The organism is Paraburkholderia sp. J76 (assembly GCF_905220295.1).
Taxonomy (GTDB): domain Bacteria; phylum Pseudomonadota; class Gammaproteobacteria; order Burkholderiales; family Burkholderiaceae; genus Paraburkholderia.
In genome coordinates, this window is sequence record NZ_CAJMZJ010000017.1 from 1 (window position 1) to 56,242 (window position 56,242).

The 56,242-nt window shown below is 65.7% G+C and carries 52 protein-coding genes, 2 tRNA genes and 1 pseudogene (1 of these 55 cut by a window edge); 29 read left to right on the forward strand and 26 right to left on the reverse strand.

Annotated features, from left to right (window positions below):
• Nucleotides 1–159 precede the first annotated feature (159 nt).
• The 4 genes from U5768_RS26775 to U5768_RS26790 are packed head-to-tail and all read left to right on the forward strand — an operon-like array spanning nt 160 to nt 2,193.
• Nucleotides 160–417 carry a hypothetical protein gene (locus U5768_RS26775; protein WP_322033395.1) on the forward strand — a complete coding sequence of 86 codons (258 nt, stop codon included), beginning with the start codon at nt 160–162 and terminating at the stop codon, nt 415–417.
• Nucleotides 418–436: 19 nt separating this feature from the next.
• Nucleotides 437–775: a YggL family protein gene (locus U5768_RS26780; RefSeq protein ID WP_322033396.1), complete on the forward strand. Its 339-nt coding sequence runs from the start codon at nt 437–439 to the stop codon at nt 773–775.
• Between the two features lie 33 nt (nt 776–808).
• Nucleotides 809–1,519, forward strand: coding sequence for a hypothetical protein (locus tag U5768_RS26785; protein WP_322033397.1), 711 nt, complete (start codon nt 809–811; stop codon nt 1,517–1,519).
• A 35-nt stretch (nt 1,520–1,554) separates the two neighbouring features.
• Complete coding sequence (locus tag U5768_RS26790; RefSeq protein ID WP_322033398.1) at nt 1,555–2,193, forward strand: hypothetical protein; 639 nt, start codon at nt 1,555–1,557, stop codon at nt 2,191–2,193.
• A 70-nt stretch (nt 2,194–2,263) separates the two neighbouring features.
• Here the strand turns inward: U5768_RS26790 and U5768_RS26795 are convergent.
• From U5768_RS26795 to hemN, 3 genes and pseudogenes are all read right to left on the reverse strand, one after another.
• Nucleotides 2,264–2,879 (reverse strand): annotated as a pseudogene (locus tag U5768_RS26795) (integrase arm-type DNA-binding domain-containing protein).
• Nucleotides 2,880–3,076: 197 nt separating this feature from the next.
• Nucleotides 3,077–3,161 (reverse strand) — tRNA-Leu (locus tag U5768_RS26800).
• A 110-nt stretch (nt 3,162–3,271) separates the two neighbouring features.
• Entirely contained in the window at nt 3,272–4,657 is a 1,386-nt protein-coding gene (gene hemN / locus U5768_RS26805; RefSeq protein WP_322033399.1) for an oxygen-independent coproporphyrinogen III oxidase, read from the reverse strand.
• Nucleotides 4,658–4,878: 221 nt separating this feature from the next.
• Between hemN and U5768_RS26810 the strand changes: the two genes are divergently transcribed.
• From U5768_RS26810 to U5768_RS26820, 3 genes are all read left to right on the forward strand, one after another.
• Complete coding sequence (locus U5768_RS26810) at nt 4,879–5,202, forward strand: YkgJ family cysteine cluster protein (RefSeq protein ID WP_322033400.1); 324 nt, start codon at nt 4,879–4,881, stop codon at nt 5,200–5,202.
• Between the two features lie 80 nt (nt 5,203–5,282).
• Nucleotides 5,283–5,870 (forward strand): DUF1439 domain-containing protein, encoded by a 588-nt coding sequence (locus tag U5768_RS26815; protein ID WP_322033401.1) that lies wholly within the window; start codon nt 5,283–5,285, stop codon nt 5,868–5,870.
• Nucleotides 5,871–5,956: 86 nt separating this feature from the next.
• Nucleotides 5,957–6,811: an undecaprenyl-diphosphate phosphatase gene (locus tag U5768_RS26820; protein WP_322033402.1), complete on the forward strand. Its 855-nt coding sequence runs from the start codon at nt 5,957–5,959 to the stop codon at nt 6,809–6,811.
• A 60-nt stretch (nt 6,812–6,871) separates the two neighbouring features.
• Here the strand turns inward: U5768_RS26820 and trmB are convergent, their stop codons facing one another.
• The 4 genes from trmB to U5768_RS26840 all read right to left on the reverse strand — a co-directional run bounded on the left by trmB (nt 6,872) and on the right by U5768_RS26840 (nt 9,025).
• Nucleotides 6,872–7,654: a tRNA (guanosine(46)-N7)-methyltransferase TrmB gene (gene trmB / locus U5768_RS26825; protein WP_322033403.1), complete on the reverse strand. Its 783-nt coding sequence runs from the start codon at nt 7,652–7,654 to the stop codon at nt 6,872–6,874.
• Nucleotides 7,655–7,850: 196 nt separating this feature from the next.
• Nucleotides 7,851–7,925 (reverse strand) — tRNA-Gly (locus U5768_RS26830).
• A 109-nt stretch (nt 7,926–8,034) separates the two neighbouring features.
• On the reverse strand, nt 8,035–8,598 hold the full coding sequence (locus tag U5768_RS26835) for a YggT family protein (protein WP_322033404.1): 564 nt from the start codon (nt 8,596–8,598) through the stop codon (nt 8,035–8,037).
• Between the two features lie 106 nt (nt 8,599–8,704).
• On the reverse strand, nt 8,705–9,025 hold the full coding sequence (locus U5768_RS26840; RefSeq protein ID WP_322033405.1) for an EthD family reductase: 321 nt from the start codon (nt 9,023–9,025) through the stop codon (nt 8,705–8,707).
• Nucleotides 9,026–9,640: 615 nt separating this feature from the next.
• Between U5768_RS26840 and U5768_RS26845 the strand changes: the two genes are divergently transcribed.
• Both U5768_RS26845 and U5768_RS26850 read left to right on the forward strand, forming a co-directional pair.
• Nucleotides 9,641–9,802 (forward strand): hypothetical protein, encoded by a 162-nt coding sequence (locus tag U5768_RS26845; protein WP_322033406.1) that lies wholly within the window; start codon nt 9,641–9,643, stop codon nt 9,800–9,802.
• Nucleotides 9,803–10,240: 438 nt separating this feature from the next.
• Nucleotides 10,241–10,546, forward strand: a complete 306-nt coding sequence (locus U5768_RS26850; protein ID WP_322033407.1) for a hypothetical protein — start codon at nt 10,241–10,243, stop codon at nt 10,544–10,546.
• A gap of 96 nt (nt 10,547–10,642) precedes the next feature.
• Here the strand turns inward: U5768_RS26850 and U5768_RS26855 are convergent, their stop codons facing one another.
• The 3 genes from U5768_RS26855 to U5768_RS26865 form a co-directional block, all read right to left on the reverse strand.
• The gene (locus tag U5768_RS26855) at nt 10,643–11,314 is read right to left on the reverse strand and encodes a LysE family translocator (RefSeq protein WP_322033408.1); all 672 of its coding nucleotides are present in this window, start codon (nt 11,312–11,314) and stop codon (nt 10,643–10,645) included.
• 123 nt (nt 11,315–11,437) lie between these two features.
• Nucleotides 11,438–12,904, reverse strand: coding sequence for an NAD-dependent succinate-semialdehyde dehydrogenase (locus tag U5768_RS26860; RefSeq protein ID WP_415913980.1), 1,467 nt, complete (start codon nt 12,902–12,904; stop codon nt 11,438–11,440).
• A gap of 146 nt (nt 12,905–13,050) precedes the next feature.
• Nucleotides 13,051–14,628, reverse strand: coding sequence for a UbiD family decarboxylase (locus U5768_RS26865; protein ID WP_322033410.1), 1,578 nt, complete (start codon nt 14,626–14,628; stop codon nt 13,051–13,053).
• Nucleotides 14,629–15,271: 643 nt separating this feature from the next.
• Between U5768_RS26865 and U5768_RS26870 the strand changes: the two genes are divergently transcribed.
• Complete coding sequence (locus tag U5768_RS26870; RefSeq protein WP_322033411.1) at nt 15,272–16,513, forward strand: transglycosylase SLT domain-containing protein; 1,242 nt, start codon at nt 15,272–15,274, stop codon at nt 16,511–16,513.
• Nucleotides 16,514–16,585: 72 nt separating this feature from the next.
• Here U5768_RS26870 and U5768_RS26875 read toward each other — a convergent pair whose 3' ends face one another.
• The 4 genes from U5768_RS26875 to ribBA form a co-directional block, all read right to left on the reverse strand.
• Entirely contained in the window at nt 16,586–17,779 is a 1,194-nt protein-coding gene (locus U5768_RS26875; protein WP_322033412.1) for a pyridoxal phosphate-dependent aminotransferase, read from the reverse strand.
• Nucleotides 17,780–17,861: 82 nt separating this feature from the next.
• On the reverse strand, nt 17,862–18,296 hold the full coding sequence (gene nusB, locus U5768_RS26880; protein ID WP_322033413.1) for a transcription antitermination factor NusB: 435 nt from the start codon (nt 18,294–18,296) through the stop codon (nt 17,862–17,864).
• Nucleotides 18,293–18,808, reverse strand: coding sequence for a 6,7-dimethyl-8-ribityllumazine synthase (gene ribH, locus U5768_RS26885; protein WP_112171437.1), 516 nt, complete (start codon nt 18,806–18,808; stop codon nt 18,293–18,295). Before ribH ends, nusB begins: the two co-directional genes overlap by 4 nt.
• Before the next feature lie 57 nt (nt 18,809–18,865).
• The gene (gene ribBA / locus U5768_RS26890) at nt 18,866–20,032 is read right to left on the reverse strand and encodes a bifunctional 3,4-dihydroxy-2-butanone-4-phosphate synthase/GTP cyclohydrolase II (RefSeq protein WP_322033414.1); all 1,167 of its coding nucleotides are present in this window, start codon (nt 20,030–20,032) and stop codon (nt 18,866–18,868) included.
• 236 nt (nt 20,033–20,268) lie between these two features.
• On the opposite strand from ribBA, the gene U5768_RS26895 reads away from it, so the two are divergent.
• Nucleotides 20,269–20,550, forward strand: coding sequence for a type II toxin-antitoxin system RelE/ParE family toxin (locus U5768_RS26895; protein ID WP_322033415.1), 282 nt, complete (start codon nt 20,269–20,271; stop codon nt 20,548–20,550).
• A gap of 11 nt (nt 20,551–20,561) precedes the next feature.
• The gene (locus U5768_RS26900; protein ID WP_322033416.1) at nt 20,562–20,867 is read left to right on the forward strand and encodes a HigA family addiction module antitoxin; all 306 of its coding nucleotides are present in this window, start codon (nt 20,562–20,564) and stop codon (nt 20,865–20,867) included.
• A 56-nt stretch (nt 20,868–20,923) separates the two neighbouring features.
• Here the strand turns inward: U5768_RS26900 and U5768_RS26905 are convergent, their stop codons facing one another.
• From U5768_RS26905 to U5768_RS26925, 5 genes are all read right to left on the reverse strand, one after another.
• Entirely contained in the window at nt 20,924–22,753 is a 1,830-nt protein-coding gene (locus tag U5768_RS26905) for an ABC transporter ATP-binding protein (RefSeq protein WP_322033417.1), read from the reverse strand.
• Nucleotides 22,754–23,147: 394 nt separating this feature from the next.
• Nucleotides 23,148–23,786, reverse strand: coding sequence for a riboflavin synthase (locus U5768_RS26910; RefSeq protein WP_322033418.1), 639 nt, complete (start codon nt 23,784–23,786; stop codon nt 23,148–23,150).
• A 35-nt stretch (nt 23,787–23,821) separates the two neighbouring features.
• Nucleotides 23,822–24,940: a bifunctional diaminohydroxyphosphoribosylaminopyrimidine deaminase/5-amino-6-(5-phosphoribosylamino)uracil reductase RibD gene (gene ribD / locus U5768_RS26915; RefSeq protein ID WP_322033419.1), complete on the reverse strand. Its 1,119-nt coding sequence runs from the start codon at nt 24,938–24,940 to the stop codon at nt 23,822–23,824.
• Between the two features lie 79 nt (nt 24,941–25,019).
• Complete coding sequence (hemL, locus tag U5768_RS26920; RefSeq protein ID WP_322033420.1) at nt 25,020–26,345, reverse strand: glutamate-1-semialdehyde 2,1-aminomutase; 1,326 nt, start codon at nt 26,343–26,345, stop codon at nt 25,020–25,022.
• Between the two features lie 205 nt (nt 26,346–26,550).
• Entirely contained in the window at nt 26,551–27,093 is a 543-nt protein-coding gene (locus U5768_RS26925) for a hypothetical protein (protein ID WP_322033421.1), read from the reverse strand.
• 232 nt (nt 27,094–27,325) lie between these two features.
• On the opposite strand from U5768_RS26925, the gene U5768_RS26930 reads away from it, so the two are divergent.
• Complete coding sequence (locus U5768_RS26930; RefSeq protein ID WP_322033422.1) at nt 27,326–28,558, forward strand: Bcr/CflA family multidrug efflux MFS transporter; 1,233 nt, start codon at nt 27,326–27,328, stop codon at nt 28,556–28,558.
• An 81-nt stretch (nt 28,559–28,639) separates the two neighbouring features.
• Here the strand turns inward: U5768_RS26930 and U5768_RS26935 are convergent, their stop codons facing one another.
• The 3 genes from U5768_RS26935 to zwf form a co-directional block, all read right to left on the reverse strand.
• A complete protein-coding gene (locus tag U5768_RS26935) occupies nt 28,640–30,556 on the reverse strand; it encodes a bifunctional transcriptional regulator/glucokinase (protein WP_322033423.1) in 1,917 nt (638 codons plus the stop codon).
• Nucleotides 30,537–31,238, reverse strand: a complete 702-nt coding sequence (gene pgl / locus U5768_RS26940; RefSeq protein WP_322033424.1) for a 6-phosphogluconolactonase — start codon at nt 31,236–31,238, stop codon at nt 30,537–30,539. Before pgl ends, U5768_RS26935 begins: the two co-directional genes overlap by 20 nt.
• 93 nt (nt 31,239–31,331) lie before the next feature.
• Nucleotides 31,332–32,801 carry a glucose-6-phosphate dehydrogenase gene (gene zwf / locus U5768_RS26945; RefSeq protein ID WP_322033425.1) on the reverse strand — a complete coding sequence of 490 codons (1,470 nt, stop codon included), beginning with the start codon at nt 32,799–32,801 and terminating at the stop codon, nt 31,332–31,334.
• Nucleotides 32,802–33,390: 589 nt separating this feature from the next.
• Here zwf and U5768_RS26950 point away from each other — a divergent pair.
• The 4 genes from U5768_RS26950 to U5768_RS26965 all read left to right on the forward strand — a co-directional run bounded on the left by U5768_RS26950 (nt 33,391) and on the right by U5768_RS26965 (nt 37,717).
• A complete protein-coding gene (locus tag U5768_RS26950) occupies nt 33,391–34,638 on the forward strand; it encodes an ABC transporter substrate-binding protein (RefSeq protein ID WP_322033426.1) in 1,248 nt (415 codons plus the stop codon).
• 147 nt (nt 34,639–34,785) lie between these two features.
• On the forward strand, nt 34,786–35,727 hold the full coding sequence (locus U5768_RS26955; protein WP_322033427.1) for a sugar ABC transporter permease: 942 nt from the start codon (nt 34,786–34,788) through the stop codon (nt 35,725–35,727).
• Nucleotides 35,717–36,574: a carbohydrate ABC transporter permease gene (locus U5768_RS26960; RefSeq protein WP_321913915.1), complete on the forward strand. Its 858-nt coding sequence runs from the start codon at nt 35,717–35,719 to the stop codon at nt 36,572–36,574. The genes U5768_RS26955 and U5768_RS26960 overlap by 11 nt, the downstream gene beginning before the upstream one ends.
• 24 nt (nt 36,575–36,598) lie before the next feature.
• Nucleotides 36,599–37,717: a sn-glycerol-3-phosphate ABC transporter ATP-binding protein UgpC gene (locus tag U5768_RS26965; protein WP_322033428.1), complete on the forward strand. Its 1,119-nt coding sequence runs from the start codon at nt 36,599–36,601 to the stop codon at nt 37,715–37,717.
• 92 nt (nt 37,718–37,809) lie between these two features.
• Here the strand turns inward: U5768_RS26965 and U5768_RS26970 are convergent, their stop codons facing one another.
• Together U5768_RS26970 and trxB are read right to left on the reverse strand one after the other, a co-directional pair.
• Nucleotides 37,810–38,586 carry a Smr/MutS family protein gene (locus U5768_RS26970; RefSeq protein WP_322033429.1) on the reverse strand — a complete coding sequence of 259 codons (777 nt, stop codon included), beginning with the start codon at nt 38,584–38,586 and terminating at the stop codon, nt 37,810–37,812.
• A 36-nt stretch (nt 38,587–38,622) separates the two neighbouring features.
• Nucleotides 38,623–39,618 carry a thioredoxin-disulfide reductase gene (trxB, locus tag U5768_RS26975; RefSeq protein WP_322033430.1) on the reverse strand — a complete coding sequence of 332 codons (996 nt, stop codon included), beginning with the start codon at nt 39,616–39,618 and terminating at the stop codon, nt 38,623–38,625.
• Nucleotides 39,619–39,939: 321 nt separating this feature from the next.
• Here trxB and U5768_RS26980 point away from each other — a divergent pair, with 321 nt between their 5' ends.
• Entirely contained in the window at nt 39,940–42,261 is a 2,322-nt protein-coding gene (locus U5768_RS26980; RefSeq protein ID WP_322033431.1) for a DNA translocase FtsK, read from the forward strand.
• Nucleotides 42,262–42,327: 66 nt separating this feature from the next.
• Nucleotides 42,328–43,035, forward strand: coding sequence for an outer membrane lipoprotein chaperone LolA (gene lolA, locus U5768_RS26985; protein WP_322033432.1), 708 nt, complete (start codon nt 42,328–42,330; stop codon nt 43,033–43,035).
• 81 nt (nt 43,036–43,116) lie between these two features.
• On the opposite strand, the gene U5768_RS26990 is transcribed toward lolA, so the two are convergent.
• Nucleotides 43,117–44,187 (reverse strand): MBL fold metallo-hydrolase, encoded by a 1,071-nt coding sequence (locus U5768_RS26990; RefSeq protein WP_322033433.1) that lies wholly within the window; start codon nt 44,185–44,187, stop codon nt 43,117–43,119.
• A 147-nt stretch (nt 44,188–44,334) separates the two neighbouring features.
• On the opposite strand from U5768_RS26990, the gene U5768_RS26995 reads away from it, so the two are divergent.
• The 10 genes from U5768_RS26995 (at nt 44,335) to bioB (ending at nt 55,862) form a co-directional block, all read left to right on the forward strand.
• A complete protein-coding gene (locus tag U5768_RS26995) occupies nt 44,335–44,766 on the forward strand; it encodes a MerR family DNA-binding transcriptional regulator (protein WP_322033434.1) in 432 nt (143 codons plus the stop codon).
• 31 nt (nt 44,767–44,797) lie between these two features.
• Nucleotides 44,798–46,600, forward strand: a complete 1,803-nt coding sequence (aceK, locus tag U5768_RS27000) for a bifunctional isocitrate dehydrogenase kinase/phosphatase (protein WP_322033435.1) — start codon at nt 44,798–44,800, stop codon at nt 46,598–46,600.
• 45 nt (nt 46,601–46,645) lie between these two features.
• Nucleotides 46,646–47,842 carry an acetyl-CoA C-acetyltransferase gene (locus tag U5768_RS27005; RefSeq protein WP_322033436.1) on the forward strand — a complete coding sequence of 399 codons (1,197 nt, stop codon included), beginning with the start codon at nt 46,646–46,648 and terminating at the stop codon, nt 47,840–47,842.
• 91 nt (nt 47,843–47,933) lie between these two features.
• On the forward strand, nt 47,934–48,611 hold the full coding sequence (locus U5768_RS27010; protein WP_322033437.1) for an SDR family oxidoreductase: 678 nt from the start codon (nt 47,934–47,936) through the stop codon (nt 48,609–48,611).
• A gap of 54 nt (nt 48,612–48,665) precedes the next feature.
• Nucleotides 48,666–49,130, forward strand: a complete 465-nt coding sequence (locus tag U5768_RS27015; protein ID WP_322033438.1) for a YchJ family protein — start codon at nt 48,666–48,668, stop codon at nt 49,128–49,130.
• Between the two features lie 501 nt (nt 49,131–49,631).
• Entirely contained in the window at nt 49,632–51,029 is a 1,398-nt protein-coding gene (locus U5768_RS27020; protein WP_322033439.1) for a dienelactone hydrolase family protein, read from the forward strand.
• A gap of 422 nt (nt 51,030–51,451) precedes the next feature.
• Entirely contained in the window at nt 51,452–52,831 is a 1,380-nt protein-coding gene (bioA, locus tag U5768_RS27025) for an adenosylmethionine--8-amino-7-oxononanoate transaminase (RefSeq protein WP_322033440.1), read from the forward strand.
• Nucleotide 52,832: 1 nt separating this feature from the next.
• Nucleotides 52,833–54,053, forward strand: a complete 1,221-nt coding sequence (gene bioF / locus U5768_RS27030) for an 8-amino-7-oxononanoate synthase (protein WP_322033441.1) — start codon at nt 52,833–52,835, stop codon at nt 54,051–54,053.
• Nucleotides 54,050–54,760 carry a dethiobiotin synthase gene (gene bioD / locus U5768_RS27035; protein ID WP_322033442.1) on the forward strand — a complete coding sequence of 237 codons (711 nt, stop codon included), beginning with the start codon at nt 54,050–54,052 and terminating at the stop codon, nt 54,758–54,760. The genes bioF and bioD overlap by 4 nt, the downstream gene beginning before the upstream one ends.
• Nucleotides 54,761–54,800: 40 nt before the next feature.
• The gene (bioB, locus tag U5768_RS27040) at nt 54,801–55,862 is read left to right on the forward strand and encodes a biotin synthase BioB (protein ID WP_322033443.1); all 1,062 of its coding nucleotides are present in this window, start codon (nt 54,801–54,803) and stop codon (nt 55,860–55,862) included.
• A gap of 84 nt (nt 55,863–55,946) precedes the next feature.
• On the opposite strand, the gene cytX is transcribed toward bioB, so the two are convergent.
• Nucleotides 55,947–56,242: the 3' end of a putative hydroxymethylpyrimidine transporter CytX gene (cytX, locus tag U5768_RS27045; RefSeq protein ID WP_322033444.1), read on the reverse strand. Its footprint extends 1,021 nt past the window's final position; the window shows 296 of its 1,317 coding nt (coding positions 1,022–1,317); its start codon lies off the right edge, out of view; the stop codon is at nt 55,947–55,949.

Here is a 56,242-nt window from a genome sequence, read left to right on the forward strand (position 1 = left end):
TACCTTGCGCTATCTGGGCTGACGCGCATTTGATGCGGGGTGCATTCGTCGCGCTGCTTTAACGCCATCGACAGCGAGGGCACGCGGTGCGAGGGAGGTGCGATCTACGGTAGCGATAAACGCTAGAATCGCCGCACTCCTACCGCCCCGGGTGGCGCCATGAACCTGCTGAAAAAGCGCATCACCGAGACCGACACGAAGCTCGAGGAGATGAAGGCGGCGCGCAAGGCCGCCCAGAAGGCGAGCCGCCAAGCGCACAAGCAGACGCGCGCCGACCGCGAGCGCAAAGCCGTGCTGGCGGGCGAAGCCATTCTGCGCCGCGTCGAGCGTGGCGAGTTCGACGAAGCCGAGTTCCATTCGATGATGGACGAATATGTGTCGCGGGCCGCCGACCGCGCGCTGTTCGAGCTGGAATGAAGCGCCGAGGAGATTGGAGATGGCAACGCGTCACAATCGCCGCCAGCGCAAGAAACTGCGCTTGGGGGAGTTTCAGGAACTTGGGTTCGCCGTGGCCGCAGCACTTCGCCATGGGCTCGACAGCGCACAGCACGACGCGCTGATGGATGTCTTTCTCACGGAGTGCATCGAGGCGCATGGAATGCTCTTTAGCGGCGGCCTCAACGAGGCGCTGGACGGCTACATCGTCGCGGACGGTGTGCGCACGTCAGCAACAGACGAACAGTGCGAACTCGTGCGTGCGTGGCTTACCAGCCGCTGCGAATTCGGTGGCGTGACCATCGCGCCGCTCTCCGATGCGTGGTATGGGCACGATTGAAACCTGGTTCGTCCGGGCTCAAAAGGCTACGACATGGCAAAACGAGATGAAGCATCTTTCTTTGAACGCCTGATCGCCCCGATGCTCGAGCATCTGCAACGCGTAGCCGGGCTATCGCGTGGCGAACAGTCGGTTGATGACCTGAAAAGCCACGCATGGATCATCGCGGAAGAGATCAAGGCTGAGCGTGGCGTAGAAATCGAGCCTGACGACGGCGAGATCCAGGCGACGATCGTTGGCCGGTTGTACAGGTTGTTCGGGCAATTTGTGAATCGCGCCATGCGCTTCGCGGTCCGGCTCGATCAGGAGGAGCGCGACGCCAACGGCGAATTCAGGGAGAACTCCGTTTCCGCCCGGCTCTCAGGACCGGAAGCCCTCGAGCCAGAAGTCGCATTGCAGTTTGACGAGGAGGCGCGGGAGGCTGCACGGGTAATCCAAGCCCAGTTTTCCGAGGCTGTTGCGTACTACCATGTGTTCGACCAGTTCGATGGTGACAGCAGCGCGATTGCACGGTATTTCGCGATTCAGTCGACCACGCTTGATGCGCGGCTCGCCCGTGCGGAGGCCACTGTGCGTTGCCAGGCATCGGTGTTTGACGGCGTGACAAGCGTCCCCCCGGACTTTCAGCCACGTCCCGGGAAGCGGCTGCGTCGGCGGGCGCCTATTCGCTTTCGGCGGGTGTGCGCGCACATGCGGCCGTCACAGCGACATCTATTCCTGCGATACGGTCGCGTGTTCCGGTAAGGTGCCGCATCGAACCGGCTCGGTAAATTTCACGAATGAAAAATCGTCACATCGAAAGCTTGCGGCGCAAGGCCCGCGAGTATCACCGCCATCATCAATGGCCACTGAAAAACGGCCTGTACGTTCCGCACGCCTATCCCGAGGAAGACAGGGTCCGGCTATCGTGGTGGGATGACGTTGGTTTCATCCTGAATGGCCGTCGCGTGATCGTGAACTGGATGCACCCACGATTCGCCTACAGCAATGCGATAGAAGACGAGGCGCACACGGATATTCCGCCGCCGACTTCGGATAAGTGGCACGAGGAAGGAGAGAAGCAATACCGCAAGCTGGGCCGGTCGCGGAAAAAAGTCATCGCTATTACGTGCGGCCCGACGACGACCCCATGGGCTGAATACTTCGCAGCACTCAGGGCGCGCGAAGATGAGCTGAAGCGCAGCGGCATTGACCTAGAAATTCGGCCATCGATGCGGGTTGTCTGGTACTCGTGGGCGATGGCTGTGGACCTGATCGCTCCCATGGAGGTTCGATCCGGGGATGATGTCGTGGCGCTGGCGGCGATAGCGCGGCGACTCGTGAAGCGGGAAACGACCGTCGCAGATGAATGGCCCGGATACAGCTATGGGCGCGCCGATTGGCTGACCGAGGGCGTAAGCATGGAGCGGACGCTCTAGCAGCCATGGGAACGAAAGCGCCCCTTTGGGCGCTTTTCGTTTGCCGAAAATGTTCAGGTTTGTTCAGGTGTCACCGTGCCGCGTTGAGCTGGATGACTTTGGCCCCTGCTTTGAGCCGGTCGAGATAGTCTGCCCACTTCTGCATCATCGCGCGCCTCTCTTTGATGAACCGCGTGCGGTTGTACGCGCCGCCGCCGAGGTTGTCCGGGACGGCGTGCGCGAGCTGATGCTCAATCACCTCCGGCTTTTGCTCCAGTTCCTCGTGCAGGATCGTGCGCGCCATTGCGCGGAAGGCGTGGCCGGTTATTTCGGTGCGGGTGTCATAGCCGAGCCGACGCAGGGCCGCATTCACCGCGCGCCTTCATCCATGCGAGCGCGACCGCCTCAAACGAATTGGCCGCCGCCAGCCGAGCGGCGCGCTTGTCCGTCTTCTTTGCCTCCCCCGGATCAACGCCGGCCGCTAGTTTGTCGCGCGCCTCGTCGCGCCTCTTGCGCGCCTCCGACAGTGACACTTCCGGGTAAACGCCGAGCGCCAAGCTCTTTTCCTTCCTCGCGAACCGGTATTTGAGAACCCATCGTCTGCTGCCCGATGGCGTCACCAGGGGGAACAGGCCGCCGCCGTCGAAGAGCTTTTGCTGCCTGTCAGTCGGCTTCGCGTTGCGGATCGAGATATCGGTGAGGGCCATAGCTTGCTCCGTTGGCTTTTGTCACGCCGGGGGTTCTTTTTGACTGGCTGGCACATCACGCCGAAGAAACCCCCAATAAAACCCCCAATTGGGGGCTGCTGGCAGTTGAAAAGCTTGGGGAATAGCAACAAAAAACCCCGCGAGAGCTTATCTGGCGGGGTTTTGTTGTGAACCGTTGGGGACGGTTGAAGAGTAGTTGGTGCCTCGGGCCGGAATCGAACCGGCACTCCTTTCGGAACCGGATTTTGAGTCCGGCGCGTCTACCAATTTCACCACCGAGGCTTGTATCTGGGTGCTTCCCGCACCTGAGCGCACAAGTGCAAGCGCTCGAATTAGCCGTAGATTATGACGCAATTCGCGCGCGCCGGCAACCATACGGCGGCGGAAAGCCGTCAAATCGTCCGGGAGAACCGTTCGGGCTGCTGTGCGCCAAGATAGCGGTCAAACACCATCGCGATATTGCGCACCAGCATGCGCCCGGCGGGCAGCACCTCCAGCCGGTGGGCGCGGCGCGCGACGAGCCCGTCGCGCTCGAACTCGCGCAGCCGTTCGAGTTCGGCAGCAAACGCCGCCGGAAAACGCACGCCGTACGCCGCTTCGAACTCGTCGTAGCGTAATTCGAGATTGCACATGAGTTCCGTGATGATGTCGCGGCGCAGGCGGTCGTCGGCGCTGAGGCGCACGCCTTTCGCGGTCGCGAGCCTGCCCGCGTCGATCGCCGCGCCATAGCCGGGCAGGTCCTTCGCATTCTGCGCGTAGACATCGCCGACCTTGCCGATCGCCGAAGCGCCAAAGCCGATCAGGTCGCAGTCGGCGCGCGTGCTATACCCCTGAAAATTGCGATGCAGCGTGCGTTGCGCCTGGGCGCGCGCGAGTTCGTCGGTGGGCAGCGCGAAATGATCCATGCCGATGTACACGTAGCCCGCCTCGGTAAGCTGGTCGATCACGAGCTTGAGCAGCGCCATGCGCTCCGCGGGCGTCGGCAGCGCGGCTTCGTCCATCTGACGCTGCATCTTGAACAGACGCGGCATATGCGCGTAGCCGAATACCGAGATGCGATCAGGCGCGAGCAGCAGCATCGTCTCGAGCGTGCGGCCGAATGTTTTCACGTTCTGGTGCGGCAGGCCGTAGATCAGATCGACGCTGATCGATTCGAAACCGTTCGCCCGCGCGGCGTTCATGACGTCGACGGTCAGTTCGAGCGGCTGGATGCGGTTCACGGCCTTCTGCACGACCGGATCGAAGTCCTGAACGCCCAGGCTCAGCCGGTTGAAGCCGAGCGTGCGCAGATGCGCAATAGTCTGTGCGTCGGCTTCGCGCGGGTCGATCTCGATCGAGTATTCGCCGGTGTCGTCGGGCTGCAGCGCGAAGTGTTCGCGCGTGGTGGCCATGAGTGCGCTCATCTCGTCGAGCGAAAGAAAGGTGGGCGTGCCGCCGCCCCAATGCAGTTGCGAAACGGGGCGCTTCGTATCGAAGAGCGCGGCCTGCAATTCGACTTCGCGGATCATCTGCGCGAGATAGGGTTTCGCGCGGCCGCGGTTCCTCGTGACGACCTTGTTGCAGCCGCAATAGAAGCAGACTGTGTCGCAGAACGGAACGTGGAAGTACAGCGAGAGATCGGTTTCGCTCGCGCCCGGGTCGGCGGCCGCGCGGCGATAGTCGGCGGGATCGAAGTCGTCGCGAAACTGCAGGGCGCTAGGGTAGGACGTGTAGCGGGGGCCGTTGGCGCCGTATTTGGCAAGCAGGTCGGGGCGAAAGAGCAGGTCGGCGTCGCTCATGCAGGGCTCACTGGGAAGGGCGGCGCGCGAGTGGGCAGCGTCCGGCGCCGCGCAACGCTGCAACCAGTTGGCCTGTCCCTTGTCCTACAGCGCCAGATGGACAAAGTGTACGAGCGGGTAGGAGAAAGCGATTGTGTAAAAAGGTCGCAGACAGGGATGGCACAATGCGTCTGGTCCCACCGCCTCACGGACACAATTCTTCAGAGTTTCAGGAAACCGAAGTGAGTACCGTTTTTCCCGCCGATGTCTCCGGGCACGCATGCCGCCCAGGCTGTGGCGCGTGCTGCATCGCGCCGTCCATTACGAGCCCGATTCCTGGCATGCCCGAGGGCAAGCCGGCCGGCGTGCGTTGCGTTCAACTCGGCGCGGATCTGCGCTGCATGATTTTCGGCTCGCCTTTGCGGCCCGCGTGCTGCTCGGGGCTGCAGCCGCAGGCAGAGATGTGCGGGGCGTCGCGCGAAGAGGCCATCGTGTGGCTCACGCATCTCGAGGCGCAAACCCGGCCACAAACCTGGCCGCAATCGCCGACGCCAGCCGCGCGTTGAGCGCGGCGCAACCTGCGCCGGCCCGCTGTTATGCGCCAGAATGACGGCGCATCAAAGTCCGCCAAACAAGGAGATTTCGCATGGCCCACACCGCAACGCGCGTTTCCCGGCGCGCCTTCCTGCTTTCAGCCTGCGCTGCGGCGGGTACGGCGATGTCGCTCGGCGCGTGTGCGACGGGGATTTTCCCGTTCATTCCCGATCACTACACGTTTTCGCAGCAGCAGGTGCAGGACGCGGTGCAGCGCAAGTTTCCTTATCACCGCTCGATGCAGCAGATCTTCGACGTCTCGCTCACGAATCCCGTCGTGACGATGCAGCCCGATCGCAACCGCGTGGCCGTGCGCCTCGATGTGCATCTCGAAAGCCCGCTAATGCAGCAGCCCGTAAGCGGCGCGTTCACGGTATCGAGCGAACTGGCCTACGACAGCGCGGGCCGCGCGGTCGTGCTGCGCTCGCCTTCGGTCGACGGCGTCGACATGGCGGGCAACGCCGCCGCCTACGCGCCGCAGGTGAGCGCGGTCGCCGCGCTCGTCGCCACGCAGTTGCTGGACAACTATCCCGTCTACACCTTCAAGCCCGATCAGCTCCAGTTTGCCGGCGTGAGCTACGAACCCGGTACAATCACCATCCTTACAAACGGCATACGCGTGCAGATCGTCGAGAGGTAGCCGACGAAGCGCGAGCGCACGCGGCCGTCGTCGGTCGCGTGGCGCGGCGTGCGCCGTCCCGACACTCAAGGAAGAGGGATAAAGGGATGGACTGGATGTTGACCTGCAAGGCCTTGATTCTCGGCATCGTCGAGGGGCTGACGGAGTTTCTGCCCGTGTCGAGTACGGGGCATCTGATCGTCGTCGGCAGCTTGCTCAATTTCGATGGCGAGTATGCAAAGACCTTCTTCGTGGTGATCCAGTTTGGCGCGATCCTCGCCGTGTGCTGGGAATTCCGGCGCAAGATCGGCGAGGTCGTCACGGGGCTGCCCTCGCGGCCCAATGCGCGGCGCTTCACGCTCAACGTGATCGTCGCCACCGTTCCGGCCGTCGTGCTCGGGCTGATGTTCGAGAAGGCGATCAAGTCGGTGCTCTTCGCGCCCGTGCCGGTCGCGTTCGCGCTGGTGGGCGGCGGCGTCGTCATTCTGTGGGTCGAAAATCGCCTGCGCGGTCCGAAAGGACTGCCGGTCGCCGCGCAACGCGGCGCGCGCGTGAACTCGATTGACGAGATCACGCCGCTCGACGCGTTCAAGGTAGGTTGCGCGCAGTGCTGCGCGCTGATTCCTGGCATGTCGCGCTCGGGCTCGACCATCATCGGCGCGATGCTGTTCGGCCTCGAGCGGCGCGTCGCGACCGAGTTCTCGTTCTTCCTTGCGATTCCCGTGATTTTCGGCGCGACCGTTTATGAGCTGCACAAGAGCTGGCACGAGCTTTCGGCGGACTGGCTCGGGCTCTTCGGCGTCGGCTTCGTCGCCGCGTTCGTGAGCGCGTTCGCTTGTGTGCGCTGGCTGCTGCGCTTCGTGGCCTCGCACGATTTCACCGCGTTTGCCTGGTACCGGATCGCCTTCGGGCTCGTGATCCTGCTGTTCGGCTACGGCGGCGGGCTAGGCTGGGAGGACTAAAAAAACACAACGGGCGCCGATTCACATCGAGGCGCCCGTTTTTACGCATGGTTCGCGGTTTCAGTCGGCGCGGCGGCGGAACACGAGATCCCACACGCCATGACCGAGCCGCAGACCGCGGCGCTCGAACTTCGTCACCGGGCGATACTCGGGGCGCGGGGCGTAATCGGCTGCGGTGTTTTCCAGCGTGGGCTCCGCGCTGAGCACTTCGAGCATCTGCTCCGCGTAGTTCTGCCAGTCGGTCGCGCAATGCAGGTACGCGCCCGGCTTCATGCGCGAGACCAGATGGGCCACGAACTTCGGCTGAATCAGGCGGCGCTTGTGATGGCGCGCCTTGTGCCACGGATCGGGGAAGAAGATGTGCACGCCGTCGAGGCTCGCGGGCGCGATCATGTGCTCGAGCACTTCCACGGCGTCGTGCTGGATGATGCGGATGTTCTCCAGATTCTGCTCGCCGATCAGCTTGAGCAGCGCGCCAACGCCAGGTTCGTGCACCTCGACGCCGAGGAAGTCGTCCTCGGGGCGCAACGCGGCGATTTCCGCCGTGCTCGCGCCCATCCCGAAACCGATCTCCAGAATGCGCGGCGCATGCCGTTCGAACACGGCGTCCCAGTCGGCGGCTTCTGGCGCGTAGGGCACGACGAAGCGCGGGCCGAGTTCGTCGAGCGCGCGACGCTGGCCAGTCGAGACGCGGCCGGCGCGGGTCACGAAGCTGCGGATACGGCGGTGATGCAGCGCGTCGCCGGCGGGCGCGCCGGATTGCGCGTTCGTGCCGGAGGCGGCGTCTTGTGCGTCTGACGGCGTGCAGTCGGGACGGGCGTCGTCGTTGGGATCGTGATTCATCTTTGCGGGTGATGTGAGAGCGGCCTGCGTTCGCCGGAATCGGTGGCGGCCTTCAGCCCCTTCAACCCGGCAGGACCCGAATCGCGCCAGAGCGCATTGTGCAACGTAGGGGTTCAGGCCGGTCGGGCGGACAGAGCGTCCCGGGAGGGGCGCTGTTCGAAAGTCCAGGCCTCGAAGAGAGGTCGGCAAACCAGCGTGGAGCGGGCGATGGGAATCGAACCCACGTCATCAGCTTGGGAAGCTGAGGTAATGGCCATTATACGACGCCCGCAGAGCGCGCCATTTTACGCGGATTTGGCCCGATCGCGCAATGACGCGGTCAAACGACGCGGCGCGACTGGCGCGCCGCCGGATGCACTAAACCGAATACGGACAGGCGCTCAAATCCCAAACAGCGTGAGCGAAACCGCCGCACGCGTCACGATCATCAGCAGCACCTGCACGATTACGAAGAGCAGAATCGGCGAGAGATCGAGGCCGCCCAGGTTCGGCAGGATGCGGCGCAGCGGGTTGAGAAACGGCGCGGTCAACTGGTAGAGCACGGGCATCGCCGCCGAGCGCGGATTGAGCCACGAGAGCAGCGCCATCAGGATCGTCAGCCAGATCAGCAGGTTGAGCGCCCATTTCACGAGCGTGAGCACGGCTACGATGAGTAGCGTCGGCAAAAGAGCCAGCGGGTCCACGCCCGCAAGCCATACCATCAGCAGCACGTAGACAATGGCCGCGATCAGCGCGCCGACCACGCTCGCCCAGTCGATGCCGCGCACGCCGGGAATCACGTGCCGCAGCGGCAGCACCAGCCAGTTGGTGACCTGCTGGATCGCGTGGGTCACGGGGTTGTACGGCGGCACACGCACGTACTGAAGCCAGGCGCGCAGCAGCAGGGCGGCGCCGAACAGCGTGAAGACCGTATTGAGCAGAAAACGGGCGATATCGCCGAACATCGGTATTGTTTCCTTCTTGTGTTGAGTGGCGGCGCGCCTGGCGTGTGGCGGCCGATGAAAGGTCGTGCCGGTCGTCCGCTCGCCCCGCTTAGCCGAGCGGAACCCGTCAGACAGACACCTTGACCTCGCTGATCAGAATGGTGCCATTTCCGCCGTCGGTGTAGTTGGGAATGTCGTCGAGGAGGGTGTCGGCATGCGGCTGGAACACCGCGTAGAACGCATCCACGGTTTCGAACAGAAAGTGTCCGGCCGCCACGTACGGCGGCGGCGTGCCCGGCGGCCCCGCATTGATGCCGATGTCGACCGACCAGCCTTTGAGCGACTCGCCAAAGAGCCTGGCCGCGAGCGGCATGTGGTGCGTGCAGTAGTACCCGGTGTCGAAACGCCCGTTCTCGCGATACGGATAGAAGATGCTGACCTTGATCATTTTGCGTTCTCGTCGGTGAGTCCGATGGGCGCGCCGGTGCGCGTACTGCAGCCGCTGCGACGCGCGCGCCGTCGCCACATTACCACGGCTTACGCCTCGCCAGTATTCGCGAGCGATGCTCCGGCGCGGGCCCCGCGCGCGGCGGCGGCCGCCGTTTCCGTGGTATGCGCGGCGCGATATGGCTGCACTCGCGGCAGGCTTTTCCCCGAACAGCTACATTGCTTCTGACAGACCGCCTCCGACGGCTGCCTCGCGCCCCGAGTGTTGCGCCGCCGCCGAGCGGCGGGCGAATGTTCGCTTTCGTACCGATGACGCGCTGACGGATCGACTACAAATGAGGTGACGGGCCTGGCGCCGCGCCGATAGCCCGGTGCGGCACGATTTCTGCTGAGGGTTGGAGGGCGCGCGTTTTTGCGCAGCACACGCATCCAAACCCAGCATGGGGAAGCCGCAACGAACAGTGCGCCACGCTTATACGGCGCTCGTGCGGCTATCTCGCAACACTGCAATTTTTGTCGCGGAATCTGAGCACAATACTTTCCATCGTTTCGGTTTCGTTGTTGCAGTCGCGCAATTGGGTTTGTTCCTGTCGGTTGTCCGATTCGGGGGTTCACCATGAGCATCTTCGCTTACCGAAAGCATCTGCGATTTCTCACGCCGTTCCAGCGCCGCCGCTGGTGGGATCAGAAAAAGCGCCTGACGCCGCGCGTTCGCATCAGCGGGGCCTATCTCCCGCCGAACGTCACGCGCGAATTCACCTACGTGAAGGTCGGATAGCGGAGTGTTTGCTCCGGGTGGCCGCAGGTCGCGTGCCGCCGGATTGATGAATGAGATGCCCGGTTCCACGACCGGGCATCGTCGTTTACGGCGTCGCAGCGCGAAGGGCGTTGGTTAGGCCGATTGACCAGGCCGTCAGCCGAGTCAACCAATTTGTAATCAAACATTACCGGTCGAATTGCCTGGTTGCGCGGCCGCCCCGGTAACAATGACAGCGCCCCGGTTTTTGTAACGAATGGCGTCGCGACCGGCCGCGTGTACGCCGGTTTTTCGCCACAGCCACGCCCACGGCGCTTAAGACGCTATTAAGCGCCTGCTAATACGATTGCAATTCGAAACAAATGGCTACCAATGATGGCCGCCGTTTTCGATACATTGGGTGTGTGGGCAGTGCCCGTAATATGCGCGTCGCCGCTGGCGGCCGCCAGGAGAAGAGAAGTGAAAAAGACCGTATCGTTCATCGTTGCCGCCGCGCTGGGTGTGGGGTTCGTCAGCGCGGCCCAGGCGCACGTCTCGGTGGGTATCGGCATTGGCGTGCCGGTGGCACCGGCTTATCCCGTCTACGCGGCGCCGGTCTATGCGCCGCCGCCCCCGCCCGTGGTCTATGCGCCGCCTCCGCCGGTGGTCTACGCGCCGCCGCCCGCCGTGGTCGTGGGCGGCTACTACGGCCATCCGTACTGGCATCACGGCTACTACCGCGGCTATGGGCGCGGTTATTACGGCCACGGCTACTACCGTCGTTAAGCGTGACAGGCGGCGCGTGCCGCCCGTCCGCAGGTTGCTTGAACAGCGCAACGCCGGCTCACGCCGCGTTGCGCTGTTTGTTTTTGGCAGACGCTTTTAGGACGAGTGGGCCTGCAGAATCAGATCGTGATAACCGTGCACGATGACGCTGTAGGAGAAGTAGGCAAACAGCAGCGCCGAAAGCACGTGGCACGCGCGCAGCAGCCCGGTGCCCGCGCGCTTGCGGCCGTGGCTGGCGAGCCCGCAGAGAAATAGCGTCCAGCCGAGGCCGCCTGCAAAAAAGCCCAGCAGAAAGAGCGAGGCCGCGCCGGCGCTCGTCGCGCCCGACTTTGCGATCAGCGCGCCGCCCACAGCCGCAAACCAAAGAATCGCACTCGGCGAGGAGAGCGCGAGCAGCACGCCGCGCCCGAAGCTGCGCCATGGATTGGGCAGCGGCGCGGCGTTGTCGGCTTCGCCTTCAACCGGCGGCGCCGACGCCGGGTTGAGCGCTTCGCGCGCCATCTTCCACGTGAGCATGAGCAGCAGGGCCGAGCCGCCTATCCACACGATCCAGCGCACGGCTGGAAACTGCAGCAGCGCGGCCATGCCCGCGAGCGCGAGCGCGGCGTAGATGAGGTCGCCGAAACACGAGCCCAGCCCGAGCCAGAAGCCCGGGCGGAAGCCATGCGTGAGCGTGAGCGAGATGATGGCGACGTTGACGAGACCGATGTCGAGGCAAAGCGAAAGCGACAGAAAAAAGCCGTCGGAAAGCAGGGAAACGTGAGACATGAAAACGATTTCTTGTTGGTATGGACTGCACGCCGCGCATGCCCGCATGAAGACAGCGGGCATGGCGGTTCAGGCGCGGTTCAAGCGCGGCTCAAAGAGACTTCAAACAGGCTGCAAAAAGCTTCAAACGCCGATGCACAGGTATTTCAGTTCGACATACTCGTCGATGCCGTACTTCGAACCCTCGCGCCCGAGGCCCGACTGCTTCACGCCGCCAAACGGCGCGACCTCGTTCGAAATGAGTCCCGTGTTGACCCCGACCATGCCGTACTCGAGCGCTTCCGCCACGCGCCACACGCGCCCGATGTCGCGGCTGTAGAAGTAGGACGCGAGGCCGAATTCGGTGTCGTTGGCGAGGCCGATGACCTCGGCTTCGTCGCTGAAGCGGAACACGGCCGCGACCGGGCCGAAGGTTTCCTCGCGCGCGATCAGCATGTCGCGCGTGACGTCGGCGAGCACGGTGGGCTCGACATAGCGACCCGAACTGACCTTGCCGCCCGCCACGACCTTCGCGCCCTGGGCGGTCGCATCGCTGATGTGCTGCGCGACTTTGGCGACAGCCGCATCGTCGATGAGCGGCCCCTGGTTCACGCCATCCTCGAAGCCGTTGCCGACCTTGATCTTGCGCGAGGCGGCGGCGAGTTTTTCGACGAAAGCGTCGTACACCTTGTCGTGCACATAGAAGCGGTTCGTGCAGACGCACGTTTGACCCGCGTTGCGATACTTCGAGATCATCGCGCCTTCCACGGCGGCGTCGAGATCGGCGTCGTCGAACACGATGAACGGCGCGTGGCCGCCCAGTTCGAGCGCGATCTTCTTGACCGTCGGCGCGCACTGCTGCATGAGGATGCGGCCCACAGGCGTCGATCCGGTGAACGACAGATGGCGCACGACATCGCTCTCGCACAGCGCTTTGCCGATTTCGATGGAATTCGCGGAGTCGGCCGTGATCACGTTGAACACGCCCTTGGGCACGCCGGCGCGCTGCGCCAGTTCGGCGAGCGCGAGCGCGGAAAGCGGCGTTTGTTCGGCGGGCTTCACGACGATCGTGCAGCCCGCGGCGATGGCCGGCGCGACTTTGCGCGTGATCATCGCGATCGGGAAATTCCACGGGGTGATGGAGGCGCACACGCCGATAGGCTGCTTGAGCACGACGAGCTTGCGGTCGCTGGCGGGGCTCGCGAGCACGTCGCCGTTCACGCGCTTGGCCTCTTCGGCGAACCACTCGAGGAACGACGCGCCGTACAGCACTTCGCCGCGCGCTTCGGCGAGCGGCTTGCCTTGCTCCGCGGTCATGATCGCGGCGAGGTCGTCGGCGTGCTCGATCACGAGGTCGAACCAGCGCCGCAGCACGGCCGCGCGCTCCTTGCCCGTCTTCGCGCGCCACGCGGGGAGCGCGGCGTTCGCGGCGGCGATGGCGCGATGCGCTTCATCGGCGCCGAAGTCGGGCACGCTTGCGATTTCGGCGTTGTCGGCGGGGTCGAGCACGGCGAAAGTGGTTGCACCGCCGCTCCACTCGCCGTCGAGGTACGCGCGGGTTTTGAAGAGGGCGGGATCGTTCAGTTGTGTCAGGCGCTCCGATGCGGGCATCATCCTTGAGTCTCCTCAGGTTCACTGGCGCCGCGGCTCATGCCATGCACGAGGCGGGACGCGGTAAGCGCGGCGTCGCGAAAAGGCGTCGCGTATGAATCGGCCGGCGTGGCGCCCGAGGGCGCTGCGCCGGGTCGCGTGGCGCGCTAGCTGCGGCTAAAGCCCAGTTCGTCGTAAAGACGATCGACGCGCGCTTTTACGTCCGCGTCCATCTCGATTGCGCGGCCCCATTCCCGGTCTGTTTCGCCGGGCCACTTGTTGGTGGCGTCGAGCCCCATCTTCGAGCCGAGGCCCGCCACCGGCGAAGCGAAGTCGAGATAGTCGATCGGCGTATTCTCGACCAGCACCGTGTCGCGCGCCGGGTCGATACGCGTGGTGATCGCCCAGATCACTTCCTTCCAGTCGCGTATATCCACGTCATCGTCGACCACGACGATGAACTTTGTATACATGAACTGGCGCAGAAAGCTCCACACGCCGAACATCACGCGTTTTGCGTGCCCGGGGTAGCTCTTCTTCATCTGCACGATCGCCATGCGATAGCTGCACCCCTCGGGCGGCAGATAGAAGTCGGTGATCTCGGCAAACTGCTTCTGCAGCAGCGGCACGAATACTTCGTTGAGGGCCACGCCGAGCACCGCGGGTTCGTCGGGCGGCTTGCCCGTATACGTCGAATGGTAGATCGCATCGCGGCGCATGGTGATGCGCTCGACCGTGAAAACGGGAAACCACTCCTGTTCGTTGTAGTAGCCCGTGTGGTCACCGTAGGGGCCTTCGAGCGCGTGTTCGTACGCGGCGCTCGCCCCTTTGGCGGGGCGCGGCGGCGCGCCGGCCGGCAACGGGCCCGGCTCGCCCGCCTGCGGGTGGATGAAGCCTTCGAGCACGATCTCGGCGCGCGCGGGCACCTGGAGCGAATCGACGCCCGGCGTCAGGCACTTCGCCAGTTCGGTGCGGGCGCCGCGCAACAGGCCCGCGAACTGGTATTCGGAGAGCGTGTCCGGCACTGGCGTAACGGCGCCGAGGATCGTGGCGGGATCGGCGCCCAGCACGACGGCCACCGGGTAGGGCTTGCCGGGATTGCGCAGCGCGAACTCGCGAAAATCGAGCGCGCCGCCGCGGTGGGCGAGCCAGCGCATGATGAGCTTGTTGCGGCCGATGAGCTGCTGGCGGTAGATGCCGAGATTCTGGCGCGTCTTGTTGGGGCCGCGCGTGACGGTGAGGCCCCAGGTGACGAGCGGGCCGGCGTCGCCGGGCCAGCAGGTCTGGATCGGCAGCTTCGCGAGATCGACGTCGTTGCCTTCCCAGACGATCTCCTGACAGGGCGGCGCGCTCACCGTCTTTGGCGCCATGTCCCAAACGGCCTTGGCCAGCGTAAGGAGCTTGCCCGCGTCCTTCAGGCCGCGCGGCGGCTCGGGCTCCTTGAGCGCCGAGAGCAGGCGCCCCACGTCGCGCAGCGACTCCAGGGCGGCGCCGTCGCCGCCGCTTTCCGGCGCGTCGATGCCCATACCGAGCGCCACGCGCCGGGGCGTGCCGAACAGGTTACCGAGCACGGGGAACGCGTGCGTCGCACGGTTCTCAAAGAGCAAGGCCGGACCGCCGGCGCGCAGGACGCGGTCGCACAGCTCGGTCATTTCCAGCACCGGGGAGACAGCTTGCGGGACGCGGCGCAATTCGCCGAGCGTCTCCAGGCGACCAACGAAGTCGCGCAGGTCTTTATATTTCATTGGGAGCCAGTCTTGGGCAACTCGTGGGCAGCCCGGCAGACCGCTAACACGTCCAGTATGGCGGCGGGTAAGCGGTTGCGGGGCGGCTTCGGGGTCCGCGTCGGCGCTCGAGGCCGGAGGAAACGCGGCGTAACGATTGTCGATTTTACCTGTGTTGGTTGGCGCACGCTGCCAGCCAAACCGCATAACAGGCCCCAGATCCCCTTGCCGCGCGGTTCTCGACCGATTGAACGGTGTTCATCATTACAATTAGTTATAGATTTGACATTCTATAGTATTGACGATCTATAACAGGCTGCTAGAATCCGTCCACACTGGTTGCAGGGTTTGAAATTTTTTACCACCTTCCCGGCCCTTCAGACGCACCGCGTCGCCGTTTTGCCGAACCCCTGCACGGCTTGCATACGGTCTAGATTGGTTGTCCTCGTCAGCGCATCTTCGCGCTGGCTTTTCGCGTGAGAACTCCCGGCGCGTGCACATGACGTGCCTGGTTGCCCAGGAGGAGTTCCACCCACGGCGTACTTGCCGTTTTCCCGACATCGCTGCCGCACCAGCCAGGGCGCGCGATGTCTTGATCCTGCGATTGGCTGTCAGCCTCGTGCCGACTCCTGAGCGGGATCATGCAACATGGGGAGATCTGTAGATGAATACCTGGTTATCGTGGTGGCGCGCCGACGAGCGTGTAGCTCTTGGCCTACGTGCGCTGCTGCGTCGTGGCACGCGTCTTAGCCATCACCTGTTCAGCGTGGTGGGCGGCTGTGCCGTTCTATTCGCGGTTGCCGTGTGGCTCATGCCCACGTTGCGCGGTACGCTTGCCGCGCGCGTGATGCCGTTCGTCTCGGCGGCGGTGCAAGCCGGTCCGGCCCGCCTGCTGCAGGGCAACCCGCTGCCTTCGTTCGCGCCCCCGGGCGTCGCGACCAGCGACGACAACGCCGACAGCGCGATGCTGCCCACGGCGCTCGTGCCCGATGCCGGCGCCACGGGTTCCATGGGTTCGGTCGGCCCTGCCGGCGCCACGGGCGTTTCGCCCGCCGGTTCTGGCGGCACGGTCGCGAGGGTCGCGACCTCGGTATCGAACGGCGGCATCGCCACGCTCGACGCCGTGACGCTCAACGGCCTCGATCCGCGCGCGCTGCCGACGAGCGTCGGTTCGCTGGCGCGCATGATTCCGCCCCAGCGCATCACTCCGGACGCCCGCGATGACCGCGTGCTCGTCTCGGCGCGCGAACAGGCGCTCGTCGCCACCTATCTGGCGCGCCGCTACCGCGTGGCGCAGGAGCCGGTCGGCGAACTCGTGAAGGCGGCCTTCGACACCGGTCGCGAAGTGGGTCTCGATCCGCTGCTGCTGCTGGCGGTGATGGCGATCGAATCGGGCTTCAATCCGTACGCCGAAAGCGGTGTAGGCGCGCAGGGCCTGATGCAGGTCATGTCGAAGGTGCACTCGGACAAGTTCCAGTACTTCGGCGGTCAGAGCGCGGCGCTCGACCCGCTCGCGAACATCAAGGTCGGCGCGCTCGTGCTCAAGGATTGCATTGCGCGCGGCGGTTCGCTGCCGGGCGGCCTGCGCCTCTACGTAGGTTCCAGCACGGCCGACGACGGCGGCTACGGCGCCAAGGTGATGGCCGAGCGCGGCCGTCTGCGCGACGTCGCACGCGGGCGCAACGTGCCGATCAACGCGCCGCAGGCGCCCGTCACCACCACGGCCAGCACGCCTGCGCCGCAGAAGGTGGCGAGCGTCGGCGGCGAGAAGCGCGTTCACGTGACGCTCGATGGCGCCCACGCGCTGGTCGAAAAGACATCGTCGGCGACGAGCGGCTCCGATCAGGACGACGCCAGCACAAGCACGACGGCCCAGAAGCACAGTTCGCCGGAACTGGGCGCTTGAGTCTCTAGCTGTACAGGACGCACGAAGAAAAGGCACCCGCGGGTGCCTTTTTTCATGTCTCCACCAAAGAGGTCAGCGGCCGAAGAACGTATGCAGACGGTCGACCGCTTCTTCCAGTCGCTCGTACGCCGTGGCATACGAGAGCCGCACGTACCGGCGCGGCGCGGCGACGCCGAAGTCCATGCCGGGCACCATCACCGTGCCTGCGTCGTGCAGCATCGCACGGGTGAGCGCGTCGCTGTCGCCTGCGGCGGGGTGCGCGACGTTCGAGCAGTCGGCGTAGACGTAGAACGCGCCGTCGGGCATCACGGGCACCGTGAAGCCGAGCGACTCGAGCGCCGGAGCGATGAAGTCGCGGCGGCGCTTGAATTCGAGCCGGCGCGCTTCGTAGATCCTGAGCGTATCCGGCTCGAAGCACGCGAGCGCCGCGTGTTGCGCGAGCGCCGACGCGCAGATGAACAGGTTCTGCGCGAGTTTTTCGAAGGCCCCGACGAGCGAGGGCGGCACCACGAGCCAGCCCAGGCGCCAGCCGGTCATGTTGAAGTACTTCGAGAAGCTGTTGACGGTCACCACGTCGTCGCCGAACGAAAGCGCGGAGACGGGTGGCGCATCGTACGAAAGCCCCTGATAGATCTCGTCGACGATCGTGAAGCCGCCGCGCGCGCGCACGCTCTGCACGATGCGCTTGAGTTCGTCGGGTTCGATCGAGGTGCCGGTGGGGTTCGACGGCGAGGCGAGCAGCACGCCGCGCGTGCGCGGCGACCACAGGCGCTCCACATCGGCGGCGGTGAGCTGGAAGCGCGCTTCCGGGCCGCCTGGCACGAGCACCGGCTTGCCTTCCGCGGCGGCCACGAAGTGCCGGTTGCACGGGTAGCACGGGTCGGGCATCAGCACTTCGTCGTCGCGGTCGACGAGCGCCGTGCACGCGAGCAGGAGCGCCGCCGAGGCGCCCGCTGTCACGACGATGCGCGCGGGGTCGACCGTGAGGCCGTACGCGTGCAGGTAGTGTCCGGCGATCGCCTCGCGCAGCGCATGGACGCCGAGCGCGCTCGTGTATTGGGTGACGCCGCGGCGCAGCGCGGCGGCCGCGGCCTCGACCACGGGCTCGGGCGCCGTGAAGTCGGGCTCGCCGATACCCATGTGGATGATGTCGCGACCGGCGCGCTCGAGCTTCGCGGCCTCCTTCGCCAGTTCCATGACGTAGAAGGGCTGGATCTCGTCGACGCGCGCGGCTAGCCGCAGCAGCGGTTCGGCAACGGTGTTCATGCAGGTGTTTCCAGTACTGACAGATCACGCGGCGCGGGGCAGGGTGCTTACGTGCACCCGATTGCCCCGGCGGCTCGCGTTCTTACGACTTGCGGGCGTTTTGCGCTTCGGTGGCGCGCAGTTGCGCCGCGAGCTTGTCGAGCACGCCGTTCACGTACTTGTAGCCGTCCGAACCGCCGAAGGTCTTCGTCAGCTCGACCGCTTCGTTGATCACGACGCGGTACGGAATGTCGACGTGATGCTTGAACTCGTAGGTCGCGACGAGCAGCACCGCGCGTTCGACGGGCGAAAGCTGGTCGATCGGACGGTCGAGACACGGCGTGATTGAGGCGGACAGTTCTTCCGACTCGCGGATGACGCCGTGCAGGATCGCGTCGAGATGCTCGTGATCGGCTTTGTCGTAGCCCTGCGAACCGCGCAACTGCGCGTCGATCTCGCCGGCGGGCACACCCGACAGCAGCCACTGATACAACCCCTGCGTGGCCAGTTCGCGGGAGCGGCGGCGCGCGCTCTTCATTGCTGTTCCTCTTCGTCTTCCTCGTCTTCTTCATCGTCGTCGCCGCCGTCGAGCTGCTCCAACGCCACCGTCAGGTTCGCCATTTCCACGGCGACGCGCGCGGCGTCGCGGCCCTTCTCGGTCATGCGGGCCACGGCCTGCTCGTCGTTTTCGGTGGTGAGCACGGCGTTCGCGATCGGCACGTTGAAGTCGAGCGAAACGCGCGAGATGCCCGAGCCGCTTTCGTTCGAGACGAGTTCGAAGTGGTACGTCTCGCCGCGCACGACCGCGCCGAGCGCGATGAGGGCGTCGAACTGGCCGCTTTCGGCGAGCTTTTGCAGCGCGAGCGGAATTTCGAGCGCGCCTGGCACGGTGACGAGCAGCACGTCTTCGCCCGTCACGCCGAGGCGTTCGAGTTCTTCGATGCAGGCGTCGGCGAGGCCGTTGCAGACGGGTTCGTTAAAGCGCGACTGGACGATGCCGATGCGCAGTCCGTCGCCGTCGAGGTTCGGTTGGTATTGTCCGATTTCCATGTGGTGTCCGTAAGTTCGGTTGAGCGTGGTGACGCGTGAAATGAGCGCGATGCGACTTCAGAGGCCCGACGAGGCGGGGTCGGCGGCTTCCGGCGGGCAGGGCGCTTGTGCGTTGCCGCCGGGCATCGGCACGAAGCCGGTGACTTCGAGACCGTAGCCCGACATGCTGCCGAGCCGGCGCGGCTTCGAGAGCACCTGCATGCGGCCCACGCCGAGTTCGCGCAGGATCTGCGCGCCGATGCCGTAGGTCTTGAAGTCCACGGGACGGCGGGCGAGCGCCTCCGCGCGCTCTTTCTGGTCGAATGCCTTGAAGACGTCGATCAGGTGTTCCTTGGGTTCGCCGCAGTTGAGCATGACGATCACGCCCACGTCGCGCGAGGCTATTTCGCGCATGGCGGCGTCGAGCGTCCACGAATGCGTGGACGAGCCCGTTTCGAGCAGGTCCAGCACCGAAAGCGGCTCGTGCACGCGCACGGGCGTATCGACGTCGGGCTTGGGCGTGCCGCGCACGAGTGCGATGTGCGGCGTGCGTGTGGGGTGATCGACGTACATGATCGCGCGGAACGGGCCGTGCGCGGTTTGCATGGTGCGCTCGGCCACGCGCTCGACGATCGATTCGGTGCGGCTGCGATAGTGGATCAGGTCGGCGATGGTGCCGACCTTCAGGCCGTGCTCCTGCGCGAACTCCATGAGGTCGGGCAGGCGCGCCATCGTGCCGTCGTCCTTGATGACCTCGCAGATGACCGACGCAGGCGTGAGGCCCGCGAGCGCCGTGAAGTCGCAGCCCGCTTCGGTGTGGCCCGCGCGCACGAGCACGCCGCCTGGCTGCGCCATGATCGGGAACACGTGGCCGGGTTGCACGATGTGCTCGGCGCGCGCGTCGTGCGCGACTGCCGCGAGGATCGTGCGGGCACGGTCGGCGGCGGAGATGCCGGTCGTCACGCCTTCCGCGGCTTCGATGCTGACCGTGAACGCCGTGCCGTACTGCGTGCCGTTGCGGTAGGTCATGAGCGGCAGGTTGAGCAGCTTGCAGCGCTCCTGGGTGAGCGTGAGGCAGATCAGCCCGCGGCCGTACTTCGCCATGAAGTTGATGGCTTCAGGCGTGACGAACTCCGCAGCGATGACGAGGTCGCCCTCGTTTTCCCGGTCTTCTTCGTCGACGAGGATGACCATCTTGCCGGCTTTGAGTTCGGCGATGATCTCAGGGGTGGAGGCGAGCGTCATGTTGGGATTCTGGCTGCGATTCTGTCTGGAAAGGCCACATTTTACGCCACGCGGGCGGGCGCGTCGCCCAGAACGCGGCGCGGCGCGGCGCCTTTTGCCCCAGTGGTCCCGCGTTCCGGTGCGCCGGGGCGGCGGGTAGCGCGCGCCCACGTTGGCCGAACGGCCGACTGTTGCGCCAACCGCATCTGTTTCACACTAGTAACGTTTGACGTTATTAACGAGGAGCGTTACTATTCATGCCGATTACTTCCTTTGCCTGCCGCGATACCGCGGCGCTTTTTGCCGGGCGACGCGTCGCCCGCCTGGTTGCCATTGAAACGGTCGCCGTGCGCAAGCTTCAGCAGGTCCATGCGGTCGCCACGCTCGCGTTCCTGAGGGCGCCTCCGGGCAACCGGCTGGAGCCTCTTTCCGGCGAACCGGATGGCGGGTACAGCATTCGCATCAACGGGCAGTGGCGAATCTGCTTTCGATTCGCGGACGGCGAGGCATCGGACGTACGCATTCACGACTATCGCTAAGGAGCAAAACCATGGCTCGCGAAGTACCGCTCGCCACACCGGGCGAGATTCTGAACGAAGAGTGGCTCAAGCCCATGGGCATCAGCCAGTACGCGCTCGCCAAGGCGATTGGCGTGCCGCCGCGCCGCATCAACGAGATCGTGCTCGGCAAGCGCGCCATCACGGCCGATACGGCCGTGCGTCTCGCGGTCTATTTCGGCACGGACGCGCGTAGCTGGATGCAGTTGCAGGCTCACTACGACACCGAAATCGCGAGCGAGGCGCTTGCCGAAGTGCTCGCGCGCATCACGCCGCGCGCGCGCGCCGTTGCCGCCTGAGCCTGCATGCGGCGGCGCGCGCCAGGATGCACAAATGTGGCCGAAGGTGCCAGGCGTCAGCGCAGGATCACGTCGTCGGCGAGTCCCTTCGTCAGTTCCAGCGCCTGGCGCTCGAACAGGCGCCGGTACAGGCCGTTTTCGCGGCGCACGAGCGCGTCGTGCGTGCCTTCCTCCGCTACGCGTCCGCGTTCGAGCACCAGCAGCCGGTCGAGCGCGCGCACGGTCGAAAGCCGGTGCGCGACAACGACGGTCGTGCGGCCCTCCATGAGCCGCTCCATCGCTTGCTGGATCAGCACTTCGCTTTCGCTGTCGAGACTCGAGGTCGCTTCGTCGAAGATCAGGATCGGCGCATTCGCGAGGAACGCGCGCGCAATCGCCACACGCTGGCGCTCGCCGCCGGAGAGCTTCACGCCGCGCTCGCCCACGAGCGTGTCGTAGCCGTGCGGGAGCGCCATGATGAATTCGTGGGCGCTCGCCAGCTTCGCCGCGCGCTCGATCTCGGCGTGCGTGGCGCCGGGCCGCGCGTAAGCGATGTTCTCGGCGAGCGAGCGGTGGAACAGCACCGGCTCCTGCTGCACGATGGCGATCTGCGAGCGCAGCGACGCCTGCTGCACGCGCGCAATGTCCTGGCCGTCGATCGTGACGCGCCCGCCGGAAACGTCGTAAAGGCGCTGGATCAGCTTGATCAGCGTGGTCTTGCCGGACCCTGAGTGGCCGACGAGGCCCACGCGCTCGCCCGGCGCGATGCGCAGCGTGAGGTTCTCGTAGAGCGCCCTGTCATTTGCGCCATAGCGGAACGTCATGTTTTCGAAGCGGATGTCACCCTGGTCGATCACGATGGGCGGCGCATCACGCTGATCCTCGATGCCGAGCGGCGCCGCGTCGAGCGCGACAAGCTCCTCCATGTCGTTGACGGAACGCTGCAGGTTGCGCACGTGCATGCCCACGTCGCGCAGATAACCCTTGAGCAGGAAGAACAGCGTGAGCGCGAACGTGATGTCGCCCACGCTTGCCAGACCGCGTGCCCAAAGCAGCAGCGCCGCACCGAGAATGGCCGCCTGCATGCCCACGAGCAGCGCGCCCTGCACGCCGCCGTTGAACGTGCCGCGCTGCCACGTGCGCCGCGTGCGGCTGCTCCACTTCGTGACAACGCGCGCGAGCCGCGCTTCCTCGCGCGTTTCCGCGCCGAAGGCCTTGACGACGGCGTTGCACGAAATGGCGTCGGCGAGCGCGCCGCCCATTTTCGTATCCCACTGGTTCGCGAGCCGGGCCGAGGGCGCGACGTAAAAGAGCGATAGCGAGACCGTAATCGCCAGATACACCGCCGAGCCGAGACCGACCACGAGGCCCATCACGTGCCACTGCACCGCGAGCAGAATGGTCGAGCCGACCAGCATGACAAGCGACGGGAAGAGGGCGACGAGCAGCGTGTCGTTGAGCAGGTCGAGCGCCCACATGCCGCGCGTGACCTTGCGCACCGTGGAGCCCGCGAAGCTGTTCGCGTGCCAGTCCGTCGAGAAGCGCTGCACGCGGTGAAATGCCTGCGTGGCGATCTCGCTCATCATGCGCAGCGTCAGCGTGATGATGTTGCGGTACGCCGCCTGGCGCATGATCGTGCCGGCCAGACCGAGCGCCGTGAGCGCCCAGAACGCGACGACCGCCGCATGCCATGCGGTGGCGCTGCTGGCCGCGCCGTCGTGGGTGAGGGCGTCGACTAGCTGGCCGGCGTAGTGCGGCGTGAGCACGTCCGCGAGCGCGCCGAGGAGCGAGGCGAGCGCCACGGCGCTCACTCGCACGGGCTGGCGAACCCAATGCCGGAAGGTGAAGCCGAGGACCTTGCGGAACGTTTGTCCGCCCGAATCGGGTTTGTTATTTAGGTCTGTCATGGACAGCGTGCTCCGGACACGACGCCCGAAGACTCTCCTGAAGGAAGCGTGACGCGTTAGGACGGAAAACGGGATTCGCACGCCCTGGCATACGTTGCCGGACGGCCTGACCTCGAATTCCTGAAAATACGGCGCGGCGCTCGAAAACATGCCGCGCGGGCAGGCGCTATGGCTGCGCTGAACGCGGGAAGGTTGCGCGCCGGGGCGCAACTGGCAAGATCACCCGGAACATCGGCATGGCGGCGCTCGTTTCAATCGTTGCCAACTGGGCCTCCTTGCTCGATTCGGGTGATGGGAACGCGGCGCGCCGGGCGGCGAGCGCGTAAGGGAAGGCTAGATTCTATCAGCGCCCGCGCGCGCGTGCTTGCGCGCGTGCGGGGCGGCGCCGGAACTTTTAGTCCTGTGCGGGCAAACCGGCTGCCTTATCGGCCGAGAGCATCCGCTCGACATAGCGCGCGATCAGATCGATCTCGAGATTCACCTTCGTGCCTGCCTGAAGATGCTTGAGCGTCGTGACCTCCACCGTGTGGGGAATCAGGTTGATCGAGAATTCGCAGCCGTCCGCGCGATCTTCGACCGAGTTGACCGTGAGGCTCACGCCGTTCACCGTGATCGAACCCTTGTAGGCGAGATAGCGGCCGATGTCCGCCGGCGCGAGAATGCGCAGTTCGTGCGACTCGCCCACGGCCGCGAAGCGCGTGACGGTGCCGAGGCCGTCCACGTGACCCGAGACGATGTGGCCGCCGAGGCGGTCGTTCGCGCGCAGCGCCTTTTCCAGATTCACTTCGCCTGTTGCCGAGAGGCCCACGGTGCGGTTCAGGCTTTCGCGCGAAACATCGACGTCGAACGTCGTTGCCGATTGCTCGATGACGGTCATGCACGCGCCCTGGATCGCGATGCTGTCGCCGAGCTGCACGTCGTCGAGGCCGAGGCTGCCCGCGTTGACGGTCAGGCGCACGCCGGCGTCGGCTGACGCGCCGAGCGGCTTGATCGATTCGATGCGGCCCACTGCCGCGACGATTCCGGTAAACATCGTGCTGTTCCTTGTGTTCAGTGCATCAGTGAGGGTCAGGCGTCTTGCGTCGTGACGACGCGCGCAAGAATGCGCAGGTCGCTGCCGAGGCGATCCACGGAATGAAAGGCGAGCCGCGTGCGCTCGTCGAGCGTCGCGGGCGCGGCGATGTCGATCATGCCGAGCGAGTTGGTGCCGAGCAGCGAAGGCGCCACGTACACGAGCAGTTCGTCCACGCAGCCCTCGCGCAGGAGCGAGCCGTTGAGCTTGTAGCCGGCCTCCACATGCAGTTCGTTCACGCCACGCGCCGCGAGTTCCGCGAGCATGGCCGGCAGATCGACCTTGCCATGGTCGTTGCCGAGCGCGACGATTTCGGCGCCGCGCGCGCGCAGTGCTTCGGCGCGTTCTTCGTTGCTCGCGTCGAGCGCGGCGCAGAACACGAGTGTCGGCGCGCCCACGAAGATCTGCGCGAGCGGCGAGGCGTCGAGCCGGCTGTCGATCAGCACGCGTTTGGGCTGGCGCGGCGTGTCGACGGCGCGCACGGTCATGCGCGGATCGTCTTCCTTCACCGTGCCGATGCCCGTGAGAATGGCCGAGGCGCGCGCGCGCCAGGCGTGGCCGTCAGCGCGCGCGGCTTCGCCAGTGATCCATTGGCTTTCGCCCGAGGGCAGGCCAGTGCGGCCATCGAGCGAGGCCGCCACCTTCATGCGCACCCACGGACGCTTGCGCGTCATGCGCGAAACGAAGCCGATGTTCAGTTCGCGCGCTTCGTTGGCGAGCAACCCGCAGCGCACGTCTATACCGGCGTCGCGCAGGATCGACAGGCCGCGCCCCGAGACGAGCGGGTTCGGGTCTTCCATCGCCGCGATCACGCGCGCGACCTTCGCTTCGATCAGCGCGTTCGCACAGGGCGGCGTGCGGCCAAAGTGGCTGCACGGCTCGAGCGTCACATACGCGGTCGCGCCGCGCAGGTCGTGGCCGCGCGCGCGGGCGTCCTTCATCGCCTGGATTTCGGCATGATCCTGGCCGGCCGGCTGCGTGAAGCCCTCGCCGATCACCACGCCGTCCTTCACCAGCACGCAGCCCACGCGGGGGTTCGGGTCGGTCGTGTACAGGCCGCGCTGCGCGAGCGCGAGCGCGCGCTCCATGTGGACGAAATCGGATTGCGAAAACATCGTGGGGCGTTCTCTCGGGCGGCGGTCAGGTGGGGCGGGCGTGGCGTGCGCCGCGCCGGCTGTCAAGGCATTGAGGCTTTTACTGCGTCACGTTTTCAGCCGCGGCTTGCGCGGCGAACGCGCTGCGTGCCGCGGCGATAGTCTCGTCGAGGATCGCGTCGTCGTGGGCGCTCGATACAAAGCCCGCCTCGTAGGCCGACGGCGCGAAGTAGACGCCTGCGTCCAGCATGCGGTGGAAGAAGCGGTTAAAGCGCGCGATGTCGCTCTTCGTGACTTCGGCGAAGCTGCCCGGCACCTTGTCTGCGAAATAGAGGCCGAACATGCCGCCCACCGAATCCGCGACGAACGGCACGTTCGTTTCGCGCGCAGCGGCCGTTAGTCCCTTCGCGAGCCGTTCGGTCTTCGCGGTGAGCTGCTCGTAGAAGCCGGGCGCCTGGATGAGCTGCAGCGTTTTCAGGCCCGCCGCGACCGCGATCGGGTTGCCCGAGAGCGTGCCCGCCTGGTACACCGTGCCGTTGGGCGCGAGGTGGTCCATGATTTCGCGACGGCCGCCGAACGCCGCCGCGGGCATGCCGCCGCCGATCACCTTGCCGAGGCACACGAGGTCCGCCTCGACGCCGTAGAGCGCCTGGGCGCCGCGCAGGCCGACGCGGAAGCCGCACATCACTTCGTCGAAAATCAGTACGCTGCCGTGCTTTGCCGTAAGGCTGCGCAATGCGCCGATGAATTCGGGCGTGGCTTTCACGAGGTTCATGTTGCCCGCGACCGGTTCGACGATCACGGCGGCGACTTCGTCGCCGAACGCCTTGAACGCTTCTTCGAGCGCCGCGACGTTGTTGTATTCGAGCACCGTGGTGTGCTTCGCGACATCCACGGGCACGCCCGCCGACGTCGGGTTGCCGAACGTGAGCAGACCCGAGCCGGCCTTCACGAGCAGGCTGTCGGCGTGGCCGTGGTAGCAGCCTTCGAACTTCACGATGCGCTCGCGCTTCGTGAAACCGCGCGCGAGACGCAGCGCGCTCATGGTCGCCTCGGTGCCGCTCGACACCATGCGCACCTGTTCCATCGACGGCACGATCTTGCAGATTTCCTCGGCGATCTCGATCTCGGCCTCGGTGGGCGCGCCAAACGAGAAGCCGTTGGCGAGCACGCGCTGCACCGCCTCGAGCACTTCGGGATGCACGTGGCCGACGATCATCGGGCCCCACGAGCCGATGTAGTCGATGTAGCGCTTGCCTTCGGCGTCCCAGAAGTACGGACCCTGCGCGCGCTCGATGAAGCGCGGCGTGCCGCCGACCGAGCGGAACGCGCGCACGGGCGAATTCACACCGCCCGGGATGGTGCGCTGGGCGCGTTCGAACAGGGCTTCGTTGCGGTTCTGCATGCTGGACTGGGTGCTGGACATGAGTGCTGGACCTGCGAAAGTGGTATGGCGCGGCGCTGAAGGACGTGGCCGGCGTACGGACCCGGGCGGCGCCGCAAGGGCGCGGGCGATGGGGCTCATCTCCCGAAATTGTACCGGAGTCGCGCGGATCGGGCCGGCGCCCCGGGTTGGCCCGGGCGTTCGCCGCGCGGCCGGATTCAGCGCGTTTGGTGCCCGAGTCCGCTGCTTAAGTTGACGTCCTGCGTTTGCGCGCCGGCGCGGCGGAGTGCGGCGCCGTGTCGCGCGCATCGTGCAGCGCCTGCATGGCCGCGAGCGCCGCCATGGGCATAGGCCGCCGCCCGGTCAACCCGGCCCAGCGTTTTTCCAGCGCACCTTCGGCAACGGGCTTGATGACGGTGCCCGAACTTTGTGCGTCCCACGTCTGGACCGAAAACGGGTGCGCGCGCAACGCGTCGCGCGCGATGACCACTTCCTCGCTGGCGTCGACGAGCCAGTCGTAGACGAAGTCGATGCACAGCCGGTAGCCGCGCTTGTACGCGCTGTCCGGCACCTCGTAGGGCGCGCGCGTGACGTAGCCGGAGCCGAAGAGCCCGCGCGGCTCGGCGGCGACGCGATGCAGGAACACCCGGTCGCCGGGCAGGATGCCGCGCGCGAAGCCGCAGCCCCAGGCGTCGGTGACGGTTTCCCCGGCGCGCACGCGGCGCGCGAAGTCGGGCAGTTCGGGCCAGGGCCACTTCTTGGGGCTCCAGATGAGCAGAAAGGCAGTCATGTCAGCGACGTGGCAGGTTGGGCGCAAAGCGGGCAGCTTAGCGCAAAGCCGCCGCGGCGCCGCATGTGAAGCGGCGGAGGGCGGCGAAGGTCGAAAAAGGGGCGTCAGGTTACAATCCGGCGGCACCGCGTCGCTGTTCTTGCCGGCTTTTGTCCGCTTTTGTGGCGACGCCTGAATCGGCCCACGACATCGAGACCGCGCGTAACCCGCGCGTTCCGCCGCCAAACACACCATGTCCCATTCCCCGCGCCGCCGGCCCGATGGCCGGCTGATCCTGTTGCTGGGCGCACTTGCCGCCTGTGGCCCGCTCGCCACCGACATGTATCTGCCGAGTCTGCCCGCCATCGCCCAATCGTTCGGCGTGAGCGCCGCCGCCGCGGCCTCGACGCTCACGAGCTTCATGGCCGGATTCTCGATCGGCATGCTGCTCTACGGTCCGGTTTCCGACGCCTATGGCCGCCGCCCCGTGCTGCTCGGCGGCATCGCGCTCTTCACGCTCGCCAGCATTGCGTGCTGGCTCTCGTTCTCGGTGGGCGAACTCGTGATCGTGCGCTTTCTGCAGGCGCTCGGCGCGGGCGCGGCCTCGGTGCTTTCGCGAGCTATCGCGCGCGACGCTCACGAGCCTTCCGACGCCGCCAAGGTCCTCTCGATGGTCGCCATCGTCACGGCGATCGGGCCGCTGCTCGCGCCGCTCATCGGCGGACAGTTGCTGCTGATCGGCGGCTGGCGCGTGGTGTTCGTCGTGCTCACGCTGTTCGGCCTCGCGTGCGCCGTGGCCGCCTACCTGCGCGTGCCCGAAACCTGGCCGCCGGAAAAGCGCGAAAGCGCCGCCGTGCTGCGCTCGTTCGCGGCGTATGGGCGTTTGCTGCGCGATCCGCTCGTGTGGGGGCACATGCTCTGCGGCGGCATGGCGTTCGCCGCGATGTTCACCTATATCTCGGCTACGCCGTTCGTCTATATCGAGTACTTCCATGTTTCGCCGCAGCACTACGGGTTTTTCTTCGGCGCGAACGTGTTCGGCATCATGCTCGGCAACTTTCTCAATACGCGCTTCATCGGGCGGCTCGGCACGCTGCGCATGGTGTCGATCGCCTCGGGCGTGAGCATCGTCGCGTCGCTTTTCGTGGCGCTCATGTGCGTGACGGGCTGGGGCGGACTGTGGTCGATCGTGTTCGGCCTGTTCTTCGTGGTGAGCGTGGTGGGGCTGCTCGGCGCGAACTGCGCGACCGATCTCATGTACCGCTATCCGAAGAACGCGGGCGCGGCGGCGGCCGTATTCGGCGCGACGCAGCTTGGCCTCGGCGCGCTCGCGAGCGCCGTGGTGGGCTGGTTCCCGGGCATCTCGCCGTTCGGCATGGGCGTGACGATCGGCGTGTGCGGCCTGCTGACGTGGGTCGGGCGCGCGCTCGTCGTGAAGTGGCACGGCACGCCGGCGCCCGATGCGGTGCGAACGGCCGCGCTGTGAGCGCGGCGCAGCGCCAGACGAAAATGGGACGCCGAGGCGTCCCATTTTTTTCGTTCGGATGAGCGGACGAACGAGCCTGCCTCACTCGCGCGCCGTAGGCGACGCGCCGTGGCTCAGCCAGTCGAGCACGGCGGATGCGTCGTCGTCGGCATGCTCGCGCGCTTTTTCGACGGCGTTGCCGAGATCCGCATCGGGCGACGCGCGGCGGATCGCGACGCCCACCGCGAGGATGTCGATCATCAGCAGATGCAGGATGCGCGAGATCATCGAAAGCTGCGACTCGCGCATCTCGATGTGATCGGTTTCGAGCGCCACGGTCGCGCGCTTGGCGAGCGGCGTGTTGCTCGACGTGATCGCGATCACCTTCGCGCCCGCCTGCATCGCCACATCGAGCACGCGCAGCAGTTCCGGCGCGCGGCCCGACTTCGAGACGGCCACGATCACGTCGCCCTTGCCGAGCAGCGCGGCGGACGCGGCCTGCATGTACAGGTCGCCATAGGCGATGGTCGGGATGCCGAAGCGGAAGAACTTGTAGTGCGCGTCCTGCGCGACGATGTGCGAGTTGCCGAGGCCATAGAACTCGATGCGGCGCGCGCCGTTGAGCAGCGTGATCGCATTCTCGACCTGCTCGAAGTTCAGATGCTCGCGCAACTGCAGGATGGCCGAAACGGTGTTGTCGAGCACCTTCGCGCCGAAGTCGGTGGCCGTGTCGCCCAGATGCACCTGGCTGTGGCTCACCGGAATCGTGCCCGTCAAGCCCGTGGCGAGCTTGAGCTTGAAGTCCGAGAGACCCTGGCAGCCGAGCGAGCGGCAAAAGCGGATGACCGTGGGCTGGCTAACGTCGGCCTTGCGCGCGATATCCACGATCGGGTCGTTGATGATCGAGCGCGGGTGGTTGAGCGCGAGGTCGGCCACGCGGCGCTCGGCGGGCGTGAGCGCGTCGCGCATCTGGCGGATGCGTTCGAACACGGCCGACGATCCGCCGCCCGCGCGATTCGAAAGCTGTTCCGCGAGAATGGCCGAGACGCCGAGAAACGCCGGATATTCCGCCGTAATCACATAGGTGGGCACGTTCGCGAGATAGGCGTCGAAACGGCCCTTTGCCTCGAAGCGCTGGCGAAACGACGAGCGCGTGAACAGATCGCCCAGACGCGGCACCACGCCGCCGCCGATATAGATGCCGCCGAGCGAACCGAGCGTCATCGCGATGTTGCCCGCGAAGCTGCCGAGAATGCCGCAGAAGCATTCGACGGTTTCGACCGCGAGCGCCTCGCCGTCGTGCGCGCGCTGCACGACTTCGGCCGTGCCGAGATCGGCGGCCAGCTTCTTCTTGTCGCGCGCCGCGAGCGCGCGATAGATGAGTTCGAGGCCCGGCCCCGCGCACACGCGCTCGAACGACACATGCGGCCACTTCTTGCGCGCGAACTGCAGCACGATGTCCTCGCGCTCGTCCTGCGGCGAGAAGCTCGCATGGCCGCCTTCGCTGCCGAGCGCGATCCAGCGGTCGTCGGCGGGAATGAGGCCCGAAACGCCGAGACCGGTGCCCGGCCCGAGCAGGCCGATCACGCTGTTCTGGCGGCGCTGGCCGCCGCCCACCTGCACGCGCTGCGAGTCGGTCAGGCCGGGCAGCGCCATGGCGAGCGCGGTGAAATCGTTGACGACCAGCAGCGTGTCGAAGCCGAGCGCGCGGCGCGTCGCTTCGATCGAGAAGGTCCAGTCGTGATTGGTCATGCGCACCTGGTCGCCGTCGACCGGATTCGCAATGGCGATGGCCGCATGATTCACGCGGCCGATCTTGTTGTCCTTCAGGTATTGCTGAATCACTTCCGCGACGCCCGGATACTGCGCGCATGGATACACGCGCACCTGGCCGATCTCGCCCGGACCCGTTTCCAGCGCGAAGCGCGCGTTGGTTCCGCCGATGTCGGCGAGCAGCCTCGGACCGTCGGCGTGCTGGCCTGCGCCAGGGGCGTTTTTATTAGGCGCACCAGTAGACATCGAGTCTCACTCCCTTGTCGTTCGCCAGCTTCGAGATGGCGTTGTTTTGTTCGGCCGCTGCGGCCTGTTGCAGCACTTCGAGCTTGCGCTGTCCCGCGATCAGCAGGAACAGCCGGTCCACCTGGCGCAGCGCCTGCATCGACCACGAAACGCGCGCGTGGGGCGCCGCCTGCGGGTGCACGGCGACGAACGGGCGCGCCGTGGTGATCGCTTCGCGCCACTCGGGGGCGTCGGCGAAAATCGAGGCCGTGTGGCCGTCTTCGCCCATGCCGAGCACGGCGACGTTCGGCAGCTTGCGGGCCGGGTCGGCGTTGAGCGCGGCGACGTGCGCGTCGAGATCCTGCGTCACGTCGACGAGCGGCAGGAAATGCGCGTGAGCCGCTTCGTGCGTGAGCAGCGTTTCGCGCGCGAGACGCGCGTTGCTCGCGGAATCGGTGTCGGGCACCCAGCGGTCGTCGACGAGCGTGACGTCGATGTGCGCCCAGTCGAAACGATGGGTGGACAAGGCCTCGAGGAATGGGCGCGGACTCGTGCCGCCGGAGACGGCAAGCGTTGCACGGCGCGCGGCAGTACCGGGCGCCGCTTGCTGAGCGGCGAGCGACGCATGTAGCGCGTCGCCCACGGCTCGCGCCAGCGCGTCGGATTGGACACGCGGGTCGTCGAATACGTGAAGCTCGATCACTTCTCCTCCATGCTGCTTTTTTGTAGGTCTACGGGGTCGTTCATCTATCCGGTCCGGCTGCGCGCTCGTGCTGCGCGAAGCCATGCAATGCCATCAGTTTTCTTCTTCGAGCCAGCAGGTGCCGTGCTGCGCGAGCATCGCGCTCGCCGCGGCCGGTCCCCACGTGCCCGCCGCGTACGGCTTCGGCGCGCGCGGCGAAGCCGCCCACTCGTTCAGGATCGGCTCGACCCACGTCCACGCCGCCTCCTGCTCGTCGCGGCGCACGAAGAGCGCGAGACGCCCGTTGATCACGTCGAGCAGCAGGCGCTGGTACGCCTCCATCTGGCCTTCGCGGAAAAACTGGTCGAACGCGAGATCCAGATGCACGCTCGCGAGATTCATGCCTTCGCCGGGCTGCTTCGCGAGGCAGTAGAGGCGGATGTTCTCGTTCGGCTGCAGCCGGATCACGAGCCGGTTCGCGCCCGGGCGCAGCGCCGGCGCGCCGAGCGCCGAATGCGGCACGGGGCGGAAGTTCACGACGATCTCGGCCACGCGGTCGGCAAGGCGCTTGCCGGTGCGCAGGAAGAAGGGCACGCCCGCCCAGCGCCAGTTCTCGATCTCGACCTTCAGCGCGACGAAGGTCTCGGTATGGCTCTCGGGCTTCACGCCATGCTCGGTCGCGTAGCCCGGCACCGCCTGGCCGCGGATCACGCCCGCGTGATACTGGCCGCGCACCGCGACCTTGCTGATGTCGAGCGGATTGACCGGCTTGAGGGCGCGCAGCACGCGAAGCTTTTCGTCGCGCACCGAATCCGAATCCATCGAATGCGGCGGCTCCATGGCGACGATCGAGAGCAACTGCAACAGGTGATTTTGCACCATGTCGCGCAACGCGCCGGTGTTGTCATAAAAGTCGCCGCGCGCTTCCACGCCCAGTTCTTCGGCAATCGTGATCTGGATGCTCTCGACCCATTCGCGGCGCCACAGCGGCTCGAAGAGCGCGTTGCCGAAACGCAGCGCGAGCAGGTTCTGCACCGGCTCCTTGCCGAGGTAGTGGTCGATCCGGTAGATCTGGCCTTCGGCGAAGATCTCGCCCACGGCGTCGTTGATCGCGTTCGACGACTTGAGGTCGTAACCGAGCGGCTTTTCCAGCACGATGCGCGAATTCTCGTTCAGGCCGACGGCGGCGAGCGCGCGGCAGATCGGCACGAAGAGCGACGGGCCCGTGGCCAGATAGAACACGCGAATGCCGGGCAGCGACGCGATGCCGTCGCGCAGGTGCGTGAAGTCTTCGGCGCGCGAGAGGTCGAGCTTCACGTAGACGATGCGCTCCAGAAAGCCGGCCCACGCGTTGTCGTCGAAACCGCCGTTTTTCGTCACATGCGGCTTGACGTGCTCGTCGACCCACTGGATGTACGCGTCGCGATCCTCTTCGTGGCGCGCGACGCCCACGATCTTGCCGGACTCCGCGAGCATGCCCGAACGGTGAGCCTCATACAGGGCCGGGAGAATCTTGCGCATCGACAGGTCGCCGGTGGCGCCGAAGAGCACGAACGTGAAACCTGAATCGATCTGGGTTTGCATGAGTCTCAGTCAGAGTCCTGGAGGCCGCTGCCGGGTACATCGGGCGCCCTTCGATTGTGAGCGCGATGGGGGCGATCGGGCGGCCGTAGTCCGATAAAATTTTTTTTGACACTGAATTGTAGTTTAACTACAATCCAAATCAAGAGGTAACGTTCATTCGATGAAAAAAGCGTGAAACGCAGCCAGCAAGGCGGTTTGCGCGGTTTCGCGAGCGGACGGAATGCCCTTCATGTTAACGGAGAACAACGCGGGACTCAGCCCGGCTTGCCAGTGAGCCGTGCGCCCGGTTCCCCTGCGTGCGAGGGCTTCAAGGCCGCGTTTGACGCAAGCGGCGCCTCGGCCGGCCAGGTGGCCGGTGAAAATCAAAAGAGGAGACAGTCAAGTTGAATTCCGAACCACTCATCTCTTGAGCGTCCTGCGGCCGGTAACCGGCACGCGGCCCGCGCGCATCTAATGAAAAGCACGCGCGCGCGGCACTCCGGCGCCCGTCCGTCCAGTGTTTTGCCTGTTTTGCCTGTTTGACCAACCACCGCACCCTGGCGATCAGGGGCCAATCGTTTTTTGTTCAGGTGTCTGGAGGAGATAAGCAATGAAATTCCGCGCGATCATGGGCGCCCTGTGCGCAGCAGGTCTGTTGGGCGGCGTCGCCACGGCGCAAGCGGCCGAGTCTCTCGAAGTGCTGCACTGGTGGACCTCGGGCGGCGAGTCGAAGGCCGTCGGCGTGCTCAAGGACGACATGACGAAGCAGGGTTATGTGTGGAAGGACTTCGCGGTCGCCGGTGGCGCGGGCGCGGCGGCCATGACCGCACTGAAGACCCAGGTGATCTCGGGTAATGCGCCGTCGGCCGCACAGATCAAGGGTCCGCTGATTCAGGAATGGGCCGAGCAGGGCGTGCTGGTGCCGATCGACTCCGTCGCCGGCGACTGGAAGGCCAACCTCCCGCCGCAAATCGACAAGATCATCCACGCAGACGGTCACTACGTCGCCGCGCCGTTCTCGGTGCACCGCGTGAACTGGGTGTGGATCAACAAGGCAGCGCTCGACAAGGTGGGCGGCAAGGCGCCGACCACGTGGCCGGAATTCTTCGCGCTGGCCGACAAGTTCAAGGCCGCCGGCATCCAGCCGGTCGCAGCCGGCGGTCAGCCGTGGCAAGACCTGACGCTGTGGGAAGACGTGGTCCTCTCGCAGGGCGCGGACTTCTACAAGAAGGCGCTCGTCGACCTCGACCAGAAGACCCTGACGTCGCAGCAGATGGTCGGCGTGTTCGACACGGTCCGCAAGATCGAGTCGTACATGGATAACGGCCGCACGGGCCGCGACTGGAACCTCGCCACGGCCATGGTCATCAACGGCAAGGCCGGCATGCAGTTCATGGGCGACTGGGCGAAGGGCGAGTTCGCGAACGCGAACAAGCAGCCGGGCACGGACTACGTCTGCGCCGCAGTGCCGGGCACCGCGAAGGCCTACACTTTCAACGTCGACTCGTTCGTGTTCTTCCAGCAGAAGGGCCAGAAGGCGGCAACGCCGGGTCAGCTCGCGCTCGCGAAGACGATCATGTCGCCGGCGTTCCAGGAGCAGTTCAGCCTGTACAAGGGCTCGATCCCGGTGCGTCTGGGCGTGGACATGAGCAAGTTCGACGACTGCGCCAAGAAGTCGTACGCGGATGAGCAGACGGCCATCAAGGCCGGCGGCTATGTGCCGTCGCTCGCGCACGGCATGGCTCAGCCGGACGCAGCGGCCGGTGCGATCACCGACGTCGTGACGAAGTTCATGAACTCGAACCAGGATTCGAAGAGCGCGGTGGAAGCGCTCGCGAAGGCTGCGAAGACGAAGTGAGCGAAGGGATCGACGTAAAGTGATCGACGTAAGTTAGTGCTGTAAGACGGGGTGCGCCACACGTGGCGCACCCCGGGCATGACGGTTCACCTTCTGAACCCCATCATCGTGCGAAAGCGGTTTTCGCACCGTACCAGGAGTTGCGCAGTGACTGCTTCTCTTAGCGGCAACGGCAAGGCGGCCACGCCTGCTACCCGCCGCGCGTCGCCCATGGCGGCGCTCGCAGACCGCTGGATCCCGAAGCTGGTGCTTTCGCCCAGCATTCTGATCAGCCTCTTTTTCGTCTACGGCTTCATTCTTGTTACCGGCTATTTGTCGCTGTCGACATCGCGACTGATGCCGCGCTATGAATTCGCGGGTCTCGACCGCTATCGCGAGCTGTTCTCCAACGACGTCTGGTGGACGTCGGCGCAGAACCTCGGCTGGTTCGGCATTCCGTTCATCGCGATTTGCGTGGCGCTCGGGCTGTTTCTCGCGATCCTGCTCGACCAGCAGATTCGTCAGGAAGGCGCGCTGCGCGCGGTGTTCCTCTATCCGATGGCGCTTTCGTACATCGTGACGGGCACGGCGTGGCAGTGGATCTTCAATCCGGATCTCGGCATCCAGCAGGTGATGCACAGCCTCGGCTGGACGAGCTTCCAGCTCGACTGGCTGAACAATCCGGACCGCGCCATCTTCTGTATCGTGGTCGCCGCCGTATGGCAGTCCACGGGCTTTTGCATGGCGCTGTTCCTCGCCGGCCTGCGCGGTGTCGATAGCGAAATCTTCAAGGCGGCACAGGTGGACGGCGCGACGCTGCCCACGATCTATCGCAAGATCGTGATTCCGAGCATGCGTCCCGTGTTTTTCTCCGTGCTGCTGATCCTGTGCCACATCACGATCAAGACGTTCGACCTCGTCGTCGCGCTGACCGCGGGCGGTCCGGGCACGTCGTCGTCGCTGCCGGCCATCTTCATGTACACGTTTTCGTTCAACCGCGGGCAGCTCGGCGTCGGCGCGGCGTCGTCGATGATGATGCTCGCGACGGTGGTGGCCGTACTCGTGCCGCTCATGTATCTGGAATCGAGGAGCACGCGCAATGCAGCCTAAGATGACTGTGAGCCGCGTGGTCGTGTACGCGGCGCTGATCCTGTTCGCGCTGTACTTCCTGTTCCCGCTGTACGTGATGCTGTCGACGTCGTTCAAGTCGCTCGACCAGATTCACACGGGCACCATGCTCTCGCTGCCGACGAGCCCGACCTTCGCGCCGTGGATCAAGGCGTGGAGCGAGGCCTGCACCGGCGTGCGCTGCGACGGCATGCAGCCGTTCTTCATGAACTCCGTGAAGATGGTGATTCCGGCCGTGCTGATCTCGTCGATCATCGGCGCGTTCAACGGCTACGTGCTCACGCACTGGCGTTTTCGCGGCGCGGACGCGCTCTTCACGATGCTGCTGGTGGGCTGCTTCATCCCGTTCCAGGCCATCCTGCTGCCGATGGCGCGTCTCGAAGGCTTCCTCGGCCTGTCGAACACGATTGGCGGTCTGGTGCTCGTGCACGTCGTGTACGGCATCGCGTTCACCACGATGTTCTTCCGCAACTTCTACGTGAGCGTGCCCGCCGAACTCGTGAAGGCCGCGCGCATCGACGGCGCCGGTTTCTTCATGATCTTCACGCGCATCATGATGCCGATCTCGCTGCCCATCTTCATGGTGTGCCTGATCTGGCAATTCACGCAGATCTGGAATGACTTCCTGTTCGGTATCGTGTTCTCGGGCGTCGATTCGATGCCGATCACGGTGGCGCTGAACAATCTCGTGAACACGTCCACGGGCGTGAAGGAATACAACGTCGACATGGCCGGCGCGATCATCGCCGCGCTGCCCACGCTGCTCGTCTACGTCATCGCCGGCCGCTACTTCGTGCGCGGTCTCACGGCGGGCGCGGTGAAGGGCTAAACCCAATTTTTAAGGATTCATGGCATGGCAAGCCTTTCCATTCGCGACGTCTACAAGACCTACCCGAACGGGGTCCCCGTCCTCAAGGGCGTGAACATCGACATCGAAGACGGCCAGTTCCTGATTCTGGTCGGCGGCTCGGGCTGCGGTAAGTCGACGCTGCTCAACATGATCGCGGGTCTCGAAACCGTGACCAAGGGCGAGATCGCCATCGACGGCAAGGTGGTGAACAACCTCTCGCCGAAGGATCGCGATATCGCGATGGTGTTCCAGTCGTACGCGCTTTATCCGTCGATGACGGTGCGCGAGAACATCTCGTTCGGCCTGAACATCCGCAAGGTGCCGAAGAACCAGCAGACGGAAATCGTCGGCCGTGTGTCGAAGCTCCTGCAGATCGAGCATCTGCTCGACCGCAAGCCGGGCCAGCTTTCGGGCGGCCAGCGCCAGCGCGTGGCCATGGGCCGTGCACTCGCGCGCGATCCCGTGATGTTCCTGTTCGACGAGCCGCTTTCGAACCTCGACGCGAAGCTGCGTATCGAAATGCGTTCGGAAATCAAGCTGCTGCATCAGCGCGTGGGCACGACCATCGTGTACGTGACGCACGACCAGATCGAAGCGATGACGCTCGGCGACCGCATCGCGGTCATGAAGGACGGTATCGTGCAGCAATTCGGCGCGCCGCAGGACATTTACGACTCGCCGTCGAACCTCTTCGTGGCGGGCTTCATCGGCGCGCCGCCGATGAACTTCATCGAAGGCAAGCTGGTCGAGCAGGGCTCGGGCGTCGGCATCGAACTCGACACGGGCGTGGCGCGCAACGTGCTCAACCTGCCGTTCGAGGCGAACAAGGTGCGCGGCCATATCGGCCAGCAAGTGGTGCTGGGCCTGCGCCCGGAGCGCATCACCGACGCGCGCAGCTCGCACGACGGCCACGGCCACGAACTGCAGCGTCATTCGGTGAAGGTCGACGTGATCGAGCCGACCGGTCCGGACACGCTCGTGTTCGCGCAGGTCAACGGCAAGCGCATCGTGAGCCGCGTGCACCCGGGCGCGAATCCGCAGCCGCTGAACAACATGGAGCTGCTGTTCGACGTGTCGAAGGCCGTGCTGTTCGACCCGAAGACGGAAGAGCGCGTCGCGTAAGCGTGCCGCGCGTCCGGAGCGATAAAAAACCCCGTTGGCTGCGCGAGCAGCAACGGGGTTTTTTCATATCGGCACGCCGACGACAGGATCGATCAGGGCGCGTGCTGACGATGCTGCCCGTGCCCGACGGGATGCGGCTGCAGCAGGACGAGCACCGCGCCCGCGCCGCCGTCGTGCGGCCGCGCCTGGCAGAACGCGATCACTTCTTCCTTCTGCACGAGCCATGCGCGCACCTTGCCCTTGAGCACCGGCTCCTTGCCGATGGAGCCGAGGCCCTTGCCATGGATCACGCGCACGCACCGCAGCCCGCGCTTGCCGGCTTCGCGCACGAAGTTCTGCAGCGCCTCGCGCGCCTCTTCGCGGCGCATGCCGTGCAGGTCGAGTTGCGCCTGCACGATCCACGTGCCGCGCCGCAGCTTCTTCACCACTTCCTCGCTGATGCCGGGGCGGTGGTAATACAGCGAATCGTCGGTATCGAGTAGCGCTTCCGGGTCGAATTCGTCGGAGATCGCTTCGTGCAGCACCGCCTGTTCGTCGAGCCGGGTTTGCAGCGGCAGCGGCACGGGTGCGGCGCGGCGCGGCTGCGCGCGCGTTGGCTGCTTGAGCGGCGCGACCTGGCCGATCTCGCGGCGAAAGAGGTCGCTGTCGGCGGCGGCCTCGACGCGCGCCGCTTGAGCGGCCACGCGTTCGCGCTCGCGCTGGCGGGTCTGCACCTTGAGCGCGTCGCGCAGGCTGCCGAGACCGGCGAAGCCGGAGGCCGACTTGCCGGGCGCGGCTTCGTCGGCCGCGGGAGCAGGCGCGGCCGCCGGAGCAGGGCGAGCGGAAGCGGGGCGCCTGGGCTCGCCCGGGTGGGGCACGTTCTTGGGCATGGCGAAAGGCGCTTGGTAAATCTACGCTCGCCGGATTTAGCGGTCGGCTTCGGCGCTCATCACGTGCGCCTGGTCCAGCTCGTTGACCGTTTCGAGGTAGCGCTGCGCGTCGAGTGCGGCCATGCAGCCCGTCCCCGCGCTCGTGATCGCCTGGCGGTAGACGTGATCCTGCACGTCGCCGGCCGCGAACACGCCCGGTACGCTCGTGCCGGTGGCGTTGCCGTTCAGGCCGCCGTTCGTGATGATGTAGCCGTTCTTCATCTCGAGCTGGCCTTCGAAAATGTCCGTGTTCGGCTTGTGACCGATCGCCACGAACAGACCCTGCAGATCGAGGTCGGTGCTCTCGCCCGTCTTCACGTTCTTGATGCGCAAGCCGTTCACGCCGCCTTCGTTGCCCTTCACTTCATCGAGCACATGATCCCACTTGATTTCGACCACGCCTTCCCTGGCCTTTTCCAGCAAGCGGTCGATCAGGATCGGCTCGGCGCGGAACTTGTCGCGGCGGTGAATGACCGTGACCTTCTTCGCGATGCCCGAGAGGTACAGCGCCTCTTCAACGGCCGTGTTGCCGCCGCCGATCACGGCGACGTGCTGATTGCGGTAGAAGAAGCCGTCGCAGGTCGCGCATGCCGAGACGCCGCGGCCCATATACAGTTCTTCGCTCGGCAGGCCGAGGTATTGCGCCGACGCGCCGGTCGCGATGATGAGCGAGTCGCACGTGTATTCGCCCGAGTCGCCGATCAGGCGGATGGGCTTTTCGTTCAGTTTGGCCGTATGGATGTGATCGAACACGATTTCCGTGTTGAAGCGCTCGGCGTGTTCGAGAAAACGCTGCATCAGTTCGGGGCCTTGCACGCCGTTCGGGTCTGCGGGCCAGTTTTCGACGTCGGTCGTCGTCATGAGCTGGCCACCTTGCGCGAGGCCCGTAACGAGCAGCGGCGAAAGGTTCGCGCGCGCCGCATAGACGGCGGCCGTGTAGCCGGCGGGGCCGGAACCGAGAATCAGGACTTTGGCGTGTTTGGTTGCAGACATGATCGAATTCCGTAGAAAGGCGCTGCGTGGCGCGAAATCGGCCGCCCGGCATTTCGGCGGGGCTCACGCATGTAGTTGGGCATCAGCCCGCAATTATAAAGGCCGGGGGAAATGGCCGCTCGTCGATGCGGACGGCCCTCACGCCGCCGTCCGCACCGTTGTCAGTTACCGTCATTTACAGCGCGGGGCCGCCGGGGCCGAAACAACGCGTTTACAATAGGCCGGATCGGACGACGGCGGCCGCGCCCGTCTGCCCGGGGTTTTCGGGCATACGAAAGGACTGGCGGACCGCAAACGCATCAAGAATCAGCCCAGGATTCAATGGCCAAAGCTCCTTTTTCCGCGCAGGCGCAGGCATTGCCTCACCGCATGTCGCGCCTTTTTACCGAAATTCGCTGGATCCTGCAGGTCGCGCTCGGCGTCTTCCTGCTGATGGCGCTCATCAGCTACAGCCGCCACGACCCGAGCTGGACGCACGCGGCACAGGTCGACCACATCTCGAACTGGGCGGGGCGCGTGGGCGCGCGCGTGTCGGACATCCTGCTGCTGCTGTTCGGCCTTTCGGCCTACTGGTGGATCGTGCTGCTCGCGCGCCTCATTTCGGCGAACTACCGGCGCATCACGCGCCACGAGGCGATCGCCGACGATGACGACGACAAGCCGCGCGACATTAGCTGGGTCGCCGAAGCCCTGGCGTTCGTCGTGGTCATGCTGTCGAGCTGCGGCATCGAGGCGCTGCGCATGTGGTCGCTCAAGGTGCAATTGCCCCAGACGCCCGGCGGCGTGGTGGGCGGCGCCGTAGCGCGCGGCGTTTCGCACGCGCTCGGTTTCACGGGCGGCACGCTCGCGCTTCTGGTCGCGCTCGCGATCGGTCTTTCGCTCTATTTCCGCTTCTCGTGGCTTTCGGTGGCCGAGAAGGTCGGCGAATACATCATCAATGCGGTGACCATGGCGAGGCTGCGCCGCGAGGCGGGCCGCGACCGTAAACTGGGCGAAGCGGCTGCCGTGAAGCGCGAAGGCAAGGTCGAGCGCGGCCGCGTGAAGATCGAGGAGCACGAACCGGTCACGATCGTGCCGCCGGTGGTCACGCCGCAGCGCTCCGAGCGCGTGGAAAAAGAGCGCCAGGTGCCGCTCTTCAAGGACCTGCCGGGCGATTCCACGTTGCCGGCGATCTCGCTGCTCGACCCGCCTGCGGCCACCCAGGAAACGATTTCCGACGACACGCTCGAATTCACCTCGCGCCTGATCGAGAAGAAGCTCAAGGACTTCGGCGTGGACGTGGCCGTGGTGGCCGCGTATCCGGGACCCGTCGTCACGCGCTACGAAATCGAACCGGCCACGGGCGTGAAGGGCAGCCAGATCGTGAACCTCGCGAAAGACCTGGCGCGTTCGCTCTCGCTCGTCTCGATCCGCGTGGTGGAAACGATTCCGGGCAAGAACTTCATGGCGCTGGAACTGCCGAACCAGCGCCGCCAGACCGTGCGTCTTTCGGAAATCCTCGGCTCGGCCGTTTATGCCGACGCGCCTTCGGCGCTCACCATGGGTCTCGGCAAGGACATCGGCGGCAAGCCGGTTTGCGCCGATCTCGCGAAGATGCCCCACCTGCTCGTGGCCGGCACGACCGGCTCGGGCAAGTCGGTGGGGATCAACGCGATGATCCTCTCGCTGCTGTACAAGGCGAGCGCCGAGCAGGTCCGCATGATCCTCATCGACCCGAAGATGCTCGAAATGAGCGTCTACGAGGGCATTCCGCATCTGCTTTGCCCCGTCGTCACCGACATGCGCCAGGCCGGCAACGCGCTGAACTGGACCGTGGCCGAGATGGAGCGACGCTACAAGCTCATGAGCAAGCTGGGCGTGCGCAATCTCGCGGGCTACAACAACAAGATCGAAGAGGCGAACAAGCGCGAGGAGAAGATCCCGAATCCGTTCAGCCTCACGCCGGACGATCCGGAGCCGTGCCAGAAGCTGCCGCATATCGTGGTCGTGATCGACGAACTCGCCGACCTCATGATGGTGGTCGGCAAGAAGGTCGAAGAACTGATCGCGCGTATCGCGCAGAAGGCGCGCGCGGCCGGCATCCACCTGATTCTCGCCACGCAGCGTCCTTCGGTGGACGTCATCACGGGCCTCATCAAGGCGAACGTGCCCACGCGTATGGCATTCCAGGTGTCCTCGAAGATCGACTCGCGCACGATTCTCGACCAGATGGGCGCGGAGTCGCTGCTCGGCATGGGCGACATGCTCTATTTGCCGCCGGGCACGGGCATGCCCGTGCGCGTGCACGGCGCGTTCGTCGCCGACGACGAGGTGCATCGCGTAGTCGAGAAGCTCAAGGAGCAGGGCGAGCCGAACTATATCGAGGGCATTCTCGAAGGTGGCGTGGGGAGCGAGGGCGACGAGGGCTCGGCCGCGGGAACCAGCGGCACCGGCGACGAGTCCGATCCGCTATACGATCAGGCCGTCGAAGTGGTCATCAAGAATCGCCGCGCGTCGATTTCCCTTGTGCAGCGGCACTTGCGCATCGGCTACAACCGCGCGGCGCGGCTGCTCGAACAGATGGAGCAATCCGGGCTCGTTTCGGCGATGTCGTCGAGCGGCAACCGCGAAATCCTCGTGCCGAGCCGCGGCGACGCCGAATAGGCCGCGCTACGGGCCGCCGCTTGCGATATTCCAGCGGCCAAAGACACACCTCTTGGAGAACGATAGATGCAGTATCCGGCTGGACTTTCGACCCGCTTTGCGCGCACCGCGCGCCGCGCGCTTTTCGCCATGGTTGGCGCATCGGTCCTGATGGCCTCGCAGGCGTTTGCGAGCGGCACCGATCAACTCAAGCAGTTCGTTTCGCAGGTCCATTCCGCGCGCGGCAGCTTCGTGCAGCGCGAACTGAAGGCGCCGTCCGGTGCGAAGAACGCGAGCGACGCCGTCGCCACGGCCACGATGAACGCCAAGACGTCGAGCGGCACGTTCGTGTTCGCGCGGCCCGGCAAGTTCATCTGGTCGTACGAGAAGCCGTATCAGCAACTCCTGCAGTCGGACGGCGACAATCTCTTCGTCTACGACAAGGACCTGAACCAGGTAACGGAGCGCAAGCTTGGCGGCGCGCTCGGCGCGAGCCCGGCGGCGATCCTGTTCGGCAGCAACGATCTCGACAAGAACTTCACGCTCTCCGACGCGGGCGTGAAGAACGGCATCGACTGGCTCGAGCTGATTCCGAAGTCGAAGGACACGCAGTTCAAGAGCGTGGGCATCGGTTTTCGCGACGGCAATCTCGAGGCGATGGAACTGCACGACGTGTTCGGCAACGTGACGCTGCTCACGTTCTCCAACATCGAGAAAAACCCGTCGCTGCCGGCCTCGACTTTCACGTTCGTGCGGCCGAAGGGCGCCGATCTGATCACGGGCGGTTCGAACTAGGGCTGTTCAAGTTGCGCGGCACGTAAAAACGGGCGGTTCCTCGCGGAGCCGCCCGTTTTTTTGCCTATGCGCGGATGCTTGTCAGACCTTGAAGCGGATTACGCCATCCGCGCCGGCCGTTCGCCCGACCTTGCCCGCGAGCCACAACAGATTCAGGTGCGCGAGCGCCTCGCCCATTGCGAAGGTCATCTGGTGAATGTCGAGTTCGCGCTTGAACATCATCGGCACGATGTCGGCGGCGCTTTGCGGCGCGCGCTCGCATGCTTCCATGACTTCGGCCAGGCGCGCGTCGTGGTGCTCGCGCAACTGCGCGATGCGTGTGCGCACGCCGCGAAACGGCTTGCCGTGCGAGGGCAGGACGAGCGTGTTCCCGGGCAGCGTTTCATAGCGTCCGAGCGATTCCAGGTAGAGACCCAGCGGGTTGCCTTCCGGCTCCATGTCGAACACGGAGACGTTGGTCGAAATGCGCGGCAGCACCATGTCGCCGGAGATCAGCACGCCGGTTTCCTCGCAGAACAGCGCGCAATGCTCGGGCGAATGGCCGTAGCCCGTGATGACGCGCCAGTCGCGCCCGCCGATCGCGACCGTATCGGCTTCGCGCAGGCGGCGGTATTGCGTGGGCAGCGCGGGCACGAGGTTGCCGTAATAGCCGCGGCGGTTGCGCAGCTTGTCGAGCGAGGCTTCGTCGGTGAGGCCGTGACGCGCGAAATGGCGCGCGGCGCCTTCGCCGCCCGCGTTCGAGCCGTCGCCGGCCGCCATCACGCGGGCCTGCATGTATTCGCCGAGCGTGGTCCACAGGCGCACGTCCCAGCGCGCCTTGTCGCCGCCCGCGCAGATCCAGTGCGCGAGGCCGATATGGTCGGGGTGGCAGTGCGTGACGAGCACGCGCAGCACCGGCAGCCCTTCGAGCTGGCTATCGAACACCGCTTCCCAGCGAGCCTTGATGGTGTCGTTGGTGATGCCGCAGTCCACCACGGTCCAGCCTTGCTGCCCGTCGATCTCATCGCGCAGCAGCCATAGGTTGATGTGATCGAGCGCGAACGGCAGCGGCATGCGCAGCCATTTCACGCCGGGCGCGACGTCGAAAGCGATGCCGGGCTCCGGCAGGGTGTCGGCGTAGGGATAGTCGAGCTGGTGTTCGAGGGCGTTCATTGGGGGTGTCTTCTCCTGACTCCTGAGTCTCGTGCATTGTCGTCGCCGGTTGCGCAACGGCGTACTTGACGATAACGTAAACGTCGATTCTATCGTTCCTCGCGCTGTCGTGCAGACTACAGCCGGGCCAGCCGCCTTCCGCACATCATGACGACCCAGTACACGATCACCGAACTAGCCCGGGAATTCGACGTAACGCCGCGCGCGATCCGCTTCTACGAGGACCAGGGGCTGCTCGCGCCGAGCCGCGAAGGCGCCGGCGGCCTGAAGCGCGTCTTTTCGGGGCGCGATCGCACGCGGCTGAAGCTCACGCTGCGCGGCAAGCGCCTGGGCTTCACGCTTTCGGAGATCCGCACGCTGCTCGACCTGTACGAGTCGCCCACGGATACGCTCCCGCAACTCCAGGCGTTTCTCGATACGGTGGTGCATCACCGCGAGATACTGGAGCGCCAGCGAGCGGACCTCGACGCAACGCTCGAAGACCTCGCGCAGTACGAGACCCAGGCGCGCGCGCTGCTCGACCGGAATGCGGCGCACGAAAGCGCGGCGCTCGAAAGCGGCGCCCCCGCGAAAACCTGACGTTCGCGCGCGCGAAACGGGCATCGCCGCCATGAAACACTTCCCTAAACTGCTCTCGTCGCAGATCGGCTTCGATGTCGCGCAAACCATGCTCGACGGCTTCGACCGTCACTACCGCAACTTTTGCGATGCGGCGGTGCGGGCGCGGACGTTCTTCGAAGCCGCCGACTGGCACGCGCTGCAACGGCTCGCGCGCGAGCGCATCGCTTTCTATGACGATCGCGTGAAGGAGTGCGTGGTTGCGCTCGAAGACGAATACGGCGCGGAGAGCATCGACGACGAAGTCTGGCAGCAGATCAAGCTGCATTACATCGGACTGCTCACGACGCACCGGCAGCCCGAATGCGCGGAGACGTTCTTCAACTCCGTGTGCTGCAAGATCCTGCACCGCTCGTACTTCAATAACGATTTCATTTTCGTGCGGCCTGCCATCTCGACCGAATACATCGAGAACGACGAACCCGCCGCGAAGCCGACCTATCGTGCGTACTATCCCGGCAAGGACGGCCTCGCGGCCACGCTCGAGCGCATCGTCACGAACTTCCAGCTAGAAACGCCTTTCGACGATCTCGGGCGCGACGTCGATTGCATCATGCAGACGATGCTCGACACGTTCGGCGTGGTCGAACCCAAGCCGAACTTCCAGATTCACGTGCTTTCGTCGCTGTTCTTCCGGCACAAGGGCGCGTATATCGTCGGGCGCATCATCAACGGCGATCTGCTCGCGCCGTTCGTCGTGCCGATTCGTCATGTGGATTGCGGCAAGCTCGCGCTCGATACGGTGCTGCTGCGCACCGAGCAACTGCTCATCCTGTTCAGCTTTTCGCACTCGTATTTTCTGGTGGACATGGGCGTGCCGTCCGCCTGCGTGGAGTTTCTGCGCACCATCATGCCGCGCAAGGCCAAGGGCGAAATCTACACGTCGCTCGGGTTGCAGAAGCAGGGCAAGAACCTGTTCTATCGCGACTTGCTGCATCATCTCTCGCATTCGAGCGACTCGTTCACCGTCGCGCCCGGCATACGCGGCATGGTGATGATCGTGTTCACGCTGCCTTCCTATCCGTACGTGTTCAAGGTCATCAAGGACAGCTTTCCCGCGCCGAAGGAAACCACGCGCGAGCAGGTGGTGCAGAAGTACCAGCTCGTGAAGCGGCACGACCGCCTCGGCCGGCTCGCCGACACGCTCGAATATTCGAGCGTCGCGCTGCCCATCGCGAGGCTCGATGAAGCGCTCCTGCGCGAGCTGGAAACGCTGGCGCCTTCGATGATCGAGTACGAGGGCGACAAGCTCGTGATCCGTCACGTCTACATCGAGCGGCGCATGGTGCCGCTCAACCTGTATCTGCAAAACGGCAGCGACGCGGAAGTCGAGCACGGCATTCGCGAATACGGCAATGCGATCAAGGACCTGTTGCGCGCGAACATCTTTCCGGGCGACATGCTCTACAAGAATTTCGGCGTCACGCGCAACGGGCGCGTGGTGTTCTACGACTACGACGAGATCGAATATCTGACCGATTGCAACGTGCGCGCCGTGCCGCCGCCGCGTAATGAGGAAGACGAACTATCGGGCGAGCCGTGGTACGCGGTCGGCCCGCGCGACATTTTTCCGCAGACGTACGGCGTCTTCCTGCTCGGCGATCCGCGTGTGAAGCGCGCATTTCTCGCGCATCACGCGGACTTCTTCGAGCCCGCGCTCTGGCAGCAGAGCCGCGAAAGGCTCATCGCGGGCGAGGTGCCGGACTGCTTTCCCTACGACGCATCGATACGCTTTAGCGTGCGTTATCCAGAACGTTTCGCGCGTGAAGATGCGCCGGCGGTGCGCGTCGCTTGAGCGCGCGGCAAGCAGGATCAAACGGATTCATCAAGGAGCACAAACATGAGTGAGACGCAAAAGCAGGACGCCATCGTGATCGTTTCGGCGGCGCGCACGCCGATGGCGGGTTTTCAGGGCGATTTCGCGACGCTTACCGCCCCGCAGCTTGGCGCGGCCGCGATCGCGGCGGCCGTCGAGCGCGCGGGGTTGAAGCCCGAACAGATCGACGAGGTCGTGATGGGCTGCGTGCTGCCCGCGGGGCAGGGCCAGGCGCCCGCGCGCCAGGCGGCGCTCGGCGCGGGATTGCCTTTGGCGGCAGGCGCTACGACCGTCAACAAGATGTGCGGCTCGGGCATGCGCGCGGCGATGTTCGCGCATGACATGCTGCTGGCGGGCTCGGCCGACGTGATCGTCGCGGGCGGCATGGAGAGCATGTCGAACGCGCCTTACCTGTTGCCGAAGGCGCGCGCCGGCATGCGCATGGGCCACGGCCAGGTGCTCGATCACATGTTCCTCGACGGCCTCGAAGACGCCTACGACAAGGGCCGCCTGATGGGCACGTTCGCGGAAGAATGCGCGGGCGAGTACGACTTCTCGCGCGAGCGCCAGGACGCGTTCGCGATCGAGTCGCTCAAGCGCGCGAAACGCGCGAACGAGGACGGTTCGTTCGCGTGGGAAATCGCGCCGGTGAAGGTCGCCTCGCGCGCGGGCGAGACGACCATCGAGCGCGACGAGCAGCCGTTCAAGGCCAACCTCGACAAGATTGCGACGCTCAAGCCCGCGTTCAGCAAGACCGGCACGGTGACGGCGGCGAACGCGTCGTCGATTTCGGACGGCGCGGCGGCGCTCGTGATGATGCGCGAATCGACGGCGAAGCAACTCGGCCTCACGCCGCTCGCCCGCGTGACGGGCCATTCCACGTTCGCGCAGCAACCCGCGAAATTCACCACGGCGCCGGTGGGCGCGATCAAGAAGCTGTTCGAGAAGACCGGCTGGAAAGCGAGCGACGTCGATCTCTACGAGATCAACGAGGCCTTCGCCGTGGTCACGATGGCCGCGATGAAGGAGCACGATCTGCCGCACGAGAAGGTCAACGTGAACGGCGGCGCGTGCGCGCTCGGCCACCCCATCGGCGCTTCGGGCGCGCGCATTCTCGTGACGCTGATCGGCGCGTTGCGCGCGCGCGGCGGCAAGCGCGGCGTGGCGACGCTGTGCATCGGCGGCGGGGAAGCCACGGCGATGGGCGTCGAACTGCTGTAGGCTAGCGCCAGAAGACGCGCGCCGCCTTGGGCGATGCAGGCAGGCGGCGCGCCGCAGCGGTTTCCATGCACGCACAGACGAGGGTGACGAGATGAAAACAGCGTTGATCGTGGGCGCGTCGCGGGGCCTGGGTCTCGAGTTCGCCCGGCAGTATGCGAAGGCCGGTTGGCGCGTGCTGGCCACGGCGCGCGGGCCCGAGGCGCTCGAAGCCTTGCGTGGCATCGGCGCGCAGACCTTTCAGCTCGACATCGCGCGGCCCGAGGAGATCGCCGCGCTCGGCGGGAAGCTCGAAGGCGAGCGGCTCGACGTGGCGCTCGTCGTCTCCGGCGTGTATGGCCCGCGCACCGAAGGCGTCGAAACCGTCACGGCCGAAGACTTCGAATACGTGATGAACACCAACGTGCGCGGCCCGATGCAACTGATCCCGATCCTGCTGCCGCTCGTCGACAAAGCCCATGGCGTGCTCGGCGTGCTGTCGAGCCGCATGGGCAGCATTGCCGAGACCACGGGCACGACGGGCTGGCTCTATCGCGCGAGCAAGGCCGCGCTCAACGACGTGCTGAAGATCACGTCGCTGCAAACGCGCCGCGCCACATGCGTCGCGCTGCATCCGGGGTGGGTGCGCACCGACATGGGGGGCGCGCACGCGGCGATCGACCCGGCGGTGAGCGTCGCCGGCATGCGCGAGGTGGTGGCCGAGGCGGCCGCCGCGCGCGACGTCTTCAACGGCCGCTTCTTCCAGTACGACGGCACCGAACTCGACTGGTAACGCGCCGCGCGTCTGCGCTACGCTTGCGGGCTCCCGCAACTCAGGCCCGACCCCATGAACGCTGATACCGCCCGCGCTGCACAGGCCGCCCCCCGGCCTTCTGATTGTCCCTGTGGCGGCGCCGCGCCGAGCCAGAAGCCGGCCGCCCGGCCGCCGCGCTACACGCAATGCTGTGGCCGCTTCATCGACGAAGGTGCCGCGCCCGCCACGGCGCTCGAATTGATGCGCTCCCGGTACACCGCCTACGTGCTGGGCGACGAGGCGTATCTGCGCTCGACATGGGCAAGCGAGACCTGTCCCTCCGATCTCGACGTGAACCCCGCCGCGGAGGGCGCGCCCCGCTGGCTCGGGCTGGCCGTCAAACGCCACGAGCAACGCGACGAGATGCACGCAATCGTCGAATTCGTCGCGCGCTACAAAACGGGCGGCCGCGCGTTCCGGCTGCACGAGACGAGCCGCTTCACGCGGGGCGGCGACGGCCGCTGGCGTTATGTCGACGGCGACGTTTCGCCGTCATGACGCCCGAAATAATGCCTTTGCAAACAAGTGCTTACTGCACAGTCGCGCCGCTGTTGTCCGCGCGCGACGCTCTCCACCCGGACCTTTTTTAAAAATCCGCGCGCTCGCTGCGGACCCGAAACCCGGTGTGCGCCATGCCACGCGGCCCGCGCGCGGTTGGCATGCCTTATGCCGGGTTAGCCCTGAATTGCACAACAAATATTTGTCGTGCGAGTATCTAATCACGGTGCCCGGCACGATACGTAAGTGCATAGTGAAAAACCCTTTTCCTATGCGCATGTATCGACTGCAACGGGTGCTGGCGGCGGGTCTGATCGACGATAGAACTGCGCCGCGCAGGTGTTCCGATCGGTGCAATCCCACGTGACGGGTCACACACGCTCCTGGCTTCGCGGCCAGGCGCAACGGTGTCTCGTTGTGCCCTGAAAGGGCCGAAGCGCGGGCAATGATCGGACGGTTGTCGGAGTCACAGCAGCAGGTCTTTTGCAGGTGGTGTAGCGCATGGCGTTCAGGAAGCTCCTTACCGGATGGATCGTAGCCGGCACCGCGTGCGTGCTTTCGGTTGCTCACGCAGCGTCGCTTTCCGATCCGGCAAGTGCGAGTGCGAACGCGCCGCTCGCCGCCAGCACCTCCGCAACGCATTCCCCTAACGCGTCTGAAGCGAACCTTGCAGGCGGTCCCCTCGGCAGCGCCAACGTGCCTCGCATCGCGCTCGACGACGCCTATCTGCCCGTCGTGCCCTCCAGCATGAACGAGCAGGTGATCCGCGTTCCCGTCGATGCATCGGGCGACGTCACGCTCGAAACCACGATTTACCGTCCGAACGGCGCCGGCCCGTTCCCGATGGTGATCTTCAACCACGGCAAGATTCCGGGCGACCCGCATCTCCAGGCTCGCAGCGATCCGCTTTCGTTCGCGCGCGAATTCGTGCGCCGCGGTTATGTCGTCGTCGCGCCGAACCGCCAGGGCTTCGCGGAGTCGGGCGGCTCGTATCAGCAGGACGGTTGCGACGTCGCGAGCAACGGCCTCGGCCAGGCGGCCGATGTCGCTTCGACCATCGCGTACATGTCGAAGCAACCCTATGTCGACGCCACGCGGATCATCGTCGCGGGCACCTCGCACGGCGGCCTCGCCACCATGGCCTATGGCACCGAGGCGGCGAACGGCGTGCGCGCCCTCATCAACTTCTCGGGCGGCCTGCGCCAGGACGCCTGCACGGGCTGGCAGGGCAACCTGACCCAGGCGTTCGGCGACTACGGCGGCAAGGCCCGCGTGGCCTCGCTCTGGCTCTACGGCGACAACGACTCGGTCTGGTCGCCCGATCTCGTCGCGAAGATGTTCGCGGCCTACCGCGACGCGCAAACGGGTGAGGACCGCCCGGCCGCGACGGCAAAGCTCGTGGATTTCGGCGCGTACAAGAACGACGCGCATCGCCTCGTGGGCGATCGCGACGGCGTGAAGATCTGGTGGCCGACGGTCGAGGCGTTCCTCGCCAACCGCGGCCTGCCGACAGCGGTGCAGTATCGCGTGGCGACGCCGGTCGCGCCCGGCGGTACCGGCTTCGCGCAGATCGATTCGGTGGGCGCCGTGCCGTTCGTCGATCAGGCGGGCCGCGACGGTTATCGAAACTTCCTCAAGCAGTATCCGAGCCGCGCATTCGCGGTGTCCGACTCCGGCGCATGGTCGTGGGCCGAAGGCGGCGACAATCCGATGGCCGTGGCAATCTCGAACTGCGAAAAGCACAGCGCCGATCCCTGCCGCCTCTACGCCGTGAATGACACGGTGGTCTGGAACAACGGCGGCACGCAGACCGCCCGGAACGGCGACGCCGACACGACGCGCGCCACGGCGGACAACGGCAACGCCGACGACAGCGACCACGCGCTGGCGAGCCGGTAATTTTCGGCATCCCGCTGCTCCGGCTGCTGTCCGGCTCACATTCTTCGGCGCTTCAGCATCGCGCGGCCCCTTGAGGGGCCGCTTTGCTTTGCGTCCCCGCATCTGTTCCCACATCCGTTCCCGCCTCTGTTCCCGCCTCTGTTTCCCGCGCCCGCGCGCTTGCCGCGCGTCGCCAAAAATACGCGCTTCGCTATCCCACGTTCTGCAATTTCGCACCGGCCCGCAGATTTTTTTGCATAAGGCGGGTTCACTTTGTCGTCGTCATCTCCTTGCATTTCTGGTCTTTATTTTCGATCGGTTCCGAGCTGCTCCGAACGGCTCGAAACGCCGCGCCGGCGCGCGTTTGAGTGCGATTTTCGGGGTAGTGCATTGCGTCGGCTAACACGTTAATCTCGGTCCCGCTGTCGTATCGGGAGTCGTATTTGAATTCGCTATCTCACTCTTCGAACCTTACCCGCGAAGATCGCCCCGCGACCGACTGGGTCGCTCGCAGCCTGCGCGCCGTGTGGCATCCCTGCACCCAGATGAAACATCACGAGCGCGTGCCGCTCGTGGCCGTCGCGCGCGGCGAGGGCCCGTGGCTTTATGACCGCGAAGGCCGCCGTTATCTGGACGCGATCAGTTCGTGGTGGGTGAACCTCTTCGGCCACGCCAATGCGTCGATCAACGCCGCGCTCAAGGCGCAGCTCGACACGCTCGAACACGTCATGCTCGCGGGCTGCACGCACGAACCCGCCGTGGAGCTTGCCGAGCGTCTTTCGGCGCGCACGGGCGGCGTGCTCGGTCATGCGTTTTTCGCTTCCGATGGCGCGTCGGCCGTCGAAATCGCGCTGAAGATGAGCTTTCATTCGTGGCGCAACCGCGGCGAGAGCGACAAGCGCGAATTCGTCTGCCTTGCCAACAGCTATCACGGCGAAACCATCGGCGCGCTCGGTGTGACCGATGTGAAGCTATTCAGGGATGCTTACGATCCGCTGCTGCATCACGCGCATGTGGTCGCGTCGCCCGATGCGCGCGCGGCGCAACCCGGCGAAACAGCGCTGGACGTCGCGGCGCGCGCGCTCGCCGATGTCGAGCGGCTTTTCGTCGAGCGCGAAGGCCGCATCGCCGCGCTGATTGTCGAGCCGCTCGTGCAGTGCGCGGCCGGCATGGCAATGCACGATCCCGCGTATCTGAAGGGCTTGCGCGCGCTGTGCGACCGCTTCAGCGTGCACCTGATCGCCGACGAAATCGCCGTGGGCTGCGGGCGTACCGGCACGTTCTTCGCGTGCGAGCAGGCCGGCGTATGGCCCGATCTGCTCACGCTTTCGAAGGGCATTAGCGGCGGTTATCTGCCGCTTTCGATCGTGCTTTCGCGCGACGCCATCTACGAGTCGTTCTACGACGACGACACCACGCGCGGTTTCCTCCATTCGCATTCGTACACGGGCAATCCGCTCGCATGCCGCGCGGCGCTCGCCACGCTCGACCTGTTCGAGCGCGATGACGTGCTCGCCGCGAACGCACGCAAATCAGCGCAACTGCGCGAACTGTTCGAGCCGTTCGCCGCGCATCCGCTCGTACGCAACCTGCGCCAGTGCGGCACGATACTCGCGTTCGACGTCGCGCTCGAAGACCCGCAGCGCGCGGCCACGTTCTCGCGACGCTTCTTTGAGAATGCATTGCAGCGCGAACTGCTGCTGCGCCCGATCGGCACGACGGTCTATGTCATGCCGCCATATATTCTGGACAACGAAATGCAGGCGTTCCTCGCCGCACGCACGCGCGAGACTTTCGACGCCACCGTCCTGGAGGACATCTGATATGGCGCATCACAATCTGTTGATCGATACGTTGGACCAAGGCTTGCGCGATATCGACGCGCGCGGCTTGCGCCGCCGCCGCCGCACCGTGGGCACGCCTTGCAGCGCGCATATGCAGGTGGACGGCCGCGCGACCATCGGCTTTGCCAGCAACGACTATCTCGGTCTCGCCGCGCATCCGCAACTGGTCGCCGCCATCGCAGAAGGCGCGCAGCGCTACGGCGCGGGCAGCGGCGGCTCGCATCTGCTGGGCGGCCACTCGCGCGCGCATGCACAACTCGAAGACGATCTCGCGGCATTCGCGGGCACCTTCGTCGATGCGCCGCGCGCGCTGTACTTCAGCACCGGCTACATGGCGAACCTGGCCGTGCTCACGGCGCTCGCGGGCCGCGGCACGACGATCTTCTCCGACGCGCTCAACCACGCCTCGCTAATCGACGGTGCGCGGCTCTCGCGCGCCGACATCGAGATCTATCCGCATGGCGACATGAACGCGCTAGCCGCGATGCTCGAATCGAGCGACGCCGGCGCGAAGTTGATCGTGAGCGACACGGTGTTCAGCATGGACGGCGATGTCGCGCCGCTCGCGCGTCTCGTCGAACTTGCGGAAAAACATGGCGCGTGGCTCGTGGTCGACGACGCGCACGGCTTCGGCGTGCTCGGCCCGCAGGGTCGCGGCGCGCTGGCGCAAGCCGCACTGCGCTCGGACCATCTCGTGATGGTCGGCACCCTCGGCAAGGCCGCGGGCGTGGCGGGCGCGTTCATCTGCGCGCACGGCACCGTGATCGAATGGCTCGTGCAGCGCGCACGTCCGTACATCTTCACGACGGCTTCGTCGCCGGCCGTTGCTCATGCGGTGTCGGCGAGCCTGCGTTTGATCGCGGGTGAAGAGGGCGACGCGCGGCGCGCGCACCTCGGGCATTTGATCGCCCGCACGCGTTCGCTGCTGGTAGAAACGTGCTGGCAGCCCGTCGATTCGCATACCGCCGTGCAGCCGCTCGTCATCGGCGCGAACGAAGCGACGCTCGCGCTGCAGGCCGCGCTCGAACGCGACGGCCTGTGGGTGCCCGCCATCCGGCCGCCGACCGTGCCCGAAGGCACCTCGCGTCTGCGCATTTCGCTTTCCGCTGCGCATTCGGATGCGGACCTCGACCGGCTGAACGCATCGCTGCAACGCGCGAGCCTCGCGACGCGCACCTCCGCACCGGAGTTCGCGCAATGACGGTTTCGCTTTTTGTCACCGGCACCGATACCGAGATCGGCAAGACCTTCGTGAGCGCGGCGCTGCTGCGCGGCTTCACGCATGCGGGGCTGCGTGCCGCGGCGCTCAAGCCCATCGCCGCGGGCGCTTACGAGCGCGACGGCGCCTGGCACAACGAGGACGCCGATCAGCTCGACGCCGCCGCGAGCGTGCTGCTGCCGCCGGAAATTCGCACGCCATTCCTGCTCAAGGAGCCCGCCGCGCCGCACATCGCCGCCGCACTCGAAGGCGTGACGCTCGACATGACGCGCATCGTCGATTGCTACCAGGCGGCCTGCGAGCGCGCAGATGCCGTCGTCGTGGAAGGCGTGGGCGGCTTTCGCGTGCCGCTCACGGCAACCGCGGATACCGCCGACCTCGCCGTCGCGCTTGGTCTGCCCGTGGTGCTCGTGGTGGGCATGCGGCTTGGCTGCATCAGCCACGCATTGCTCACCGCCGAAGCGATTGCCGCGCGCGGATTGAAGCTCGCGGGCTGGGTCGCGAATCGAATCGATCCGGCCATGACCTTCCCCGCAGAAAACATCGACGCGCTGCGCGAGCGGCTGGCCGCTCAGTACGGCGCGCCGCTCGTGGGCGTCGTGCCGCACATGCGCGGCGCGAGCGCCGACGACGCGGCCGAACACCTGAACATCGACGCATTGCTCGCGCGCCTGCGCGCAAACGCCTGAAGCACCGAACGCACAGTCACGTAAAGAAGGACCCGACACCATGACGCAAACCCACATCGACATCACCTCCCTGAAGGCCACCGCGCCCAGCGCCCACGCTGCGGCGGAAGCCGCCGCGCGCTGGAAAGTCGCCGACGTCGCCGCGCTCTACGAGCTGCCGTTCAACGATCTGATGTTCCGTGCGCAGCAAGTGCATCGCGAGCATTTCGACGCGAACGCCGTGCAGCTTTCCACGCTGCTGTCGATCAAGACGGGCGGTTGCGAGGAAGACTGCGCGTACTGCCCGCAATCGGCGCATCACGACACGGAACTCGAAGCGGGCAAGCTGATGGAAGTGGGCGCGGTGCTGGACGCGGCGCGCTCGGCCAAGGCCAACGGCGCGACGCGCTTTTGCATGGGCGCGGCGTGGCGCAATCCGAAGGATCGCCATCTGGAGCCGATCAAGGACATGATTCGCGGCGTGAAGGCGATGGGGCTGGAAACCTGCGTGACGCTCGGCATGCTCGAAGATCACCAGGCGAAGGCGCTCGCCGACGCGGGCCTCGACTACTACAACCACAACCTCGATACGTCGCCGGAGTTCTACGGCAAGATCATCTCGACGCGCACTTACGAGGACCGCCTCGAGACGCTCGAACGTGTGCGCGACGCGGGCATCAACGTGTGCTGCGGCGGCATCGTCGGCATGGGCGAATCGCGCCGCGAGCGCGCGGGCCTGATTGCGCAGCTCGCGAACATGGAGCCGTACCCGGAGTCGGTGCCGATCAACAATCTCGTGCAGGTCACGGGCACGCCGCTCGAAGGCACGGAGCCGATCGACCCGTTCGAGTTCGTGCGCACGATCGCCGTGGCGCGCATCACGATGCCGAAGGCGATGGTGCGCCTGTCGGCGGGCCGCGAGCAGATGGACGACGCGCTCCAGGCGCTGTGCTTCATGGCGGGCGCGAACTCGATTTTCTACGGCGACCAGTTGCTCACCACGAGCAACCCGCAAGCGCAGGCCGACCGCAAGCTGCTGCAGCGTCTGGGCATCAGCGCGCAGGCCGCGCAGCATCTGGGCGCTGAAGATCATTCGCACGGCGGCTGCGGCCATTGCGAGTAACGCCTCGCGCTTTGCCCAAAAAGAAAACGCCAGGCTTCGACGCCTGGCGTTTTTTATCGCGCGATCAAAGCGACGTACGGCGCATCAGGCATAAGCCGCGCGCCGGCGCCCCGCGAGCAGGAGGTAGCACAGCCCTCCGATCACGAGCGACGGCAGCGTCGCGCCGAGGTTCGGCAGCCACTGGTTGAGCGCCTGATACGCGCCGAAACCGACCGCCCACGCGACGAACGCGCTCACGTGCCAGCCCCCCGAATAGCCGTACGCGCCGTTCAGATCGGCGAGCGCCTGCGGGTCGATGCGACGGCGGCGCACGATGAAGTGATCGGCGAGCACCACGCCGAAGAGCGGTGCGAACACCGAGCCGATGAAGAGCAGGAAGT

Bases quoted from the DNA above. Each gene is read 5' to 3' on its own strand.
- U5768_RS26775 (WP_322033395.1), top strand. From the start codon at position 160: ATGAACCTGCTGAAAAAGCGCATCACCGAGACCGACACGAAGCTCGAG.
- U5768_RS26780 (WP_322033396.1), top strand. From the start codon at position 437: ATGGCAACGCGTCACAATCGCCGCCAGCGCAAGAAACTGCGCTTGGGG.
- U5768_RS26785 (WP_322033397.1), top strand. From the start codon at position 809: ATGGCAAAACGAGATGAAGCATCTTTCTTTGAACGCCTGATCGCCCCG.
- U5768_RS26790 (WP_322033398.1), top strand. From the start codon at position 1,555: ATGAAAAATCGTCACATCGAAAGCTTGCGGCGCAAGGCCCGCGAGTAT.
- hemN (WP_322033399.1), bottom strand. From the start codon at position 4,657: ATGAGCGACGCCGACCTGCTCTTTCGCCCCGACCTGCTTGCCAAATAC.
- U5768_RS26815 (WP_322033401.1), top strand. From the start codon at position 5,283: ATGGCCCACACCGCAACGCGCGTTTCCCGGCGCGCCTTCCTGCTTTCA.
- U5768_RS26820 (WP_322033402.1), top strand. From the start codon at position 5,957: ATGGACTGGATGTTGACCTGCAAGGCCTTGATTCTCGGCATCGTCGAG.
- trmB (WP_322033403.1), bottom strand. From the start codon at position 7,654: ATGAATCACGATCCCAACGACGACGCCCGTCCCGACTGCACGCCGTCA.
- U5768_RS26835 (WP_322033404.1), bottom strand. From the start codon at position 8,598: ATGTTCGGCGATATCGCCCGTTTTCTGCTCAATACGGTCTTCACGCTG.
- U5768_RS26840 (WP_322033405.1), bottom strand. From the start codon at position 9,025: ATGATCAAGGTCAGCATCTTCTATCCGTATCGCGAGAACGGGCGTTTC.
- U5768_RS26845 (WP_322033406.1), top strand. From the start codon at position 9,641: ATGAGCATCTTCGCTTACCGAAAGCATCTGCGATTTCTCACGCCGTTC.
- U5768_RS26855 (WP_322033408.1), bottom strand. From the start codon at position 11,314: ATGTCTCACGTTTCCCTGCTTTCCGACGGCTTTTTTCTGTCGCTTTCG.
- U5768_RS26860 (WP_415913980.1), bottom strand. From the start codon at position 12,904: ATGCCCGCATCGGAGCGCCTGACACAACTGAACGATCCCGCCCTCTTC.
- U5768_RS26865 (WP_322033410.1), bottom strand. From the start codon at position 14,628: ATGAAATATAAAGACCTGCGCGACTTCGTTGGTCGCCTGGAGACGCTC.
- U5768_RS26870 (WP_322033411.1), top strand. From the start codon at position 15,272: ATGAATACCTGGTTATCGTGGTGGCGCGCCGACGAGCGTGTAGCTCTT.
- U5768_RS26875 (WP_322033412.1), bottom strand. From the start codon at position 17,779: ATGAACACCGTTGCCGAACCGCTGCTGCGGCTAGCCGCGCGCGTCGAC.
- nusB (WP_322033413.1), bottom strand. From the start codon at position 18,296: ATGAAGAGCGCGCGCCGCCGCTCCCGCGAACTGGCCACGCAGGGGTTG.
- ribH (WP_112171437.1), bottom strand. From the start codon at position 18,808: ATGGAAATCGGACAATACCAACCGAACCTCGACGGCGACGGACTGCGC.
- ribBA (WP_322033414.1), bottom strand. From the start codon at position 20,032: ATGACGCTCGCCTCCACCCCTGAGATCATCGCCGAACTCAAAGCCGGC.
- U5768_RS26895 (WP_322033415.1), top strand. From the start codon at position 20,269: ATGCCGATTACTTCCTTTGCCTGCCGCGATACCGCGGCGCTTTTTGCC.
- U5768_RS26900 (WP_322033416.1), top strand. From the start codon at position 20,562: ATGGCTCGCGAAGTACCGCTCGCCACACCGGGCGAGATTCTGAACGAA.
- U5768_RS26905 (WP_322033417.1), bottom strand. From the start codon at position 22,753: ATGACAGACCTAAATAACAAACCCGATTCGGGCGGACAAACGTTCCGC.
- U5768_RS26910 (WP_322033418.1), bottom strand. From the start codon at position 23,786: ATGTTTACCGGAATCGTCGCGGCAGTGGGCCGCATCGAATCGATCAAG.
- ribD (WP_322033419.1), bottom strand. From the start codon at position 24,940: ATGTTTTCGCAATCCGATTTCGTCCACATGGAGCGCGCGCTCGCGCTC.
- hemL (WP_322033420.1), bottom strand. From the start codon at position 26,345: ATGTCCAGCACCCAGTCCAGCATGCAGAACCGCAACGAAGCCCTGTTC.
- U5768_RS26925 (WP_322033421.1), bottom strand. From the start codon at position 27,093: ATGACTGCCTTTCTGCTCATCTGGAGCCCCAAGAAGTGGCCCTGGCCC.
- U5768_RS26930 (WP_322033422.1), top strand. From the start codon at position 27,326: ATGTCCCATTCCCCGCGCCGCCGGCCCGATGGCCGGCTGATCCTGTTG.
- U5768_RS26935 (WP_322033423.1), bottom strand. From the start codon at position 30,556: ATGTCTACTGGTGCGCCTAATAAAAACGCCCCTGGCGCAGGCCAGCAC.
- zwf (WP_322033425.1), bottom strand. From the start codon at position 32,801: ATGCAAACCCAGATCGATTCAGGTTTCACGTTCGTGCTCTTCGGCGCC.
- U5768_RS26950 (WP_322033426.1), top strand. From the start codon at position 33,391: ATGAAATTCCGCGCGATCATGGGCGCCCTGTGCGCAGCAGGTCTGTTG.
- U5768_RS26960 (WP_321913915.1), top strand. From the start codon at position 35,717: ATGCAGCCTAAGATGACTGTGAGCCGCGTGGTCGTGTACGCGGCGCTG.
- U5768_RS26965 (WP_322033428.1), top strand. From the start codon at position 36,599: ATGGCAAGCCTTTCCATTCGCGACGTCTACAAGACCTACCCGAACGGG.
- U5768_RS26970 (WP_322033429.1), bottom strand. From the start codon at position 38,586: ATGCCCAAGAACGTGCCCCACCCGGGCGAGCCCAGGCGCCCCGCTTCC.
- trxB (WP_322033430.1), bottom strand. From the start codon at position 39,618: ATGTCTGCAACCAAACACGCCAAAGTCCTGATTCTCGGTTCCGGCCCC.
- U5768_RS26980 (WP_322033431.1), top strand. From the start codon at position 39,940: ATGGCCAAAGCTCCTTTTTCCGCGCAGGCGCAGGCATTGCCTCACCGC.
- lolA (WP_322033432.1), top strand. From the start codon at position 42,328: ATGCAGTATCCGGCTGGACTTTCGACCCGCTTTGCGCGCACCGCGCGC.
- U5768_RS26990 (WP_322033433.1), bottom strand. From the start codon at position 44,187: ATGAACGCCCTCGAACACCAGCTCGACTATCCCTACGCCGACACCCTG.
- U5768_RS26995 (WP_322033434.1), top strand. From the start codon at position 44,335: ATGACGACCCAGTACACGATCACCGAACTAGCCCGGGAATTCGACGTA.
- aceK (WP_322033435.1), top strand. From the start codon at position 44,798: ATGAAACACTTCCCTAAACTGCTCTCGTCGCAGATCGGCTTCGATGTC.
- U5768_RS27005 (WP_322033436.1), top strand. From the start codon at position 46,646: ATGAGTGAGACGCAAAAGCAGGACGCCATCGTGATCGTTTCGGCGGCG.
- U5768_RS27010 (WP_322033437.1), top strand. From the start codon at position 47,934: ATGAAAACAGCGTTGATCGTGGGCGCGTCGCGGGGCCTGGGTCTCGAG.
- U5768_RS27015 (WP_322033438.1), top strand. From the start codon at position 48,666: ATGAACGCTGATACCGCCCGCGCTGCACAGGCCGCCCCCCGGCCTTCT.
- U5768_RS27020 (WP_322033439.1), top strand. From the start codon at position 49,632: ATGGCGTTCAGGAAGCTCCTTACCGGATGGATCGTAGCCGGCACCGCG.
- bioF (WP_322033441.1), top strand. From the start codon at position 52,833: ATGGCGCATCACAATCTGTTGATCGATACGTTGGACCAAGGCTTGCGC.
- bioD (WP_322033442.1), top strand. From the start codon at position 54,050: ATGACGGTTTCGCTTTTTGTCACCGGCACCGATACCGAGATCGGCAAG.
- bioB (WP_322033443.1), top strand. From the start codon at position 54,801: ATGACGCAAACCCACATCGACATCACCTCCCTGAAGGCCACCGCGCCC.